At 52.8% G+C, this 57,671-nt stretch carries 53 protein-coding genes (1 of these 53 running past the window's edge); 34 read left to right on the top strand and 19 right to left on the bottom strand.

Annotation, left to right across the window (positions count from 1 at the left end):
• Positions 1–273: 273 nt before the first annotated feature.
• Positions 274–963, top strand: a complete 690-nt coding sequence (locus tag WG891_RS19965) for a FadR/GntR family transcriptional regulator (RefSeq protein ID WP_337264217.1) — start codon at positions 274–276, stop codon at positions 961–963.
• A 6-nt stretch (positions 964–969) separates the two neighbouring features.
• On the opposite strand, the gene rbsR is transcribed toward WG891_RS19965, so the two are convergent.
• From rbsR to kup, 7 genes are all read right to left on the bottom strand, one after another.
• Positions 970–1,974, bottom strand: coding sequence for a ribose operon transcriptional repressor RbsR (gene rbsR / locus WG891_RS19970; protein ID WP_337264218.1), 1,005 nt, complete (start codon positions 1,972–1,974; stop codon positions 970–972).
• Positions 1,975–1,978: 4 nt separating this feature from the next.
• Positions 1,979–2,905: a ribokinase gene (gene rbsK / locus WG891_RS19975; protein WP_337264219.1), complete on the bottom strand. Its 927-nt coding sequence runs from the start codon at positions 2,903–2,905 to the stop codon at positions 1,979–1,981.
• Between the two features lie 70 nt (positions 2,906–2,975).
• Entirely contained in the window at positions 2,976–3,863 is an 888-nt protein-coding gene (gene rbsB / locus WG891_RS19980; RefSeq protein WP_076943890.1) for a ribose ABC transporter substrate-binding protein RbsB, read from the bottom strand.
• Between the two features lie 70 nt (positions 3,864–3,933).
• Positions 3,934–4,899, bottom strand: a complete 966-nt coding sequence (rbsC, locus tag WG891_RS19985) for a ribose ABC transporter permease (protein ID WP_076943889.1) — start codon at positions 4,897–4,899, stop codon at positions 3,934–3,936.
• Between the two features lie 6 nt (positions 4,900–4,905).
• The gene (gene rbsA / locus WG891_RS19990) at positions 4,906–6,411 is read right to left on the bottom strand and encodes a ribose ABC transporter ATP-binding protein RbsA (protein ID WP_337264275.1); all 1,506 of its coding nucleotides are present in this window, start codon (positions 6,409–6,411) and stop codon (positions 4,906–4,908) included.
• A 7-nt stretch (positions 6,412–6,418) separates the two neighbouring features.
• On the bottom strand, positions 6,419–6,838 hold the full coding sequence (gene rbsD / locus WG891_RS19995; RefSeq protein ID WP_337264220.1) for a D-ribose pyranase: 420 nt from the start codon (positions 6,836–6,838) through the stop codon (positions 6,419–6,421).
• A gap of 167 nt (positions 6,839–7,005) precedes the next feature.
• Complete coding sequence (gene kup / locus WG891_RS20000) at positions 7,006–8,874, bottom strand: low affinity potassium transporter Kup (RefSeq protein ID WP_337264221.1); 1,869 nt, start codon at positions 8,872–8,874, stop codon at positions 7,006–7,008.
• Positions 8,875–9,249: 375 nt separating this feature from the next.
• Between kup and ravA the strand changes: the two genes are divergently transcribed.
• Positions 9,250–10,758 carry an ATPase RavA gene (ravA, locus tag WG891_RS20005; protein WP_337264222.1) on the top strand — a complete coding sequence of 503 codons (1,509 nt, stop codon included), beginning with the start codon at positions 9,250–9,252 and terminating at the stop codon, positions 10,756–10,758.
• 2 nt (positions 10,759–10,760) lie between these two features.
• On the top strand, positions 10,761–12,218 hold the full coding sequence (viaA, locus tag WG891_RS20010) for an ATPase RavA stimulator ViaA (protein WP_337264223.1): 1,458 nt from the start codon (positions 10,761–10,763) through the stop codon (positions 12,216–12,218).
• A 7-nt stretch (positions 12,219–12,225) separates the two neighbouring features.
• On the opposite strand, the gene asnA is transcribed toward viaA, so the two are convergent.
• Positions 12,226–13,218, bottom strand: a complete 993-nt coding sequence (gene asnA / locus WG891_RS20015; RefSeq protein WP_337264224.1) for an aspartate--ammonia ligase — start codon at positions 13,216–13,218, stop codon at positions 12,226–12,228.
• A 155-nt stretch (positions 13,219–13,373) separates the two neighbouring features.
• Between asnA and asnC the strand changes: the two genes are divergently transcribed.
• From asnC to WG891_RS20150, 27 genes are all read left to right on the top strand, one after another.
• Positions 13,374–13,835 carry a transcriptional regulator AsnC gene (asnC, locus tag WG891_RS20020; RefSeq protein ID WP_076943881.1) on the top strand — a complete coding sequence of 154 codons (462 nt, stop codon included), beginning with the start codon at positions 13,374–13,376 and terminating at the stop codon, positions 13,833–13,835.
• 91 nt (positions 13,836–13,926) lie between these two features.
• The gene (gene mioC / locus WG891_RS20025; RefSeq protein ID WP_076943880.1) at positions 13,927–14,367 is read left to right on the top strand and encodes an FMN-binding protein MioC; all 441 of its coding nucleotides are present in this window, start codon (positions 13,927–13,929) and stop codon (positions 14,365–14,367) included.
• 381 nt (positions 14,368–14,748) lie between these two features.
• Positions 14,749–16,638 (top strand): tRNA uridine-5-carboxymethylaminomethyl(34) synthesis enzyme MnmG, encoded by a 1,890-nt coding sequence (gene mnmG, locus WG891_RS20030; RefSeq protein ID WP_337264225.1) that lies wholly within the window; start codon positions 14,749–14,751, stop codon positions 16,636–16,638.
• Between the two features lie 139 nt (positions 16,639–16,777).
• On the top strand, positions 16,778–17,398 hold the full coding sequence (rsmG, locus tag WG891_RS20035; protein WP_337264226.1) for a 16S rRNA (guanine(527)-N(7))-methyltransferase RsmG: 621 nt from the start codon (positions 16,778–16,780) through the stop codon (positions 17,396–17,398).
• 637 nt (positions 17,399–18,035) lie between these two features.
• Positions 18,036–18,419 (top strand): F0F1 ATP synthase subunit I, encoded by a 384-nt coding sequence (gene atpI, locus WG891_RS20040; RefSeq protein ID WP_337264227.1) that lies wholly within the window; start codon positions 18,036–18,038, stop codon positions 18,417–18,419.
• A 22-nt stretch (positions 18,420–18,441) separates the two neighbouring features.
• Entirely contained in the window at positions 18,442–19,218 is a 777-nt protein-coding gene (gene atpB, locus WG891_RS20045; RefSeq protein ID WP_337264228.1) for a F0F1 ATP synthase subunit A, read from the top strand.
• Positions 19,219–19,267: 49 nt separating this feature from the next.
• On the top strand, positions 19,268–19,507 hold the full coding sequence (gene atpE / locus WG891_RS20050; RefSeq protein ID WP_004393045.1) for a F0F1 ATP synthase subunit C: 240 nt from the start codon (positions 19,268–19,270) through the stop codon (positions 19,505–19,507).
• 58 nt (positions 19,508–19,565) lie between these two features.
• Positions 19,566–20,036 carry a F0F1 ATP synthase subunit B gene (gene atpF / locus WG891_RS20055; protein ID WP_076943874.1) on the top strand — a complete coding sequence of 157 codons (471 nt, stop codon included), beginning with the start codon at positions 19,566–19,568 and terminating at the stop codon, positions 20,034–20,036.
• A gap of 14 nt (positions 20,037–20,050) precedes the next feature.
• Positions 20,051–20,584, top strand: a complete 534-nt coding sequence (gene atpH / locus WG891_RS20060; protein WP_076943873.1) for a F0F1 ATP synthase subunit delta — start codon at positions 20,051–20,053, stop codon at positions 20,582–20,584.
• Positions 20,585–20,596: 12 nt separating this feature from the next.
• Positions 20,597–22,138 carry a F0F1 ATP synthase subunit alpha gene (gene atpA, locus WG891_RS20065; protein ID WP_076943872.1) on the top strand — a complete coding sequence of 514 codons (1,542 nt, stop codon included), beginning with the start codon at positions 20,597–20,599 and terminating at the stop codon, positions 22,136–22,138.
• Positions 22,139–22,196: 58 nt separating this feature from the next.
• Positions 22,197–23,060: a F0F1 ATP synthase subunit gamma gene (atpG, locus tag WG891_RS20070; protein WP_076943871.1), complete on the top strand. Its 864-nt coding sequence runs from the start codon at positions 22,197–22,199 to the stop codon at positions 23,058–23,060.
• 156 nt (positions 23,061–23,216) lie between these two features.
• The gene (gene atpD, locus WG891_RS20075; protein WP_037404142.1) at positions 23,217–24,599 is read left to right on the top strand and encodes a F0F1 ATP synthase subunit beta; all 1,383 of its coding nucleotides are present in this window, start codon (positions 23,217–23,219) and stop codon (positions 24,597–24,599) included.
• Between the two features lie 20 nt (positions 24,600–24,619).
• Positions 24,620–25,039, top strand: a complete 420-nt coding sequence (locus WG891_RS20080; protein WP_004933814.1) for a F0F1 ATP synthase subunit epsilon — start codon at positions 24,620–24,622, stop codon at positions 25,037–25,039.
• A 295-nt stretch (positions 25,040–25,334) separates the two neighbouring features.
• The gene (glmU, locus tag WG891_RS20085; protein WP_337264229.1) at positions 25,335–26,705 is read left to right on the top strand and encodes a bifunctional UDP-N-acetylglucosamine diphosphorylase/glucosamine-1-phosphate N-acetyltransferase GlmU; all 1,371 of its coding nucleotides are present in this window, start codon (positions 25,335–25,337) and stop codon (positions 26,703–26,705) included.
• Between the two features lie 220 nt (positions 26,706–26,925).
• Positions 26,926–28,755, top strand: coding sequence for a glutamine--fructose-6-phosphate transaminase (isomerizing) (gene glmS, locus WG891_RS20090; RefSeq protein WP_337264230.1), 1,830 nt, complete (start codon positions 26,926–26,928; stop codon positions 28,753–28,755).
• Positions 28,756–29,313: 558 nt separating this feature from the next.
• Entirely contained in the window at positions 29,314–29,997 is a 684-nt protein-coding gene (locus tag WG891_RS20095; RefSeq protein WP_337264231.1) for an ABC transporter ATP-binding protein, read from the top strand.
• A 24-nt stretch (positions 29,998–30,021) separates the two neighbouring features.
• Positions 30,022–31,410, top strand: coding sequence for an ABC transporter permease (locus tag WG891_RS20100; protein WP_337264232.1), 1,389 nt, complete (start codon positions 30,022–30,024; stop codon positions 31,408–31,410).
• Between the two features lie 57 nt (positions 31,411–31,467).
• Positions 31,468–32,232, top strand: a complete 765-nt coding sequence (locus WG891_RS20105) for an outer membrane lipoprotein-sorting protein (protein ID WP_337264233.1) — start codon at positions 31,468–31,470, stop codon at positions 32,230–32,232.
• A gap of 12 nt (positions 32,233–32,244) precedes the next feature.
• Positions 32,245–33,528, top strand: coding sequence for a hypothetical protein (locus WG891_RS20110; protein WP_337264234.1), 1,284 nt, complete (start codon positions 32,245–32,247; stop codon positions 33,526–33,528).
• Between the two features lie 241 nt (positions 33,529–33,769).
• Positions 33,770–34,810: a phosphate ABC transporter substrate-binding protein PstS gene (gene pstS / locus WG891_RS20115; protein ID WP_337264235.1), complete on the top strand. Its 1,041-nt coding sequence runs from the start codon at positions 33,770–33,772 to the stop codon at positions 34,808–34,810.
• 91 nt (positions 34,811–34,901) lie between these two features.
• The gene (gene pstC / locus WG891_RS20120; protein WP_337264236.1) at positions 34,902–35,858 is read left to right on the top strand and encodes a phosphate ABC transporter permease PstC; all 957 of its coding nucleotides are present in this window, start codon (positions 34,902–34,904) and stop codon (positions 35,856–35,858) included.
• A gap of 1 nt (position 35,859) precedes the next feature.
• On the top strand, positions 35,860–36,750 hold the full coding sequence (gene pstA / locus WG891_RS20125) for a phosphate ABC transporter permease PstA (protein ID WP_337264237.1): 891 nt from the start codon (positions 35,860–35,862) through the stop codon (positions 36,748–36,750).
• A gap of 54 nt (positions 36,751–36,804) precedes the next feature.
• Positions 36,805–37,575, top strand: coding sequence for a phosphate ABC transporter ATP-binding protein PstB (gene pstB / locus WG891_RS20130; RefSeq protein WP_369794942.1), 771 nt, complete (start codon positions 36,805–36,807; stop codon positions 37,573–37,575).
• Between the two features lie 12 nt (positions 37,576–37,587).
• Positions 37,588–38,319 (top strand): phosphate signaling complex protein PhoU, encoded by a 732-nt coding sequence (gene phoU, locus WG891_RS20135; protein WP_076943859.1) that lies wholly within the window; start codon positions 37,588–37,590, stop codon positions 38,317–38,319.
• Positions 38,320–38,487: 168 nt separating this feature from the next.
• Positions 38,488–39,327, top strand: a complete 840-nt coding sequence (locus WG891_RS20140; RefSeq protein WP_337264238.1) for an ABC transporter substrate-binding protein — start codon at positions 38,488–38,490, stop codon at positions 39,325–39,327.
• A 54-nt stretch (positions 39,328–39,381) separates the two neighbouring features.
• On the top strand, positions 39,382–40,107 hold the full coding sequence (locus WG891_RS20145; protein WP_337264239.1) for an amino acid ABC transporter permease: 726 nt from the start codon (positions 39,382–39,384) through the stop codon (positions 40,105–40,107).
• Between the two features lies 1 nt (position 40,108).
• Positions 40,109–40,849, top strand: coding sequence for an amino acid ABC transporter permease (locus WG891_RS20150; RefSeq protein WP_337264240.1), 741 nt, complete (start codon positions 40,109–40,111; stop codon positions 40,847–40,849).
• Between the two features lie 2 nt (positions 40,850–40,851).
• Here WG891_RS20150 and WG891_RS20155 read toward each other — a convergent pair whose 3' ends face one another.
• Genes WG891_RS20155 through WG891_RS20170 form a run of 4 tightly spaced genes read right to left on the bottom strand, consistent with a single transcriptional unit; the run spans position 40,852 to position 45,245 of the window.
• The gene (locus WG891_RS20155; RefSeq protein WP_337264241.1) at positions 40,852–42,297 is read right to left on the bottom strand and encodes an NAD-dependent succinate-semialdehyde dehydrogenase; all 1,446 of its coding nucleotides are present in this window, start codon (positions 42,295–42,297) and stop codon (positions 40,852–40,854) included.
• Positions 42,294–43,340, bottom strand: coding sequence for an aldo/keto reductase (locus WG891_RS20160; protein ID WP_076943852.1), 1,047 nt, complete (start codon positions 43,338–43,340; stop codon positions 42,294–42,296). The genes WG891_RS20155 and WG891_RS20160 overlap by 4 nt, the downstream gene beginning before the upstream one ends.
• Positions 43,341–43,350: 10 nt before the next feature.
• On the bottom strand, positions 43,351–43,854 hold the full coding sequence (fae, locus tag WG891_RS20165; RefSeq protein ID WP_083704498.1) for a formaldehyde-activating enzyme: 504 nt from the start codon (positions 43,852–43,854) through the stop codon (positions 43,351–43,353).
• 29 nt (positions 43,855–43,883) lie between these two features.
• A complete protein-coding gene (locus WG891_RS20170; RefSeq protein ID WP_337264242.1) occupies positions 43,884–45,245 on the bottom strand; it encodes an MFS transporter in 1,362 nt (453 codons plus the stop codon).
• A 308-nt stretch (positions 45,246–45,553) separates the two neighbouring features.
• On the opposite strand from WG891_RS20170, the gene WG891_RS20175 reads away from it, so the two are divergent.
• Entirely contained in the window at positions 45,554–46,456 is a 903-nt protein-coding gene (locus WG891_RS20175; RefSeq protein WP_337264243.1) for a LysR substrate-binding domain-containing protein, read from the top strand.
• Here WG891_RS20175 and yieH read toward each other — a convergent pair.
• A complete protein-coding gene (gene yieH / locus WG891_RS20180; RefSeq protein WP_076943848.1) occupies positions 46,446–47,111 on the bottom strand; it encodes a 6-phosphogluconate phosphatase in 666 nt (221 codons plus the stop codon). The two genes, WG891_RS20175 and yieH, sit on opposite strands and share 11 nt — an antisense overlap.
• A 223-nt stretch (positions 47,112–47,334) precedes the next feature.
• On the opposite strand from yieH, the gene WG891_RS20185 reads away from it, so the two are divergent.
• Positions 47,335–48,672: an NCS2 family permease gene (locus WG891_RS20185; protein ID WP_076943846.1), complete on the top strand. Its 1,338-nt coding sequence runs from the start codon at positions 47,335–47,337 to the stop codon at positions 48,670–48,672.
• A 38-nt stretch (positions 48,673–48,710) separates the two neighbouring features.
• Here the strand turns inward: WG891_RS20185 and WG891_RS20190 are convergent, their stop codons facing one another.
• The 3 genes from WG891_RS20190 to WG891_RS20200 form a co-directional block, all read right to left on the bottom strand.
• The gene (locus WG891_RS20190) at positions 48,711–49,763 is read right to left on the bottom strand and encodes a hypothetical protein (protein WP_337264244.1); all 1,053 of its coding nucleotides are present in this window, start codon (positions 49,761–49,763) and stop codon (positions 48,711–48,713) included.
• A 96-nt stretch (positions 49,764–49,859) separates the two neighbouring features.
• A complete protein-coding gene (locus WG891_RS20195; protein ID WP_337264245.1) occupies positions 49,860–50,426 on the bottom strand; it encodes an NADPH-dependent FMN reductase in 567 nt (188 codons plus the stop codon).
• A gap of 244 nt (positions 50,427–50,670) precedes the next feature.
• On the bottom strand, positions 50,671–51,384 hold the full coding sequence (locus tag WG891_RS20200; RefSeq protein WP_337264246.1) for a 4'-phosphopantetheinyl transferase family protein: 714 nt from the start codon (positions 51,382–51,384) through the stop codon (positions 50,671–50,673).
• A gap of 1,073 nt (positions 51,385–52,457) precedes the next feature.
• Here WG891_RS20200 and WG891_RS20205 point away from each other — a divergent pair.
• Positions 52,458–53,564, top strand: a complete 1,107-nt coding sequence (locus tag WG891_RS20205; protein ID WP_337264247.1) for a fimbrial protein — start codon at positions 52,458–52,460, stop codon at positions 53,562–53,564.
• A gap of 224 nt (positions 53,565–53,788) precedes the next feature.
• Complete coding sequence (locus WG891_RS20210) at positions 53,789–54,907, top strand: fimbrial protein (protein WP_337264248.1); 1,119 nt, start codon at positions 53,789–53,791, stop codon at positions 54,905–54,907.
• A gap of 121 nt (positions 54,908–55,028) precedes the next feature.
• On the opposite strand, the gene WG891_RS20215 is transcribed toward WG891_RS20210, so the two are convergent.
• From WG891_RS20215 to WG891_RS20225, 3 genes are all read right to left on the bottom strand, one after another.
• Positions 55,029–55,730 (bottom strand): fimbrial biogenesis chaperone, encoded by a 702-nt coding sequence (locus tag WG891_RS20215; protein ID WP_337264276.1) that lies wholly within the window; start codon positions 55,728–55,730, stop codon positions 55,029–55,031.
• A gap of 187 nt (positions 55,731–55,917) precedes the next feature.
• Entirely contained in the window at positions 55,918–56,565 is a 648-nt protein-coding gene (locus tag WG891_RS20220) for a helix-turn-helix transcriptional regulator (RefSeq protein ID WP_337264249.1), read from the bottom strand.
• A 110-nt stretch (positions 56,566–56,675) separates the two neighbouring features.
• Positions 56,676–57,671 carry the final stretch of a fimbria/pilus outer membrane usher protein gene (locus tag WG891_RS20225; protein WP_337264250.1) on the bottom strand. 1,599 nt of this gene lie beyond the right edge of the window, so only the last 996 of its 2,595 coding nucleotides appear in the window; its start codon lies beyond the right edge, outside the window; it ends in the stop codon at positions 56,676–56,678.

Genomic DNA, 57,671 nt, shown 5'->3' on the forward strand with positions numbered 1-57,671 from the left:
TTTTTTCTCTGTTGAGAACGGTGTTTTCACCGGGTTGATTCTTCCTGGCTGGGCGACCTTGTCAGTCGTTGTTCCCGGTCAGTGGAGGCGCATTATAGGGAGTTCCGCGCCAGCCGCAACCCCTAAATTCAAAAAATGTTTCAAGCGCGGATATTTTCAGCAAAACGCTGTATAAGGCAGCATTTTTGCCACTTTTTCCCGAAATCAGCCCTAAAGCCGATGCACCCTAGAGTAAAATGAAAGATAACAATGCAAGACTAAGGACCTGCAGCCATGCAATTTGATGTTCAACAACAGGCCGCACAGCGCAATCTTTCTTACCTGCTGGCAGAAAAGCTCGGCCAACAGATTCTGGCGGGCGTATATGAAGCGGGCAGCATCCTGCCGGGTGAGATGGAATTGGGGGAACAGTTTGGTGTCAGCCGCACAGCGGTCAGGGAAGCGGTAAAAATGCTGGCCGCCAAAGGCATGTTATTACCACGCCCACGTATAGGTACGCGTGTAATGCCACAAAGCCAATGGAATTTCCTCGATCAGGATTTACTGGCTTGGTGGATGACAAAGGAGAATTTCGATCAGGTAATGCAGCACTTCCTGATTTTGCGTACCACGCTTGAGCCTCAAGCCTGTTTTCTGGCAGCCACCAACGCCACTGCGCAACAGAAATCACAGTTAACGCACCTGATGCAGGAGATGCGCACGCTGCACACTGATTTTGATCGCGAACGCTGGATTGAGGTCGATACCCAGTACCATCAGTTAATATATAACGCCAGCGCTAACCCCTTCCTGACCTCATTCGCCAAATTATTCAGTTCGGTTTATCAAAACTACTTTCGGGCAATTACTGGTAATGAAGTGATTAAGTTGCAAAGCCATCAGGCGATCGTCGATGCCATCGTGGCAGGAGACAGTGCAACAGCCATGGCCGCATGCCAAGCTCTGCTACAAGATAACGCGTAATCTTCTTTATATAAGGTGGCCAACGGAGGCGCGATCCACCAGTTCAGGCGTCAACACCAGAACTTGAGCATCACGTTCGGGGTGTTGCAGCCGATTGATCAACGCATCAATGGCCAGTTCCCCCAGAGAGTCTTTCGGTTGATGGATCGTGCTGAGCGGCGGCGTCAGGTATTTAGCCAATTCAATATCATCATACCCGATGACGGCCATATCCTGCGGCACCACCAATCCAACCTGGTACAAAGCTTGGTAAATCCCCACGGCGATCGCATCGTTCCCGGCAAACACCGCCTGCGGTGGTTCGGCTAACGCCAGCAGTTGCTGCATAGCTTGAACACCCCCCTCAAATTCAAAATTGCAATGCACTTCATAAGCCGGCGGAATATTGAGCCCGGCACGTTGCATCGCGCGGCGATAACCCGCCAGACGATGACATGCGGTGGTTTTATCCTGCGGCCCGGCAATGCAGGCGATTTTGCGATAACCACGGCTAATCAGATGATCGGTTGCCATTTCACCACCCAGCAACGAGTTATCCTGAATAACATCGTTAGCCCCTTCAAACGGTGCCCAATCCATCATCACAATAGGTAAAGAGGGATAACGGCTGAGCGCGTCCGGCGACGGGCGATGGCTTTCAGTACACATCAACAGCAAGCCATCGACACGCTTTTGCAACAAGGTTTCCATGCTGCGGTTCATACGCGCGGCATCTTCTTCGGTATTGCACAGGATCAGGCTATAGCCGCGTTCATAGCAGCTACGCTCCACACCACGCACCACTTCGGCATAAAATGGGTTATTACTCGAGGTGACCAGCATACCGATAGTATGCGTGGTATTGAGCTTCAGGCTGCGAGCCAATGCTGACGGGGCATAATTAAGCTGTTCGACGGCCGCCATGACTTTACTGCGCACGCTGTCGCTGACAAAGCGATTGTTATTGATCACGTGCGATACCGTCGAGGTTGAAACACCTGCCAGACGGGCAACATCTTTCATGGTAGCCAAAACATTACCCCTGTTGCTGCAGGAAGGCGTCGATCTCTGTGCGCCAAGGTACGGAAGGCTGAGCACCAGCGCGAGTTACGGCAATCGCGGCTGCCGCATGGGCAAAACGCACGGCCTCGTCCATGGCTTTACCTTCGAGTAAAGCAGTAACCAGCGCACCGTTAAACGTATCCCCCGCCGCAATGGTATCCACCGCTTTCACCTTAAAGCCTGCTACCCGCTTGCCGCGGCGATTTTCACTCAACCAGACCCCCCGGCTACCAAGGGTGATAATCACGCATTCAATACCTTTATCATGCAACACGTTGGCAGCACGAGCAGCATCACCGTCATTATTAACGGCAATACCGGTCAGCCGCTGGGCTTCGGTTTCGTTTGGCGTGATGATATCGATCATCGCCAGTAGTTCATCCGGTAACTCACGAGCCGGAGCAGGGTTGAGGATCACCTGCGTTTGATGTTGTTTGGCCAGTTTGGCAGCAGCAATCACCGTCTCAAGTGGAGATTCGAGCTGCATCAGTAGCGCATCAGCATCAATCACTTTCTGCTGATAGCGATTGAGATACTCTGGAGTCAGGGCCGCATTGGCCCCCGCATCAATGCCGATCACGTTCTCACCGTCGGCATTAACAAAAATCAGCGCAACGCCGGTGGTTTTGTTGGCAATGGCTTCTATCGGTTGAGTGTCAATGCGATCGGTAACCAGTTGCTGGCGAATACGCTCCCCCATATCATCAGCCCCAACACAGGCGATAAAGGCGATCTCCGCGCCACTGCGCCCGGCTGCAACAGCCTGGTTGGCACCTTTACCACCGAAAGCGACGTTATACTGCTTCCCGATCACCGTTTCACCTGGGTGGGGAAACTGTTCAATATTAAGGATATGGTCGGCATTGATACTGCCCAGAACCACCAGCTTTCCTGTTTCCATCGCATTGATTCCTGAAATTGCTTACCCAGAGATTCACGTTGCCGCCTGGCAGCAACGTGAAGGGTATGACTTACTTGGTCACCAGCTTCAAATCGACCGGAATAGTGGCTGGCACTTTTTCGCCTTTTAACACTTTATCGGCAGTTTCAATACCAATCACCCCGATTTGATCTGGGCGCTGTGCCACGGTTGCAGCCAGTTTGCCACCTTCAACCGCTTTCACACCGTCATCGGTGCCATCAAAGCCCACGACGACCACATCGGTTTTGCCAGCAGTTTGCAACGCACGCAGTGCGCCCAGCGCCATTTCATCGTTCTGAGCGAACACCGCCTGCACGTCTGGATGTGCGGTCAGCAGGTTCTGCATCACGTTCAAGCCTTTAGTACGATCAAAGTCCGCCGGTTGGCTGGCAAGCAGTTTGAATTTGTTCTGCTCCAGAGACTGTTTGAAGCCTTCACCACGCTCACGTGCCGCCGAAGTCCCTGCAATACCTTCCAGTTGGATCACTTTAGCGTCTGCACCCGCTTTCTTGGCAATGAAGTCACCGGCCATTTTACCGCCTGCACGGTTATCGGAAGCAATGTGGCTGACCACTTCACCTTTAGCCGCCGCACGGTCCAGAGTGATCACCGGGATCTTGGCCTGGTTGGCCATCTTGATTGCGTTACCGACAGCGTCAGAATCGGTCGGGTTGATCAGCAGCAGTTTTGGCTGTTGCACCATCAGATCCTGCACGTTGGCCAGTTCTTTTGCCGGGTTGTTCTGCGAATCCAGCACCACCAGGTTGTAACCCAGTTTGTTAGCTTCCTGTTGTGCACCGTCTTTCATCGAAACAAAGAACGGGTTGTTCAGCGTCGAAACCACCAGCGCGATAGTGTCTTTAGCCAGCGCATTAGCACTCAGAGTCGCCGACAAAGCGATAGCCGAAGCGAAAACAGCCAGTTTTTTCATTTTCATGTTCGTGATTCCTGTAAGAGAAGAAGTGCCCGTGAATACTGCGGGCCGGCAAGCCCGCCTCTAAAGAGACTTACTGCTTTTTGTTATCTACCAGAACCGCCAGCAAAATTACGGCTGCTTTCACGATCATTTGGTAGTAGGAAGAAACGCCCAACAAATTCAAACCATTGTTCAGGAAGCCGAGGATCAGCGCACCGATCAGTGTGCCAACAATACGCCCTTTGCCCCCTGCCAAACTGGTGCCCCCCAACACTACCGCCGCAATGGCATCCAGCTCATAGCCAGTACCGGCGGTTGGCTGTGCGGATGACAGACGGGCCACTTCGATAACGCCGGCCAGAGCTGCCAGCAACCCACACAGCGAATAAACGATAATCTTCACTTTATCGACGCTGATGCCGGACAAGCGGGTAGCAGCTTCGTTTCCACCCAGTGCATAAATGTAGCGCCCCAGGCGGGTGTGATGCAGCATGTACCATGCGGCGATAAACACGATCGCCATAATCCAGATCGGGGTTGGCACCCCCAATGGGCGGCCGATACCGAACCAGCCGAACGCATCAGCCACATCGGTAAACCCGGTGTTGATCGGGCTGCCGTTGGTATACACCATGGTCACACCGCGCAGCAACAGCATCATTACCAGCGTGGCGATAAACGCCTGCACCTTGCCTTTGGCAACGATCACTCCGGTACAGGCCCCCACAGCGGCCCCCAGCGCCAAGGCGGCCGCCACGGCGACCACCGCATTGATTTCAAAGCCGACGATCGACGCCGCTACCGCACCGGTCAACGCCAGCAATGAACCTACCGACAAATCGATACCGGAAGTCAGTATCACCAGCGTCATGCCCACCGCCATAATGGCGTTCACCGACGTTTGCTGCAGAATATTAAACAGATTATTGACGGTGAAGAAATTCGGGCTCATTGAAGACACCACAGCGATCAGCACCAACAGCGCGATCAGTGATTTCTGCTCTAGCAGCCACTCTTTACTGAACCAGCGCTTAGCTGTGATAGTCTGGGAACTCATATCTGATTACTCCTGCTTTACGCCGTATTGCTTGCCGACGGCCGCTGCCATCAACACTTCCTGAGTGGCCTGTTCAATCGGGAATTCACCGCTGAGGTGGCCTTCGTGCATCACCAGAATGCGATCGCTCATACCAAGCACCTCCGGCATTTCCGAAGACACCAGAATGATACTCAGCCCTTCCTGTTTGAACTGGTTGATTAACTGATAGATCTCTTTCTTGGCACCGACATCGACGCCACGTGTGGGTTCATCAAGGATCAGCACCTTTGGCCGGGTCATTAACCCGCGGGCGATCGCCACTTTCTGCTGGTTACCACCAGAAAGCAGGCCAATCGGCTGTTCCATTGACGGCGTTTTAACATTGAACAGACGGATAAAATCGCCCACCGCCTGCTGTTCGTCAGCGTGTTTCAGGCTGCCACCGCGGCGGCTGAAATAGCGCAGGGCGGTCAGCGACATGTTTTCCTTCACCGACATCCCCAGCACCAAGCCATCGCGCTTGCGATCTTCAGAAATATAGACGATGCCGTTTGCCAACCCGTCCTGCGGCGAATGGGTGACGACTTCATGGCCATCAAGATTCACGATGCCGCTGTTACGCGGTGCCGCACCGTACAGAATCTTCATCAACTCTGTGCGCCCGGCCCCCATCAGGCCAGCGACGCCCAAAATTTCGCCACGATACAGGGTAAAACTGACGTCGTGAACGCCCGGGCCAGAGACATGGCTGACCTGCAGACGTTTTTCACCGCGCGGCAGATTCAGGCGCGGATACTGCTCTTCCAGCTTACGGCCCACCATCATCTCAATCAGCGAATCTTCTTGCAGCTCGGCGACCGGGCGTTCAGCAATAAACTGGCCGTCACGGAACACGGTGACATCGTCGCAGATTTCAAAGATCTCTTTCAGACGGTGGGAAATATAAACAATGCCGCGCCCTTCGGCTTTCAGCTCATTGATGACGTTGAATAAAGAAGCGGTTTCAGTATCGGTCAGCGCGTCGGTGGGTTCATCCATGATGATGACCTTCGATTCGAAGCTCAGCACCTTGGCAATTTCGACCATCTGCTGATCGCCAATCGACAATTCCCCCACCAACCGATGGCTGCTGTAGCGCAGATTCAGGCGTGCCAGCAGTTTGTCTGCCTCGGCATACATGCGTTTCCAGTCAATGCGGCCAAAACGGTTAACGAACTCACGGCCAAGAAAAATATTCTCGGCAATGGTCAGTTGTGGGATCAGGTTCAGTTCCTGATGAATGATGCCGATACCCGCTTCCTGAGAATCTTTCGGGCCGTTAAACACCACCTCTTTACCCAGAAAATGCTGGCTGCCCGCATCTTTGCTATAGATGCCGGTCAGCACTTTCATCATGGTGGATTTCCCGGCGCCGTTTTCCCCCACCAGCGCCATCACCCTACCGGGATAGACGCTGAGAGCGGCACCCGAAAGCGCTTTGACGCCGGGAAAGGCTTTATCGATCCCTTGCAGTTGCAGTAACGGTTGCATAGATGCCTCAGAAAGTGACGCCGGAGCAGAGAATGACGTTGGCATATGGCGAACATTCTCCACTGCGGATCACCGCTCGGCTGTGCTCGGTTTGTGTTTTAAACTCGCTGTGGCTGATATAGCTCACGCTTATGGTGTTTCCCTGGTGTTGGCTAAGTTGTTGCAATTGAGCTAATAACGCTTCATGGAGCGACGGATTTTGTTTAACTATCTCTTCCGCCAGGATAGCGTTTTCTACCTGCATTTCCTGTGTGACCACCCCGACCACCTGTAAAAACGTCGGTACTCCTTGGGTCAGCGCCAGATCGATACGCTGCGTTCCTGCCGGGATCGGCAACCCCGCATCGCAAATGGTGATCTGATCGGTATGACCGAGGCGGGACACCACGGCAGAAACATCAGAATTCAGTAGTACGCCTTTTTTCATGTTCTCACTCCAACAGCGAAACGTTTCGCTCGTTGAAGAGTTTAAAAAAACAACAGGGGAAGGCAATGGTGAAGTTGCAAAAATGTGATCGCAATCGAAACGTTTCGCTCGCAGTCGACAAAGATACAAAGAAAAAGGCTCAGTTGATGAGCTGAGCCTTTAAAACGTTATATCTCGACCTGGGTTCCCAGTTCGATAACGCGGTTTGGCGGGATCTCAAATTGATCGGGCGCGCGCAGTGCGTTGCGGCTCAGGGCAATAAACAGTTTACCACGCAGGAACAGATACCATGGCCGCTTGGTCAGGATCAGCGACTCATGTGACATAAAGAACGAGGTTTCCATCATTCGGCACGGCAACCCTTCCAAACCGCAGCGGTGGAATACCTCTTCCACATTCGGGGTTTCACGCCAGCCATAGCTGGCAACCACCCGCCAGAAAGTCGGCGACAGTTGTTCAATGGTTACCCGGCGTATGTTGTGCACATAAGGCGCGTCTTCGGTACGCAACGTCAATATCACCACGCGCTCATGCAGCACTTTGTTGTGCTTTAGGTTATGCAACAGCGCAAAGGGGATCACGTTGATCGCACGGGACATAAACACGGCGGTGCCAGGCACGCGCACCGGCGGGGATTTTTCCAGCGAGGCAATCATCGCCTCAAGGGAATTGCCATGCTCATGGATACGCCGCAGCAGGCTGAAGCGCTCGCTTTTCCAGGTAGTCATGATAATGAACATCACCAGCGCCAACGTCAGCGGTAGCCAACCACCAGAGAACAGTTTCAGCGCATTGGCAGAGAACATCGGCACATCAATAATCAGCAGGATAGTCAGGGTGCCTAACACCAGGAAGCGGTTCCAGTGCCAGTTTTTAAGCGCTACCGATGTGATAAGAATACTGGTTAATACCATGGTGCCGGTAACGGCAATACCGTAGGCGGCGGCCAGATTACCTGAATGCTCAAAGCCCACGATCACTAGCACGACGGAGATGTACAGTATCCAGTTGACGACCGGAATATAGATTTGGCCCGACTCCATCTCAGAGGTGTGGATAATACGCATCGGCGACAGATACCCCAAACGCACCGCCTGCCGTGTCAGAGAGAATACGCCAGAAATCACCGCCTGCGAGGCGATCACCGTGGCCAAGGTCGCCAGGATCAGTAACGGAATCAGCGCCCAGTCAGGTGCCAGCAGGAAGAAAGGGTTCTTGATCGCCTCAGGGTTTTTCAACAGCAGCGCCCCCTGACCAAAATAGTTAAGCACCAGGGAAGGTAGTACTACCGTAAACCAGGCCAGGCGGATCGGGAATTTACCAAAATGCCCCATATCAGCATACAGAGCCTCTACGCCGGTAATCGACAGCACCACCGCACCAAGCGCAAAGAACGAGACTTTCTTATATTCAATAAAGAAGTTCAGCGCCCACTTCGGATTCAACGCCTGTAGCACTTCGGGATTATCAATAATGCTGCGTAAACCCAGCAAAGCCAAGGCAATGAACCACAGCAACATCACCGGAGCAAACAGCTTACCGACGCTGCTGGTGCCATGCTTTTGAATAACGAACAATAAGGTCAGCACCAGAATCGACAGCGGTACAATGTAAGGATCAAGCGACGGCGCGGCGATTTCCAGCCCCTCGATGGCCGACATCACCGAGATTGCCGGGGTGATCACCACCTCACCGTAGAAGAAACTGCCGCCAATCAGGCCAAGGATCACCAACCATGAGGTTGTGCGCGGCGAGGTATTGCGCCCGGCCAACGACATCAACGTCAGAATACCGCCTTCACCGGCGTTATCTGCGCGCATCACATAGGTGAGATACTTCAGGGAAACGATAACAACCAGCATCCAGAAGATCAGGGAAAGAAAACCAAAAACCACATCTGGACGGACATCAAAACCATAATGGCCGGAGAAACACTCTCTCAAGGTATAGAGAGGGCTGGTGCCGATATCGCCGTAAACCACCCCGATAGCCGCCAAGGTTACCGCCGATAAAGACTGTTTACGCTCTGTGCTCATAGTTCGTTTCTTTTACTGGAACATCCGTCAGCCGTTACATCCGCACCAAGCTAAAGATACGGGCTCTTAATGATCCGTTACGCCCACGTTCCCGAATGGATTTCAAGCGCAATTAAGCAACCGATGATGCCATGGCTTGAAAGACAAAGGAGATAAAAGGCGCACAGTATGCACCATTTATCGTGGTTACCCATCCTTATCTCTGCCGCTAAAAATCAACAAAATGTGAACCAGATATCCTGTTGATAACAGAAAAATAATACTAATCAACAGGCTATGTCTTTTAGAAAAAGGTGGTTTATCATCGAATTCTGCAGCAAGATTGATTAACCGCCAACTAAACTGGCCTTAACCCACGGACAACGCGGATTATTTATGGCGTCATCACCCCTTCTGGCAGAACGTATTTCCCGCCTCAGCAGTGCGCTGGAGAGCGGCCTTTATGAACGGCAGGAAGCCATCCGCTTATGCCTGCTGGCTGCGTTATGCGGCGAAAGCGTGTTCCTGTTAGGCCCGCCGGGGATCGCCAAAAGCCTGATCGCCCGTCGGCTGAAATTCGCTTTCCGCAGTGCCCGCTCCTTCGAATATCTGATGACGCGTTTTTCCACGCCGGAAGAAGTGTTTGGCCCCTTGTCAATTCAGGCGTTAAAAGATGAAGGGCGCTACCAGCGCCTAACCTCTGGTTATTTACCCGAAGCAGAAATCGTGTTTCTTGATGAGATCTGGAAGGCTGGCCCGGCGATCCTCAATACGCTGCTGACGGCGATCAACGAACGCCGCTTTCGTAATGGCAACAGTGAAGATCCCATTCCACTGCGCCTGCTGGTCACCGCTTCCAACGAACTGCCGGAAGCCGACAACAGCCTTGAGGCCTTGTATGACCGGATGCTGATCCGCCTGTGGCTCGATAAAGTGCAGGATAAGCAGAACTTCCGTTCTTTGCTGGTCAACCGCCAGAGTGAAAGTGAAAACCCGGTGCCTGAAGCATTGAGCATCAGCGATGAAGAATTCCACCAGTGGCAGCCGCAGATCGATAAAGTCAAACTGCCGGAAAACTGCTTTGAGCTGATCTTTATGCTGCGCCAGCGCCTGGATGCCTTGGAACAGGCTCCTTATGTTTCCGACCGCCGCTGGAAAAAATCCCTGCGCTTGCTGCAGGCCAGTGCATTCTTCAGCGGCCGCGATACCATTGCTCCGCTGGATTTAATGCTGCTGAAAGACTGCCTGTGGCACGATCTCACGTCGTTGAAACTGCTGCAGCAGCAAATCGACCAACTGCTGGCTGAACAGGCCTATCAGCAACAGACGTTGTTAATCCAGCTACAGCAGACGCATACCCGTTGGATGCAACACCAGCAGCAGCAAAGCGATCGCCAAGCAATTTACTTGATAAAAAAAGGCGGTATGTTCAGCCGCAAACCGCAGTATGCGCTGGCAACGCCGCTCGCTGGCAGCACCTTGACCCTGCTGCTGCAAAAACCGCTGCAACTGCATGATATCCAGGTTAACCACCTCAGTATCGAAAGCAGCGCATTGGAAAGCTGGCTACAAAAAGGGGGTGATGTGCGGGCTAAATTGAACGGCATTGGTTTTGCCCAGCAGATCGAACTGGAAGTGGATGAGCAATTGCACTTGACGGTGCTGGACGTCAGCCGTCAGCCGTCATTATTGGCTTCAGCGGGTAAACCAACCGGTGGCACACCGCAGGCGCTGCTGGACGAAATGGAAACATTGACCCAGCGCCTGGCGGAACAACGCCGGTTATTCAGCCAGCATCAACCATGCCTATTCACTCCCGCCAGCGGCCTGGCGAAGATTGAAGCCAGCCTGCTGCAGGTTGCCGAACAAATTAAGCAGCAGTACCAGCAGATGCGCGGTCAATAACGATGCTCAGCCTTGAAACGATTGATCTGTTGCTGTCGATCGCCGAAGGGGAACTGATTGAAGAGATGATCATTGGCATGTTGGCAGCCCCACAGCTAATGATGTTTTTCAATAAATTCCCGGCGATACGCCGAGCGTTGAACCGCGATCTGCCACGTTGGCGATTGCAGCTAAAAGAACGTATTCATCAGGCAATGGTCCCCCCCGCACTGGCGCAGGAGTTTTACCGATACCAGCAGTGCCAGTTGGAAAATAACGCCCAATTCTTTCATCATCTCAACGATACGCTCGAACTGCTGCGCCAATTGATTTCGCCATTTTATAAACAGGCACAAGATCTGGCTGACGCCGCCGATCTGGCCAACCATCCAGACAGTTTCCAAACCCTGTTTTTACAACGCTGGCGCATCAGCCTGACGCTGCAGGCGACCATGCTGCACCACCAGTTGCTTGAACAGGAACGTGAACAGTTACTGGCTGAGCTGCAGGAACGGTTGGCACTGAGCGGCGCGCTGGAACCGCTGCTGGCAGAAAACGACACCGCCGCCGGGCGTTTGTGGGACATGAGCAAAGGGCATTTGCAGCGCGGCGACTATCAGCGGCTGGTGGAATACGGTAATTTCCTGCAACAGCAGCCGGAATTACAAAAACTGGCGCAGCAGTTAGGGCGCAGCTATGAAGCAAAAGCGGTGCTTCAGCAGGATGCACAACCGGAACCGTTCAGGGTCATGGTACAGGTTCCCGCCATTCAGCCAGAAGAGGTCAGCGGTATTCACCAAAGTGACGATATCCTGCGTTTATTGCCACCTGAACTGGCGACGTTGGGCATTGAAGAACTGGAGTTTGAGTTTTACCGCCGGCTGCTGGAAAAGCGTTTGCTGAGTTATCGCCTGCAAGGCGACGCCTGGCAGGAACAGATCATGATGCGCCCGGTCGCCCATAAACAGCAGGATCAACAGCCACATGGGCCTTTTATCGTTTGCGTTGATACTTCCGGTTCAATGGGCGGTTTTAACGAACAGTGCGCCAAAGCCTTCTGCCTGGCCTTATTGCGCATCGCGCTGGCCGACAACCGCCGCTGCTATATCATGCTGTTTGCCAATCAGATTGTGCATTACGAACTCACCGCCGCCAGCGGTATTGAACAAGCGGTGCGCTTTCTCGGCCAGCATTTTCGCGGCGGAACCGATCTGGCCGCCTGCCTGAGCGCAACGGCCAGCAAAATGACGGAGAGTGGCTGGTTCGACGCCGATGCGGTAATTATTTCTGACTTTATTGCCCAGCGCTTGCCAGACGAGGTGATAAAAAAGGTGAAATTACAGCAGCAAAGCCACCAGCAGCGTTTTCATGCGGTGGCGATGTCTGCCTATGGCAAACCCGGCATCATGCGCATCTTCGATCATATCTGGCGCTTTGATACCGGGTTAAAAAGCCGCTTAATGCGCCGCTGGCGGCGCTGAAAACAGCTTACAGCAGGCCTTCAACCGCTTCACGCACTTCGGGTGCCCACACGCCACACTGCACTTGGCCAATATGCGACAGTTGCAGCAGCAGCATCACCAAGCGTGATTGACCGATGCCGCCACCGATGGTTTGCGGCATTTCACCACGCAGTAATGACTGATGCCATTCCAGCTTCAGGCGATCCTGATCGTCGGTCAGCGCCAACTGATGCTTAAGCGCGGCAGCATCAACGCGGATCCCCATGGAAGACAGCTCAAACGCATCCTGCAATACCGGGTTCCACACCACGATATCGCCGTTCAGGCCAGCCAACCCATTGGCAGCCGGTGTCGTCCAGTCATCATAATCCGGTGCACGCACGTCATGTGATTTGCCATGCGACAGTTTGCCACCGATACCAATCAGGAATACCGCACCCAGCTCTTTGGCAATGGCACGCTCACGGCCTTTGGCATCCAGCTCCGGGTAGCGTTGCAGCAGGGTTTCACTGTGAACAAAATGGATCTGCTCTGGCAGGAAAGGAGCCAGACCATATTCACGGCTCACCGCCGCTTCCGTTTCTTTTATAGAAGCATAGATGCGCGTAACGGTATCTTGCAGATAGGCCAGATTGCGTTCGCTATCCCCCATCACACGTTCCCAATCCCATTGATCGACATACACTGAGTGGATCGGCGTCAGGCGATCTTCATCCGGGCGCAGGGCTTTCATATGGGTATACAAACCTTCGCCTGCACTGAAATCGTAGCTGCCCAGGGTTTTACGCTTCCACTTCGCCAGGGAATGCACCACTTCAAACGTGGCATCTGGCAAGGTTTTCACTTTAACCTGCACCGCTTTCTCGCTGCCGGAAAGGTTGTCTTGCGTGCCATCACCCAGGCGGCTGAGGATCGGTGCCTGTACCTCGATCAAGCCCAACTGTTGTTCCAGTTGGCGGGAAAAGAAGGATTTCACGAAGCTGATTTGTTGTTGTTTTTGGATAAACTGCTTTTTCATTACCGTATCTCTTAAATAACCTGTCTAATTGCCGACGATTAAGCAACAGAATGGCATCACAATTCAATATCCATTAATCAATATTGCCTTTTCGTTTTTAATCGTTCATTTTTAAGCGGTGATAATTCAACAATCAGCAATTAAAGGGGGATTTAATGGCGGAAATTTATCAGATCGATAATCTCGATCGCGGCATTCTCAACGCTTTAATGGCCAATGCCCGTACCGCCTACGCTGAACTGGCAAAGACTTTCGCCGTCAGCCCCGGCACGATCCACGTGCGGGTAGAGAAAATGAAGCAGGCTGGCATCATTACCGGCGCACGGGTGGACGTAAACCCAAAACAGCTGGGTTACGACGTCTGCTGCTTTATCGGCATCATATTAAAGAGTGCCAAGGATTATCCTTCCGCATTGAGAAAGCTCGAAAGCCTGGAAGAAGTGGTAGAGGCTTACTACACCACTGGGCACTACAGCGTGTTTATCAAGGTGATGTGCCGCTCAATCGATGCGTTGCAACAGGTACTTATCAACAAGATCCAGACTATCGACGAGATCCAGTCAACCGAAACCCTGATCTCGCTGCAGAACCCCATTATGCGCACCATTACGCCTTAGCCGGCAATTTATATACCCCTATTATCCACAGGTAGATCCCAACCCATTCACAGCGTACAATGCTGCCTCTTCGGAAAGGTTGGGATCATTTATGGCAGACATTACTCTGATCAGTGGCAGTACGCTCGGCAGTGCGGAATACGTCGCTGAACATTTGGCTGAACAGCTCGAAGCTGCTGGTTTCTCCACAAAAATGCTACATGGCCCTGAATTAGATGAATTGCCGCTGAATGGCCGCTGGCTGGTGGTTTCCTCCACCCATGGAGCAGGCGATCTGCCGGATAATCTGCAGCCGTTGCTGGAGCAGATCGTCGAACAGCAGCCCGATCTCTCCCAGATCACATTCGGCGCCGTCGGGTTGGGCAGTTCTGAATACGATACCTTCTGTGGCGCGATCAAACAGATCGACGATCTTTTAGTGGCTCGCGGAGCTAAAAGGATCGGCGATCGACTCGAGATCGACGTGACCCTGCACGAAATTCCCGAGGATCCTGCAGAGGAATGGGTAAAGAATTGGATCAATTTACTCTAATTTGCTTAAAGATCGCGCGAACGAATGTGTATAACTATGCTTAAAAGCAGGGTAAAAGCAGTAGTTATCCCAATAACAACTGCTGTACGCTTTCCAGGCTGTGTATAACATGCCATTTAGATCCCAGCTTATCAGCGCTAGGATCACCGATCATTCACAGCTAACGATCCTCATTAATCTGCTGATCTTCATCTCGAATAAGCACTTATCCACAGAGGATCGCGATCCTAATAAGAGATCTAGTAAAGAGATCTTTAAATAAAAAAGATCTTCTTTTAATTAACGACGATCCTGAGCGCTTGGTCGATCGTCTAAACTTGAGTAGAATCCTCCCCCCAGGGCAGATCAAGATCGTTCGCAAGTACTTCGAGGTGCAGTTCCATGTTTTATCCAGAGCAATTTGACGTCATCATCATCGGTGGTGGCCATGCCGGTACCGAAGCCGCCATGGCGGCAGCACGCATGGGCCGTCAGACTTTATTACTAACTCACAATATCGACACGCTGGGGCAAATGTCCTGTAACCCGGCGATTGGTGGTATTGGGAAAGGGCATCTGGTTAAAGAAATTGACGCACTTGGCGGCCTGATGGCCACTGCGATCGATCATGCCGGTATCCAGTTTAGGATACTAAACGCCAGCAAAGGCCCTGCGGTCAGGGCAACCCGGGCTCAGGCCGATCGCGTACTGTATCGCCAGGCTGTCCGTACCGCTTTGGAGAACCAACCCAACCTGATGATTTTCCAACAGGCGGTTGAGGATCTGATCGTAGAAAACGATCGTGTCGTTGGTGCAGTGACCCAGATGGGGCTTAAATTCCGCGCCAAAGCGGTAGTACTGACCGTTGGCACCTTCCTGGATGGCAAGATCCACATTGGCCTGGAAAACTACAGCGGTGGCCGTGCTGGCGATCCTCCGTCGATCTCGTTATCACAACGCCTGCGTGAGCTACCTCTGCGCGTTAACCGCCTGAAAACCGGTACACCGCCCCGTATTGATGCACGCACTATCGATTTCAGCGTTCTGGCGGAACAACATGGCGATACGCCGTGCCCGGTGTTTTCCTTCCTGGGCAATGCCAACCAGCATCCGCAACAAATGCCGTGCTATATCACCCATACCAACGAAAAAACCCACGATGTGATCCGCAATAATCTGGATCGCAGCCCGATGTATGCCGGGATCATCGAAGGGATCGGGCCACGCTATTGCCCATCGATCGAAGACAAGGTGATGCGCTTCGCCGATCGTAACTCTCACCAGATCTTCCTGGAGCCGGAAGGGCTGACCAGTAACGAGATCTATCCCAACGGGATTTCCACCAGCCTGCCGTTTGACGTGCAGATGCAGATCGTGCGTTCGATGGAAGGGATGCAGAATGCCCGCATCGTTCGCCCGGGTTACGCTATTGAGTATGATTTCTTCGACCCGCGCGATTTGAAGCCCACGTTGGAAAGCAAATTTATCCAAGGATTGTTCTTTGCTGGCCAGATCAACGGCACGACCGGCTATGAAGAAGCGGCGGCACAAGGCCTGTTGGCAGGTCTGAACGCCGGACGTTACGCGGTGGATGATGACGGTTGGTCACCACGACGCGATCAGGCTTATCTGGGCGTACTGGTAGACGATCTCAGCACATTGGGCACTAAAGAACCGTACCGTATGTTTACATCACGTGCCGAATATCGCCTGATGCTGCGCGAAGACAACGCCGATCTGCGTCTGACCGAAAAAGGCCGTGAACTGGGGCTGGTGGACGATATCCGCTGGGCTCGCTACAACGAAAAGCTGGAGCATATTGAACAGGAACGCCAGCGCTTGCGCGATATCTGGGTGCACCCGCATTCTGAGAACGTGGAACAGGTAAACACGCTGTTGAAAGCACCATTGTCGCGTGAAGCCAACGGTGAAGAACTGCTGCGCCGCCCTGAGATGGATTATACCCAACTGACCGGAGTTGCCGCATTTGCTCCCGCACTGGCAGATACTCAAGCCGCTGAGCAAGTGGAAATTCAGGTGAAGTATGAAGGCTATATCGTGCGCCAGCAGGAAGAGATCGAGAAGCAGCAACGCAACGAGAATACCCTGCTGCCGGTGGATCTCGATTATCGTCAGGTTTCCGGATTATCGAATGAAGTGATCGCCAAGCTTAACGATCATAAACCGAACTCGATCGGCCAGGCCTCACGTATTTCAGGGATCACCCCAGCGGCCATTTCCATTCTGCTGATCTGGCTGAAAAAGCAGGGCTTGCTGCGCCGCAGTGCATAAATCCTGTGTTTACCAAGGCCGTTTGCTTATCCGTTGAGCAAACGGCCGCTGACATCACCCCACGCCTGAATTATCATAGTCGCCTCATGGCTCAGCACCGTTTTGCCTTGCTGTTCCACTTCAGTCAGAGGATTCCGTTGTGCAAAAAAAATTAGATTCGCTGCTCTCAGCGGCAGGAATTGCGCTTCCCGATCAACAAAAACAGCAATTGCTGGGTTATGTCGGTATGCTCGACAAGTGGAACAAGGCCTACAACCTTACTTCGGTGCGCGATCCGCAGCAGATGCTGATACGTCATATTCTCGATAGCATCGTGGTTGAGCCCCATCTGCACGGTTCACGCTTTATTGACGTGGGAACAGGCCCAGGGCTGCCAGGGATCCCATTGGCGATTGTGCGCCCTGACTCACATTTCACGCTGTTGGACAGCTTGGGCAAGCGCGTACGCTTCCTGCGCCAGGTGCAGCATGAACTGGGGCTGAAAAATATCGAGCCGGTACAGAGCCGTGTGGAAGATTTTCCAGCCGAACCGCCGTTTGATGGTGTGATCAGCCGTGCCTTTGCTTCGCTACAGGATATGTTGGCCTGGTGCCACCACTTGCCAGCGAAAGGACAGGGGCGTTTTTATGCGCTGAAAGGCGTTCGCCCGGAAGATGAGCTGGCGCAGTTGCCAGAAGGTGTGACTGTGGAGTCGGTGATTCGTTTGCATGTCCCTGAACTGGAAGGAGAACGTCATCTGGTGGTACTAAAGGCAAACTGAGTTTGCTCTGAATCAAATAAGTACCGGTTAAATGGCTGCGTGGAATGTAAAGATAAGCAGGCTAATTAAATTGACGCTTTTTAAGCGAAATAACTTTTTATTAACATAAAACGCCGGTGTCAATGCCAATAAGCACTTAATTGCAGAATGTAATAGTCACGTTAGTGATGATGTGTGAAAGATTCCTTCTGGCTGCCGATGTTAATTTAGTGTTGCAATATTCGTTCTGAGAATGTCAAAAGAAGGTTTTTCTTGGGTAGAAGGATTGTTTTTGAAAGGTTAACTTGTAATATTTTGATTTATAATAATTTTTTACCGCTCAAATAGCTAAAGACTCAGGCTGAATGAGTGGGGTATAAATCCATGGTGATTATTATTGTGATCGGATGCACATTTCCTGGCGCAACGCAGGAATAATCAGACAATTAAACCTGTGCGATTATTCCGGCTATTTTCTTGCGAAAGCCGCTCGAAAAAGGGAAATTTAAATAATTGTTCACCTTTTCGCTACTTATCGATTGAATTCGTTGGAGTGGCCCGTATAATTTGCTCGTTTTTGGCTGCTTGACTCAAAACAGCAAAGACAGTTTCATACGTCACTCAGCATACCCCTTAGGGTACGGAGAGAACAAACGTCATGTCTGTGTCCCTTTACAGCGGAAAAGTAGCACGCAAACTGCTGTTCCTGCAGTTAATGACCTTTGTTCTGATCAGCGCTGCTTTCGGGCTGAAAAGCCTGGAATGGAGCGGCTCGGCGTTGGCGGGTGGTTTTGCTGCCTGGTTGCCGAATGCCATGTTTATGCTGTTTGCCTTGCGCCATCAGGCGCAAACGCCAGCGCCCGGCAGGGTGGCATGGTCGTTTGCTATTGGCGAGGGATTGAAAGTCGTGATCACCATCGTTTTGCTGATCGTGGCGCTTGGGGTGTTCAAAGCGGCTTTTATCCCGCTTGGCCTGACCTATTTAGCGGTGTTAGTGGTGCAGATAGTGGCACCGACCGTGATTAACCGTTACCGAACTTAACTAAATAAGGGTAAGAGGCATCATGTCTGCAGGAGCAATCAACACTCCACAGGAGTATATCGGTCACCATCTGACGCATCTTCAGATTGGGACGGGATTCTGGTCGGTTAACATCGACTCGATATTTTTCTCCGTTGTCCTCGGGGTTGTCTTCCTGGCGATTTTCCGCAAAGTGGCTAAAAACGCTACCAGCGGCGTTCCCGGCAAGTTGCAAACCGCCGTTGAACTGCTCGTCGGGTTTGTCGACAACAGCGTTAAAGATATGTACCACGGCAAGAGTAAGGTTATCGCCCCACTGGCGCTGACCGTGTTCGTCTGGGTATTCCTGATGAACCTGATGGACCTGATTCCGGTAGATTTCCTGCCGCATCTTGGTACGTTGGCAGGGCTGCCTGCGCTGCGCGTGGTGCCGACTGCTGACGTGAACATCACTCTGTCTATGGCCTTGGCCGTATTTGTCCTGATTCTGTTCTATAGCATCAAAATGAAAGGCATTGGTGGGTTTGCTAAAGAGTTAACCATGCAGCCGTTCAACCATCCGTTATTTATTCCAATCAACCTGATTCTTGAAGGTGTCAGCCTGCTGTCCAAACCTGTTTCTCTGGGTCTGCGACTGTTCGGCAACATGTATGCGGGTGAGTTGATCTTCATCCTTATTGCCGGCCTGTTGCCGTGGTGGTCACAGTGGGTCCTGAGCTTGCCTTGGGCGATCTTCCACATTTTGATCATTACGCTTCAAGCCTTTATTTTCATGGTTCTGACGATCGTCTATCTGTCGATGGCGTCTGAAGAGCACTGATTTTCTTAAAACACTTGCACTTTTAAACTGAAATAAACTGGAGACTGTCATGGAAAACCTGAATATGGATCTGCTGTACATGGCTGCCGCTATTATGATGGGTTTAGCGGCAATCGGTGCTGCGATCGGTATCGGCATCCTGGGTGGTAAATTCTTGGAAGGCGCTGCACGTCAGCCTGATCTGATTCCTCTGCTGCGTACACAGTTCTTTATCGTTATGGGTCTGGTTGACGCCATCCCGATGATCGCTGTTGGTCTGGGTCTGTACGTGATGTTCGCTGTCGCGTAAGTCGAGATGGTTCTCGATAACGAAACCCCATTATTAACTTTTAAAGAGGCATTGTGCTGTGAATCTTAACGCAACAATCCTCGGCCAGGCTATCTCGTTCATCCTGTTTGTCTGGTTCTGTATGAAGTATGTATGGCCGCCGATCATGGCTGCCATTGAGAAGCGTCAGAAAGAAATTGCTGACGGTCTCGCTTCTGCAGAGCGTGGCAAAAAAGATTTGGACTTAGCGCAAGCCCATGCGACCGACCAGCTGAAAACTGCTAAAGCAGAAGCTCAGGTGATCATCGAGCAAGCCAACAAACGCAAAGCTCAGATCATGGATGAAGCGAAAGCGGAAGCCGAGCAGGAACGTAACAAAATCGTGGCGCAGGCTCAGGTTGAGATCGAAGCCGAACGTAAGCGCGCTCGTGAAGAGTTGCGTAAGCAAGTCGCGATGCTGGCAATTGCTGGCGCCGAGAAGATTATCGAACGTTCCGTGGATGAAGCTGCTAACAGCGACATCGTTGATAAACTGGTCGCTGAACTGTAAGGAGGGAGGGGCTGATGTCTGAATTTGTTACTGTAGCTCGCCCCTACGCCAAAGCAGCTTTTGACTTTGCCGTTGAGAACCAAAGCGTAGAGCGCTGGCAGCAAATGCTGGCGTTTAGTGCTGAAGTCACCCGCAACGAACAGATGGCTGAATTGCTTTCCGGTGCTGTTGCACCAGAAACGCTGTCCAAGACGTTCACTGCGGTATGTGGTGATGAGCTCGACGAACATGGCCAGAACTTTATCCGTGTAATGGCCGAAAATGGACGTTTACTGGTTCTTCCTGCGGTACTGCAACAGTTCATAGAACTGCGTGCTGCGCTGGAATCCACTATCGAAGTCGACGTGCTCTCTTCGAGCGCACTGAGCGATGAACAGCAGGCCAAGATTGCCGCTGCGATGGAAAAACGTCTGTCACGCAAAGTTAAGCTGAATTGCAAAATTGACAAGTCTGTACTGGCCGGCGTAATTATCCGTGCTGGCGATATGGTGATTGATGGCAGCGTTCGCGGTCGTCTTGAACGCCTGGCAGACGTCTTGCAGTCTTAAGGGGACTGGAGCATGCAACTGAATTCCACCGAAATCAGCGAACTGATCAAGCAGCGCATTGCTCAGTTCAATGTGGTGAGCGAAGCTCACAATGAAGGTACTATCGTTTCCGTCAGTGACGGGATCATCCGCGTACACGGTCTGGCCGATGTTATGCAGGGCGAAATGATCGCACTGCCAGGCAACCGTTATGCAATCGCATTGAACCTGGAGCGTGACTCTGTAGGTGCCGTGGTTATGGGTCCGTACGCGGATCTGGCCGAAGGCATGAAGGTAAAATGCACCGGCCGTATTCTGGAAGTTCCAGTAGGCCGTGGTCTGCTGGGCCGCGTGGTTAACACTCTGGGTGCACCTATCGACGGTAAAGGCCCGGTTGAGCATGACGGCTTCTCCCCGGTTGAAACTATCGCACCTGGCGTTATCGAGCGTCAGTCGGTCGATCAGCCTGTACAGACCGGTTATAAGTCTGTAGATGCCATGATCCCAATCGGCCGTGGCCAGCGTGAGCTGGTGATCGGTGACCGTCAGACGGGTAAAACCGCTCTGGCGATCGATGCGATCATCAACCAGCGTGATTCTGGTATCAAATGTGTTTACGTGGCTATCGGCCAGAAAGCGTCCACCATTGCTAACGTGGTGCGCAAACTGGAAGAGCACGGTGCACTGGCCAACACCATCGTGGTTGTGGCTACCGCATCTGAATCCGCTGCGCTGCAATACTTGGCTCCGTATGCCGGTTGCGCAATGGGTGAATACTTCCGCGATCGCGGTGAAGATGCCCTGATTGTTTACGATGACCTGTCCAAGCAGGCCGTTGCTTATCGTCAGATTTCCCTGCTGCTTCGTCGTCCACCAGGCCGTGAAGCTTATCCTGGTGACGTATTCTATCTGCACTCCCGTTTGCTGGAGCGTGCTGCGCGTGTTAACGCTGAATACGTTGAAGCTTTCACCAAGGGTGAAGTCAAAGGGAAAACCGGTTCACTGACGGCTCTGCCGATCATTGAAACCCAGGCGGGTGACGTTTCCGCGTTCGTTCCGACCAACGTAATCTCGATTACCGATGGTCAGATCTTCCTGGAATCCAACCTGTTTAACTCCGGTATTCGTCCGGCAGTTAACCCGGGTATCTCGGTATCCCGTGTGGGTGGTGCAGCACAGACCAAGATCATGAAAAAACTGTCCGGTGGTATCCGTACCGCTCTGGCACAGTACCGTGAACTGGCTGCGTTCTCTCAGTTCGCTTCCGATCTGGACGATGCAACCCGCAAACAGCTGAGCCACGGTCAGAAAGTGACCGAGCTGCTGAAACAGAAACAGTATGCGCCGATGTCCGTCGCACAACAGTCTCTGGTGCTGTTTGCCGCTGAGCGTGGCTACCTGAACGACGTTGAAGTCGCGAAAGTCGTGAGCTTCGAGGCCGCTCTGGTTGCTTATGCAGATCGCGAGCATGCCGAACTGCTAAACCACATCAACCAAACTGGTGCTTATAACGATGAGATCGAAGGCAAGCTGAAAGGCATCCTCGATAGCTTCATGGCAACCCAGTCCTGGTAACGCACAGTAGCCTGCTGTTGAAAGACAGCAGGCTGTCTGGCAATGAGGAGAAGCAGAGATGGCCGGCGCAAAAGAGATACGTAGTAAGATCGCTAGCGTGCAAAACACGCAAAAGATCACTAAAGCGATGGAGATGGTCGCCGCCTCCAAAATGCGTAAATCGCAGGATCGCATGGCGGCCAGCCGTCCTTATGCAGAGACCATGCGCGAGGTGATCGGTCACCTGGCGTTAGGGAATCTGGAATACAAGCACCCGTACCTGGATGAGCGTGATGTTAAGCGCGTTGGGTATCTGGTGGTGTCTACTGACCGTGGTCTCTGCGGTGGCTTGAACATCAACCTGTTCAAAAAGCTGTTGGCAGAGATGAAAGGCTGGTCTGAAAAAGGTGTCGAAGCTGATTTGGCACTGATTGGCTCAAAAGCAGCCTCTTTCTTTGGTTCCGTGGGCGGCAAAGTGGTAGCCCAAGTGACCGGCATGGGGGATAACCCTTCCCTGTCGGATCTGATCGGCCCAGTGAAGGTGATGCTGCAAGCCTACGACGAAGGTCGTTTGGACAAGCTGTACATCGTCAGCAACAAATTTGTCAATACGATGTCTCAGGAACCGCAGATACTGCAGCTTCTGCCATTACCGCCTTCTGAAGACGGTGAGCTGAAGAAAAAATCCTGGGATTACCTGTATGAACCCGATCCAAAAGTGCTGCTTGATACCTTGCTGCGTCGCTATGTGGAATCGCAAGTTTATCAGGGCGTCGTGGAAAACCTGGCCAGCGAGCAGGCCGCACGAATGGTCGCGATGAAAGCCGCAACCGATAACGGCGGTAGCCTGATCAAAGAGCTGCAGTTGGTATACAACAAGGCGCGTCAGGCCAGCATCACTCAGGAACTCACCGAGATCGTTTCGGGAGCCTCCGCGGTTTAACCAGGTTATTACCCTAAATAGTTCAGATTGCGGGAAGGCGACAACTGAGCAAGACCCCAGGCACTTACTCAAGTAAGCAGTTGGGGCGAGAGAAGGCAGTCAACGCGCCAGCAATTTGAAATAGGCCGGGTAAACGAATTACGTAGAGGATTCAAGATGGCTACTGGAAAGATTATCCAGGTAATCGGCGCCGTGGTGGACGTCGAATTCCCTCAGGATGCCGTACCAAAAGTGTACGACGCTCTTGAGGTTGAAAACGGCACCGAGAAACTGGTGCTGGAAGTTCAGCAGCAGTTGGGTGGTGGCGTGGTTCGCTGTATCGCCATGGGGACCTCAGACGGTCTGCGTCGCGGTCTGAAAGTGACCAACCTGCAGCATCCAATCGAAGTACCGGTAGGTAAAGCTACCCTGGGCCGTATCATGAACGTATTGGGTCAGCCAATCGACATGAAGGGCGACATCGGCGAAGAAGAGCGTTGGGCGATTCACCGTCCGGCGCCAAGCTACGAAGAGTTGTCTAACTCCCAGGATCTGCTGGAAACCGGTATCAAAGTTATGGACCTGATCTGCCCGTTCGCCAAGGGTGGTAAAGTCGGTCTGTTCGGTGGTGCGGGCGTAGGTAAAACCGTAAACATGATGGAGCTGATCCGTAACATCGCGATCGAGCACTCCGGTTATTCAGTGTTTGCGGGCGTGGGTGAACGTACTCGTGAGGGTAACGACTTCTACCACGAAATGAACGATTCCAACGTACTGGACAAAGTTTCCCTGGTTTACGGCCAGATGAACGAGCCACCAGGTAACCGTCTGCGCGTGGCGCTGACCGGTTTGACCATGGCTGAGAAGTTCCGTGACGAAGGCCGTGATGTTCTGCTGTTTGTGGATAACATTTACCGTTATACCTTGGCCGGTACCGAAGTGTCTGCACTTCTGGGCCGTATGCCATCGGCGGTAGGTTATCAGCCAACGCTGGCGGAAGAGATGGGCGTTCTGCAAGAACGTATCACCTCAACCAAGACGGGCTCGATCACCTCTGTACAGGCCGTTTACGTGCCTGCGGATGACTTGACTGACCCATCACCAGCCACCACCTTTGCTCACTTGGATGCAACTGTGGTACTGAGCCGTAACATCGCTTCTCTGGGTATCTACCCGGCCGTTGATCCGCTGGATTCTACCAGCCGTCAATTGGATCCGCTGGTTGTTGGCCAGGAGCACTACGACGTAGCGCGCGGCGTGCAGTCTATTCTGCAACGCTATCAGGAACTGAAAGATATTATCGCGATCCTGGGTATGGACGAGCTGTCAGAAGATGACAAGCTGGTGGTATCCCGCGCGCGTAAAATCCAACGTTTCCTGTCTCAGCCGTTCTTCGTGGCAGAAGTCTTCACCGGTTCTCCGGGCAAGTTCGTATCGCTGAAAGATACCATTCGTGGTTTCAAAGGCATTATGGAAGGCGACTATGACCACCTGCCGGAACAGGCGTTCTACATGGTTGGCACCATTGAAGAAGCAGTGGAAAAAGCCAAGAAACTGTAACGCCTTGAGAGGAGGGTGATATGGCTATGACTTACCATCTGGATGTTGTCAGCGCGGAAAAACAGATGTTTTCCGGCCTGGTACAGAAGATCCAGGTAACAGGTAGCGAAGGCGAACTGGGGATCTTCCCTGGCCATGCGCCGCTGCTGACTGCCATCAAGCCTGGCATGGTGCGTATTGTTAAACAGCACGGTGAAGAAGAGTTCATCTACCTGTCCGGCGGTATCCTTGAGGTACAGCCGAGCGTGGTCACCGTGTTGGCGGACACTGCCATCCGTGGAACGGACCTCGACGAAGCAAGAGCGCTGGAAGCTAAGCGTAAAGCTGAAGAGCACATCCGTAGCTCTCATGGTGATGTCGACTATGCTCAGGCATCCGCTGAACTGGCGAAAGCGATCGCGAAACTGCGCGTTATCGAGCTCACCAGAAAAGCGATGTAAAATCCAGGCGTTGCGTGCAACGCTCAGAATAAGAAAGCGGCCCATGTGGTCGCTTTTTTTTTGCTTTAAAATAAGCATTTCAACCGGGTTAGCATTGTGATGTATTAGCTTTGTTGGCGGCATTAAAGCGTCTCCGATCGCCGACAGTTTTTTTTGCTACAGGCCGAGATTGTTCTACTTAGCGGCACGCTTAGAGCCACGCGGCCTGTGCTGAATTCGTGTAGAGAAATATGTAGTATTTTTGTCACCAAAGGGTTTTACTTTCGTCCATCAAAATGGAGTTATCAGGTTGCTTATGTTGAACAGCGCAATGAGCGTGGTTATCCTCGCCGCGGGCAAGGGAACACGCATGTATTCCGATCTTCCCAAAGTGTTACATCCGTTGGCGGGCAAGCCGATGGTGCAACACGTCATTGATGCAGCTATGAAGCTGGGCGCTCAGAACGTTCATCTGGTTTATGGCCACGGTGGGGAACTGCTGAAAAGCAGGTTAAAGGATGAGGCATTGAACTGGGTGCTACAGGCAGAACAGTTGGGGACCGGTCATGCCATGCAGCAGGCTGCCCCACATTTTGCCGATGACGAAGACGTGTTAATGCTGTATGGCGACGTGCCATTGATTGCCGTTGACACGTTAACGCGCCTGCTGGCAGCAAAGCCGCAGGGTGGCATTGGTCTGTTGACGGTAAAACTGGACGATCCGAGCGGTTATGGCCGCATTGTGCGTAGTAACGGTGAGGTTGTTGGTATTGTTGAACACAAAGATGCCAGCGATGAACAACGCCAGATTAATGAAATCAACACCGGTATCCTCGTGGCTAACGGCCGCGATCTGAAACGTTGGTTGGGGATGCTGAATAACAACAATGCGCAGGGTGAGTTCTATATCACCGATATTATCGCTTTGGCTCATGCCGACGGTAAAAAGATTGAAACTGTGCATCCTGCGCGCCTGAGCGAAGTGGAAGGCGTGAATAATCGCCTGCAATTGTCCCAACTGGAACGCGTCTATCAGGCCGAGCAGGCTGAAAAACTGCTGCTGGCGGGCGTGATGCTGCTGGATCCGGCGCGTTTTGATCTGCGTGGTGAATTGGAACATGGCCGCGATATCTCCATCGACGCCAACGTCATCATTGAAGGCAAGGTTAAGCTGGGTCATCGCGTGAAGATCGGTGCTGGCTGTGTGCTGAAGAACTGCGTGATTGGCGATGATTGCGAGATCAGCCCCTACAGCGTGCTGGAAGACGCGCAACTGGAAACCGCGTGCACGGTGGGGCCATTTGCCCGCCTGCGCCCAGGTACAGAGCTGGCAGAGGGGGCACACGTCGGCAACTTTGTGGAAATCAAGAAAGCGCGGTTGGGCAAAGGTTCCAAAGCGGGTCACCTCAGCTATCTGGGTGATGCTGAGATTGGTGCCGATGTGAATATCGGTGCCGGGACTATTACCTGTAACTATGACGGTGCCAACAAACACAAAACCATTATTGGTGACGATGTGTTTGTCGGTTCTGATACCCAGCTGGTGGCCCCGGTGTCAGTGGGTAAAGGTGCCACTATCGCTGCGGGTACTACGGTTACCCAGAATATCGCTGACGATGAGTTGGTGCTGAGCCGCGTTAAGCAGGTGCATATTCAAGGCTGGCAGCGGCCAACGAAGAAAAAGTAACTCGTTCCGCTCCCTCTCCCTATGGGAGAGGGTTGGGGTGAGGGGAATAAGCCACTCCCACCCCCACCCCTGTTTTGCTCTGTACTTTTATCCTAGAGCGCAGAGCAAAACATAATAACCCCACCATCTACAGGCTCGGGGATGCACGGTAAAAAACCGGCAAAATCAGGTCAAGGCATCGAAAGCGCCCTGAAAGGCGTTTAATTAGGAATACAAACTGATGTGTGGAATTGTAGGCGCAGTAGCGCAACGTGATATTGCAGAAATCCTGTTAGAAGGTTTGCGTCGCCTGGAATATCGTGGGTATGACTCAGCCGGTTTGGTCGTGGTTGATGCTGAAAGTAACGTTAGCCGGTTACGCCGTGTCGGTAAGGTACAAAAACTGGCCGAAGCGGCGGAGCAACAAGCTCTGCATGGGGGAACCGGCATTGCTCACACCCGCTGGGCTACGCACGGTGAACCTACTGAGGCGAATGCGCATCCTCATGTTTCTGATTACATCACCGTGGTGCATAACGGCATTATCGAAAACCACGAACCGCTGCGTGAACTGCTGGTTGAACGCGGTTACCGCTTCAGTTCAGAAACCGATACTGAAGTGATTGCTCACCTGGTGCACTGGGAGCAGAAGCAGGGCGGTACGCTACTGGACGTGGTTCAGCGCGTGATCCCACAACTGCGTGGTGCTTACGGTGCGGTAGTGATGGACAGCCGCGATCCCAGCGTATTGGTCGCCGCTCGTTCCGGTAGCCCGCTGGTCATTGGTCGTGGTGTGGGTGAAAACTTTATTGCTTCCGATCAACTGGCATTGTTGCCGGTCACTCGCCGCTTTATTTTCCTGGAAGAAGGCGACGTGGTGGAAGTGACTCGCCGCACCGTCAGTATTTTTGATAAGCAGGGTAATGCCGTTGAGCGCCCAGAGATTGAATCTCAGGTGCAATACGATGCCGGTGATAAAGGCGCGTATCGCCATTACATGCAAAAAGAGATTTTTGAACAGCCGATGGCGTTGAAAAACACCCTTGAAGGGCGTTTCAGCCATGGTCAGATCAACCTCAGTGAATTGGGCCCACGTGCTGATGAGCTGCTGGCAAAAGTGCAGCATGTGCAGATCATCGCCTGTGGTACCTCTTATCACTCTGGTATGGTGGCTCGTTACTGGTTCGAAGCGTTGGCGGGGGTGCCATGCGACGTGGAAATTGCTTCGGAGTTCCGTTACCGCAAATCTGCGGTGCGCCCAGGCAGCCTGATTGTAACTCTGTCACAGTCTGGTGAAACGGCCGATACGCTGGCTGCGTTGCGCTTGTCGAAAGAATTGGGTTACTTGGGATCGCTGGCGGTGTGTAACGTTGCCGGTTCTTCCTTGGTGCGTGAATCCGATCTGGCATTGATGACCAAAGCCGGTACTGAAATTGGTGTGGCCTCCACCAAAGCCTTCACCACCCAACTTGCCGTGTTACTGATGCTAGTGGCGCGCATTGGCCGCCTGAAGGGTATGGCTGAAAGCGTTGAACATGAGATTGTCCACGGCCTGCAAGCGCTGCCGGCGCGTATCGAACAGATGCTGTCGCTGGATAAGAGTATTGAAGCGCTGGCGGAAGGTTTCTCCGACAAGAACCATGCGCTGTTCCTGGGCCGTGGCGATCAGTATCCGATCGCGATGGAAGGGGCGCTGAAGCTGAAAGAGATCTCCTACATTCACGCGGAAGCCTACGCTGCCGGTGAGTTGAAGCATGGCCCATTGGCGTTGATTGATGCGGATATGCCGGTGATTGTGGTGGCTCCCAACAACGAACTGCTGGAAAAACTGAAGTCCAACATCGAAGAAGTGCGCGCGCGCGGTGGTCAACTGTATGTGTTTGCCGATCAGGATGCCGGTTTTGTCAGCAGCGAAGGCATGACCATCATTCAATTGCCACACGTTGAAGAGATCGTGGCGCCTATTTTCTACACCGTACCGTTGCAGTTGTTGTCTTATTATGTGGCGCTGATCAAAGGTACTGACGTAGATCAGCCGCGTAACCTGGCGAAGTCCGTTACCGTAGAGTGATGGATCGGGTTCTGCCAATAATATCAAAACCGGCCTGTGTGCCGGTTTTTTTTATCGGCGTATCCAACCGGGCAAAAAGTTAAAACGTAAGATTTTAACAGTGGGGTTTAACGTAAATAAGATGTTACTTATCGAAATAAGATATTCCTTACTTTCTTGCTAATCAATATGGCATTTTTCCACCTGATTACGTTGTCGTATTAATAATCACTCTTATCCTGCTATCTTATAAAGTGCATTAGTAATGCATCAATATTATTGAATCGTTTCATCAATGATATAATGCCGATTTTGCTGGGTTTGTCTTGAGGATAGTTTTATAGTTAAGAAAACGAAAAAGCTTACCACCTGAAGGTTATAGGCATTGTTCGCTTGGGTGATTCGGTAAAAAATAACGACCGAATGCTTAGGAAAAAGCTTACCATTCGTTGCCATGGCGTTATTGTTCAAATATCTATATGCTTTGTTAATGTGTGTTATTTATATTTTATGTGTGTTTGACTGACTTTATCGCCTCTTGTGAAGTGATGTCTTCATATTTAAAAGGAATTAAAGAGAATGTGGGCTGTGGAGATTAAAGGGATTTGCAAAAATTATTTATTGGGTCAATCCAAGGTTGAGGCACTAAGAGATATTAATATAAAAATCGCCTCACAACGCTTCACCGTATTATCTGGCCAATCCGGGAGTGGTAAAACGACGTTATTGAATGTCATCGGCGGTATCGATCGCCCCGATCAGGGCAGCCTGGTGATTGCCGGGCAGGAAATGTCGCGGCTGAATGACGATCAGCGCAGTGCATTCCGTGCCCGCTATCTTGGATTTATTTTTCAGAATTTTAATTTAATCCCCGTCTTGAGCGTTTGGGAAAACGTTGAGATCCCGCTCATTTTGCAAGGCACAACGGTTGCACAACGGAAGTTTGCCATCACCACGATGCTGGAAACCGTCGGTCTGGCGGACAAAGCCCGATCGTTACCGGGGCAGCTTTCCGGTGGGCAACGTCAGCGCGTTGCGATCGCCCGGGCCCTTATCCACCGCCCTTCTCTGGTGCTGGCAGATGAACCGACGGCTAATCTGGACAGCAAAACCGGCAACTCCATTTTGCAGTTGCTGCGGCGTTTGCAGCAGGAACAATCGGTGACGGTGGTTTTTTCTTCCCATGACCCACAGGTCATTGCGGCAGCAGACGATCTCTATCAGGTGCATGACGGCAATGTTACCCGCGTCGCCATGCAGTAAGTTTCCCGCTGGAGAAAAATCATCATGCAAACATTCAAACTGGCCTTACGCAATTTACTGCGTAACAGACGTCGGACGCTATCGACTCTTTGCGCGATCACCGTGGGTGCCGTCGGCATTTTGCTGTTTGGTGGCTATAACCGTTCCATTGAGTACAGTCTGCAAACCACCTTTGTCCGTGATACCGGCCACCTGCAAATCCAGCATAAAGATTACCTGCTGTACGGGACGGCCAACCCGGCAGAGTACAGTATCAAAAATTACCATAAAATCATGGCGCAGATTGAGCAGGATCCCGAGTTAAGCCAGATGGTGGTGGTTAAAACCCCGGTGCTGATCCTGAATGGTATCGCCGGGAACTATGCCGCAGGCACTTCCCGCCCGGTATTGATTTATGGCAGTGAAGCGGCAGGCCAGCTGGCACTGAATGAATGGGATGAGTACCATCTTGGCAAAGGGATGCATGAGAACACCCTCAGTGAGAATACCCCCGATGCCGCCATGATCGGCGCAGGTGTGGCGCGCATGCTGCAGCTATGTGGTTTTATCGCCGATCGGCCCTGTAGCAGCCCGCCCTCCCCGGTTGAGAACCACTCGGCGGCACTTCCTGACGATCTGCTGCAACTCGCGCAGCAGACGCGGGAGGAAAGGAAGCCGCCAACCGGAGATCAAATCGAGCTGTTGGCCGCGTCGGTTGGTGGAGCACCCAATATCATCCGGGTGCAGGTGGAGGCCGTCCAGCCACAGGCCGCCAGAGAGTTGGATGACAGCTACGTCGGCATTCATCTGGCACAAGCTCAGCAACTGGTGTTTGGTCGCGATCGGCCGGGCGTTACGGCCATTACTCTGCAACTGCGTAATACAGAACAACTGGAAGCCGCTCGCGCTCGTCTGCAACAGTTATTCAAAACCACGTTGGCTGATGAACCCCTGGCCGTTTATGACTTTTCTCAGTTGCAGCCGTTGTACAACCAGATCCTGGATATGTTCGGCAAGATATTTCATTTTCTGCTGGCACTGATTTTGTGCATTGCGCTGTTTACCGTGAGCAACACCATGAGCATGGCGGTGCTGGAGCGCACGATTGAGATCGGTACGTTGCGGGCGGTGGGGCTGAAGCGTCAGGACATCCAGCGCCTGTTCCTCAATGAAGGCATCTTGCTCGGCATGCTCGGCTGCCTGACCGGCATTCTGCTTTCGCTGTTTCTGGCCTACCTCATTAATCGCTCGGGCCTGACCTGGCATCCGCCGGGGGTGATTGCGCCAATCCCAATCAAGATACGGATCTGGGGAGAGTGGACGATGCTGCTGAGCGTGCTGGCGATTCTGATGGTTGCCGCGGTGTCTTCATCCTGGTGGCCAGCCCGGCGAGCGGCAAACGTTCATATCGTCCAAGCACTGCGCCATGCCTGATCCCATCGTAATGGAGGGTGGGAAGTTATTATTTTAATTACAAGGAAGATCTACATCATGATGAGATTCTCATTGATCTCTGGCCTGTTATTCAGCCTGCTTGCCAGCGGCCAGGCATTGGCTACGCTCAGCGCCCAGGAGATCTTGAAAAAAAGCGATGAGGTTCGTAACCCGAGCCGCTCATTCAGCTTGAGCACCACCCTGGTCAGCTATAAAAACGGCAAGCAGTTTGAAACCAGCACCTTGCGTCTCTATTCCCGCGCCTACCCGAACGGCCAGTTTCGCAGCCTGGTGAAGTTTGTCAGCCCTCAGCGGGATGCCGGTAAGTTAACGCTGAAAAGCGGCCAAGATCTGTGGCTGTATGATCCTGCCAGCCAGGCCAGCGTGCCTATTTCACCCCAGCAGCGCCTGTTGGGGCAGGCTGCCAATGGTGACGTAGTGACGGCAAACTGGAATTACGACTATCAGGCCACCTTGGTGAAAGAAGAACAGGTGTTGGACGGAGAACGGCAGCAACGGGACTGTTATCGCCTGCATCTGGTGGCGCGCCATTCAGACGCCGCCTACCCCTCTATGGATCTTTGGGTCGATAAACAGGATTTCAAAAGCTGTAAAGCCGAGTTTTATGCCGTTAACGGCAGTTTGCTCAAGACCACCTATTTCCGCGGTTACCAGCCGGTGCTGGGTGGAAGCCGCCCAACGGAAGCGGTGATCATCGATGGGATAAATTCGCAATTGGTCACCGTGCTCAAACACCAGGATTTTGCCTGGTATGACGTTCCAGAGGCCTGGCTGCAGCGTGATTACCTGCCGCACTTCTAGGATGACTGACGGATGAAGAAAGCACGACACACTTCTTTGTCATGGATAGCGGCGTTATCGGTTCTGTGTGGCCACTCAGCCTATGGAGAAGATGCCACGCTGGCCGCTTTGGATCTGGCCGACAACACGAAATTCTCTCCCACGGAGAGCAAAAAGCTCAACATGTCGGCTGAAGCGGCCAGCAGCGTGAATGAGAATGGTGGCAACCAGCAGCGAATTTCGCTCGATCTGCGCTGGGATGCTCCTCTGGCGATCACTCCCTCTCAGGACTGGCGCTTTGTGCTGGCTAACCGTTTTGACAGCCGTTTCTCCCCGGGTTTACGCAGTGACAGCAGCGTGAACTCGCTAAAAGAAGCCTATCTGACTTATCGTGTAACGCCGCGTTTACTGTTGGATGCGGGGCGCGTCAACACGCGCTATGGTTTGGCATTCGGTTATAACCCTACCGATTTTCTTGGCGAGGGCACGGTGCGCTCTGTAACCTCTGCCGACCCAGAAACGTTGAGAAATAACCGCCTGGGTAATGCCATGCTGCGTTGGCAATATTTGTGGGATCAAGCCGCGTTGACCGCCATCTGGTCGCCTAAGCTCAGCGATCATCCAAGCCAGCAAAGTGCCAGCCTGGATTGGGGGGCCAGCAACCCCAGGCAGCGTCTATTGCTGGTGGGCAGCTATAAATGGGCGGAAAATCTGAACCCGCAAGGGTTACTGCTCGCTGAGCAAGGCCGCTCGCCGCAGTTGGGTTTCAACCTTTCACGGGTGCTCTCCCATTCCACGCTGCTCTACACCGAGTGGGCCGGAGGGCGTCAGCCTTACGGTTGGCAAACCGCATTGCCTGAGTCATTGCAGGAAAGCCGCTGGCGTAATCGCCTGGCTTATGGGGTGACCTGGAGTGGGGAAAATCGCTTAACGCTGCGCGCTGAGGGCCATTATAACGGCAGCGCTGATAACCGGCGGGCGCTGGATTTCCTTGCCAGCCAACCTCCTTATGCCTTGGCTCAAGGGGGAGTTTCTTTTGGTGAGGCCCCATTGCAGGCACAAAACTGGCTGATGCCCCGTCGCTCCGTGCTGCTCCAGGCCTACTGGAAAGATATCGTTGATCATTACGATGTTAACGCGATCTGGCAGCGCGATCTGCAACAGCAGCGGAATATGGGGTTTGCCGAGGTGCGTCGTCATATTGGTCCGGTGGATCTGGCCTTACAGTGGCAGAAAATCTATCGTTTGGAAGCATCGCAGGTGGAGCCGGTGCGGCCAGAACGGCGTTGGCAAATGTCGCTTACCTATTATTTTTAGGTGTGAACGGCGTAATAATATGCGGATTTAAACCCGGCTGGCAGTGGAAAACTGCCAGTAAAATATTATTATCTTGATGATTTTTAAGTTAATTAACCTGTTTCTGGGGTGGCTGTAATATAACTGTCATATTTCGTACATTTTTCTGTCACTAAACTGTCCTATTTTCCCTCCTGCAACAATACTTACTCTGATGAAAACAACTCAAAGTTGATTTTTGAATATCCCATTAGGAGGGATTATGAAACTGATGCGTACCACCGTCGCCAGTATTGTGGCAGCGACTTTCTCCCTGGCCTCTGTGTCTGCGTTCGCTGCTGCTAGCCTGACCGGTGCAGGTGCGACATTCCCCGCTCCGGTTTACGCCAAGTGGGCAGATTCTTATCAGAAAGAAACCGGCAACAAAGTTAACTATCAGGGGATCGGCTCCTCTGGCGGCGTGAAGCAAATCATCGCCAACACCGTTGACTTTGGCGCTTCCGATGCCCCGCTGTCTGACGACAAACTGGCTGCAGACGGCCTGTTCCAGTTCCCTACCGTGATTGGCGGCGTGGTGCTGGCAGTGAACATTCCGGGCATCAAATCCGGCGAACTGACCCTGGATGGTCAAACCTTGGGTGATATCTACCTGGGTAACATCAAAAAATGGAATGACCCGGCGATCGTTAAGCTGAACCCTGGCGTGAAACTGCCGGATCAGAACATTGCGGTGGTACGCCGCGCAGACGGTTCCGGCACCTCTTTCGTCTTCACCAGCTACCTGTCTAAAGCTAACGCACAGTGGAAAGAGAAAATCGGCGCAGGTTCAACCGTTAACTGGCCGACCGGCCTGGGTGGCAAGGGGAATGACGGTATCGCGGCGTTTGTTCAGCGCCTGCCAGGTTCTATCGGCTATGTTGAATACGCCTACGCCAAGCAAAATAACCTGGCCTACACTAAACTGATTTCAGCAGACGGCCAGCCGGTCAGCCCGACTGAAGAGAGCTTCAGCGCGGCGGCTAAAGGCGCGGACTGGAGTAAAACTTTTGCTCAGGACCTGACCAACCAGAAAGGCGAAAACGTCTGGCCGATCACCTCCACCACTTTCATCCTGGTACACAAAGAGCAGAAGAAGCCAGAACAAGGCGCAGAAGTGCTGAAGTTCTTTGACTGGGCTTACAAAACCGGTGCCAAGCAGGCCAGCGAACTGGATTACGCCCCATTGCCGCATGAAGTGGTTGAGCAGATCCGTGCAGCCTGGAGAACCAATATCAAAGACAGTTCCGGTAAAGCGTTGTTCTAACTATGCAGGGGGTGCGGCATAGGCCGCGCCTCAGCCTGATGTGTCGGGCTCAGCGTGCTGGGCCCTCCAAGCTTTAACAGAAGAGTAATCTATGGCTGGATCTAAGCCGACCATTAAACCACCAAGTAAAAATGGTGACATTATCTTCAGCGCGCTGGTCAAACTGGCGGCGCTGATTACCCTATTGTTGCTGGGCGGCATTATTGTTTCGCTGATCATTGCCTCCTGGCCAAGCATGCAGAAGTTCGGCTTCGCCTTCCTGTGGACCAAAGAGTGGGATGCCCCGGCTGAACAGTTTGGTGCGCTGGTGCCGATCTACGGCACGGTGGTGACCTCGCTGATTGCCTTGATCATCGCCGTACCGGTCAGTTTTGGTATTGCCCTGTTCCTGACCGAGCTGGCACCCAACTGGCTCAAACGCCCGCTGGGCATTGCTATTGAGCTGCTGGCGGCGATCCCCAGCATTGTTTACGGCATGTGGGGCCTGTTCGTATTTGCCCCGCTGTTTGCCCAATATTTCCAGACACCGGTTGGCAACGTGCTTTCCGGTATCCCGATTGTCGGTGAGTTGTTCTCCGGCCCGGCGTTTGGTATTGGCATCCTGGCCGCTGGGGTGATCCTGGCGATCATGATTATTCCTTACATTGCCGCAGTGATGCGCGACGTGTTTGAACAAACCCCGGTGATGATGAAAGAGTCGGCCTACGGCATTGGCTGCACCACCTGGGAAGTGATCTGGCGTATCGTGCTGCCGTTCACCAAAAACGGCGTGATTGGCGGCATTATGCTGGGGCTCGGGCGTGCGCTGGGGGAAACCATGGCGGTGACCTTTATCATCGGCAATACCTACCAGCTCGACAGCTTCTCGCTGTTTATGCCGGGCAACAGTATTACCTCGGCGCTGGCCAACGAATTCGCGGAAGCGGAATCTGGGCTGCACACTTCTGCACTGATGCAGTTGGGGCTGATCCTGTTTGTTATCACCTTTATCGTCCTGGCGCTGTCGAAGTTTATGATTTTGCGCCTGGCTAAGAACGAGGGACGCTAACGTGGCGACGATGGATATGCAAAACCCCGCAGCGCTGGCTGAAAGCCGCCGCAGAATGCAGGCCTGGCGCCGCCAGAAAAACCGCCTGGCGCTGTTTCTGTCGATGGCGACCATGGTATTTGGCCTGTTCTGGCTGGTGTGGATCCTTTTTTCTACCGTGACCAAAGGCATCGACGGCATGTCGCTGGCGCTGTTCACTGAGATGACGCCACCGCCGAACACCGCCGGTGGCGGCCTGGCTAACGCCATCGCCGGCAGCGGCCTGCTGATCCTGTGGGCAACCATTTTCGGTACGCCGCTCGGCATTATGGCGGGGATCTACCTGGCAGAATACGGCCGTAAATCCTGGCTGGCGGAAGTGATCCGCTTTATCAACGACATTCTGCTGTCTGCGCCGTCGATCGTGGTGGGCCTGTTCGTTTACACCGTGGTGGTGGCGAAAATGCAACACTTCTCCGGCTGGGCGGGGATTATCGCGCTGGCCCTGTTGCAGATCCCGATTGTGATCCGCACCACCGAGAACATGCTCAAACTGGTGCCGGATACCCTGCGTGAAGCGGCCTATGCCTTGGGCACGCCGAAATGGCGCATGATCTCGGCGATCACCTTAAAGGCCTCGGTTTCCGGCATTATCACCGGCGTGCTGCTGGCGATCGCCCGTATTGCGGGGGAAACCGCGCCGCTGCTGTTCACTTCGCTGTCGAACCAGTTCTGGAGCACGGATTTGATGCAGCCGATCGCCAACCTGCCGGTGACCATTTTCAAATTCGCCATGAGCCCGTTTGCCGAATGGCAACAGCTGGCCTGGGCTGGGGTGCTGTTGATCACCCTGTGCGTACTGTTACTGAATATCCTGGCGCGTGTGGTTTTCGCCAAGAAAAAGCATTCATAAAAATTTAAGCGCTGGCTTGGCTGGCGCGGTGAAAAGAGAGAAGTCTTGATGAGTATGGTTGACTCTACTTCCAGCAGCAAAATTCAGGTACGCGATCTGAACTTTTACTATGGCAAATTCCATGCGCTGAAAAACATTACGCTGGATATTGCCAAGAATAAGGTCACCGCGTTTATCGGCCCGTCCGGCTGTGGTAAATCCACGCTGCTGCGCACCTTCAACAAGATGTACCAGCTCTATCCTGAACAGCGTGCTGAAGGCGGTATCCTGCTGGATGGGCAAAATATTCTGACCGATAACCAGGATATTGCCCTGCTGCGCGCCAAAGTGGGCATGGTATTCCAGAAACCGACGCCGTTCCCGATGTCGATTTACGACAACATTGCCTTTGGCGTACGCCTGTTCGAGAAACTGTCGCGTGCCGATATGGACGAACGCGTGCAGTGGGCACTGACCAAAGCGGCGCTGTGGACCGAAACCAAAGACAAGCTGCATCAGAGCGGCTACAGCCTGTCCGGCGGCCAGCAGCAGCGCTTGTGCATTGCGCGCGGTATTGCCATTCGCCCGGAAGTGCTGTTGCTGGATGAACCTTGCTCGGCGCTGGATCCGATCTCTACCGGTAAAATTGAAGAGCTGATCAGCGAGCTGAAGTCTGACTATACCGTGGTGATCGTGACCCACAATATGCAGCAGGCGGCGCGCTGTTCTGATTCCACCGCATTTATGTATCTGGGTGAGTTGATCGAGTTCAGTGATACTGACACCCTGTTCACTGCGCCGCAGAAGAAGCAGACCGAAGATTACATTACTGGCCGTTATGGTTGATGAGGATGCATCATGGATAACCTGAATTTAAACAAACATATTTCCGGTCAGTTCAACGCAGAGCTCGAGCACATCCGCACCCAGGTGTTGACCATGGGCGGGCTGGTGGAACAACAGCTGACCGACGCGATCACCGCGATGCATAATCAGGACGGTGAGTTGGCCAAGCGCGTGATCGAAGGCGATGCCAAGGTCAACATGATGGAAGTGGCGATCGACGAAGCCTGCGTGCGCATCATTGCCAAACGCCAGCCAACGGCCAGCGATCTGCGCCTGGTGATGGCGATCATCAAAACCATTTCCGAGCTGGAGCGCATCGGCGACGTGGCGGACAAAATCTGCCGCACCGCGTTGGAGAAATTTTCCCATCAGCACCAACCATTGCTGGTGAGCCTGGAGTCGCTTGGCCGCCACACCGTGCAGATGCTGCACGACGTGCTGGATGCCTTTGCGCGTATGGATCTGGATGAAGCGATCCGCATCTACCGTGAAGATAAAAAAGTCGACCAGGAATATGAAGGCATCGTGCGTCAACTGATGACCTACATGATGGAAGATTCGCGCACCATTCCAAGCGTGCTGACCGCGCTGTTCTGCGCCCGCTCAATCGAGCGTATCGGCGATCGCTGCCAGAATATCTGCGAATTTATCTTCTACTTCGTTAAAGGCCAGGATTTCCGCCATCTGGGCGGCGATGCGCTGGAAACGCTGCTGTCTGAAAGCAAAGACGAGAAAAAAGCGTAAATCCCCCAATGAGTTACCTACAAAGGCGCTGAAAACAGCGCCTTTTGTACATTTAAAAGCCGCAAAGTTAAAATAGTTATAAATATAGCGTTTAATATTATTTCCTGACCTAAGTGAGGCTTGCTAGCTTGTCGATCAGCAGAACATCAATCCTTTTAGGAGCCTCTCATGAAACAGCGCGTTTTAGTTTTAACTCTGTTAGCCAGCCTGACCAGCCTTGTTGTGGGGGCTGCCCATGCCGATAAACTCGACGACATTAAAAAAGCCGGTGTGGTGCGCATTGCGGTATTCGACAGTAACCCGCCGTTTGGCTACATCGACCCGCAAAGCAAAAAGCTGGTGGGCTACGACGTGGATGTGGCAGATGCCATTGGTAAAGCGCTGGGCGTAAAAGTCGAACTACGCGCCACCAACCCGGCCAACCGTATTCCTCTGCTGGTGTCCAACAAGGTCGATCTGATCGCCGCTAACTTCACCATTACCGATGAACGCGCCAAAGAAGTGAACTTCAGCGTGCCCTATTTCGCCACCGGCCAGAAGTTTATTGCACATAAAGGCGTGCTGAAAACCCCGGAAGACATCAAGAAACTGCGCATTGGCGCAGATAAAGGCACGGTGCAGGAAATCACCCTGCGTGAACATTACCCCACCGCGAAAGTGATCTCTTACGACGATACGCCGCTGGCGTTTGTTGCACTGCGCAACGGCAACGTACAGGCGATTACTCAGGACGACGCCAAGCTGGTTGGCCTGTTGGGCAACCTGCCCGCCGCGCAAAAAGCGGATTTTGAGATTTCCCCGTTCAGCATCACCAAAGAGTACCAGGGCGTGGGCATTCCTAAGGGTGAAGAGCGCCTGACCGCCACCATTAACGACACGCTGATCAAGCTGGAACAAGACGGTGAAGCGGTGAAGCTTTACGATCGCTGGTTCGGCCCGGAAACCAACTCCGCTCAGCCGCGTGGCAGCTTCAAGATCGGCCCGTTGGATCAACAACCCAAAGCCTAATCTCCCTGTGCCCTCTCCGGTTGGGGAGGGCACCGGTGAGGGGAAATACCGCACATGAATTTGCAACAACTCTCAGATTGGCTGCTGGCACCGCACTATCTGAGCTGGCTCTGGCATGGCTTCCTGCTGACGCTCTGGCTATCGGCCTGCGCCGGGCTGGCTGCGACGCTGCTTGGATTTGCTCTGGCCGCTATGCGCGATAGCCCCCTGCGCCCCTTAAGCTGGCTGGCGGTGGCTTACAGCGCGCTATTTCGTAATACTCCCCTGCTGGTGCAACTGTTCTTCTGGTATTTCGCCGCCGGGCAAATCCTGCCCTCAGGCGTGATGCAGTGGCTGAATGCTCCGCATGCGTTGGCATGGCTCGAATGGCCCTCGTTTGAGTTTCTGGCGGGTTTCTTTGGCCTGACGCTCTATTCCACTGCCTTTATTGCCGAAGAGATCCGCTCCGGTATCCGTGGCGTTGCCGCCGGGCAAAAGCACGCCGCCAACGCGCTGGGGCTGACCGGCTGGCAATCTATGCGCTATGTGTTGTTGCCGCAGGCGCTGAAAATCGCTTTCCCGCCGCTGCTGGGGCAGTACATGAACCTGATCAAGAACTCCTCCCTGACCATGGCCATCGGCGTGGCGGAGCTGTCTTACGCTTCACGCCAGGTAGAAACCGAAACCTTGCGCACCTTCCAGGCGTTTGGCGTGGCGACGGTGCTGTATATCGCTATTATCGCCCTGCTGGAAGGCTGGGGCATGTGGCGCCAACAGCGCAAACCGCTTGGGGGGCACTAAGATGGATTTCACCGTTATTCAGGAAAACTTAGGCTACCTGCTGTGGGGGACTTTCCCTGATGGGCCTCTGGGCGGTGCGGCATTGACGTTAGCGATCAGCTTGATGGCCGGGGTCGCCTCGGCGATCTTGGGTACCTTGTTGGGCGTGGCGCTGGCGATGTCGCGCGGTGCGTTGGCTGGGCTACTGGCGGCGGTGTTAGGGTTTTTTCGCGCCATCCCGGTGATCATGCTGATTTTCTGGACCTATTTCCTGCTGCCGATGGTGTTTGGGGTCGATATCCCGGAAATCACCACCGTAGTGTGCGCGCTGGCGCTGATCGCCGCGGCCTATCTGGCCCATGCCGTAAAGGCGGGGATCGTCGCCATCGGTGTCGGGCAGTGGCAGGCGGGGCTCTCTTTGGGGCTGAACCGCTGGCAGGTGCTGTTGCTCATCGTTCTGCCGCAGGCGTTGCGCATGATGGTGCCTTCGTTTATCAACCAGTGGATCTCGTTGATTAAAGATACGTCGCTGGCCTATATCGTCGGCGTCGGTGAACTGACCTTCCTGGCAACTCAGGTGAATAACCGCAGTATGGTGTACCCGATGGAGGTGTTTCTGTTTGTGGCGCTGGTGTACTTCATCTTCTGCCTGACGCTGGATATCTTGGCGAATGCGCTGAACAAGCGCTTCAGCCCGCAGGCCAAAGCGCTGAAACGTGGTTGGCGCTGGTGGCGCAACCGGCCACCGTTACCCTCTAGTTAGACTTACAGCAACTGCCCCAGATTGACGTATTTGGTTTCCATGTACTCATCCAGGCCAATGTCCGAGCCTTCACGCCCTAAGCCAGACTCTTTCACCCCACCAAAAGGTGCCACTTCGGTGGAGATAATCCCTTCGTTGATGCCAACCATGCCGCTTTCCAGCGCCTGGCTGACGCGGAAGGCGCGCGCCAAATCGCGGGTATACAGATAAGCCGCCAGCCCGAACGGCGTCGCATTGGCGCGCTCAATGGCTTCTTGCTCATCGCTAAAGCGGAAACAGGCGGCCAGTGGGCCGAAGGTTTCTTCATGTGCCAACTGCATCTGTTCGTTGGCCTCTGCCAGCACGGTGGGCTGGAAGAACGATCCCCCTAGCGCATGACGCTCGCCGCCGCACATCAGTTTGGCACCCAGCTTCAGCGCATCCTGCACGTGGGCTTCTACTTTTTCTAGCGCTTTCAGATGGATCAACGGCCCCTGCTGCGCCCCCGGCGTCATACCCGGAGCCACTTTTAACGCCTGAGCGGCTTCGGTCAGCTTCTGGACAAAGCGATCGTAAATACCGGCCTGAATATAGAAACGGTTAACGCACACGCAGGTTTGCCCGCTGTTGCGGAATTTTGCTGCCATCGCACCGGCCACGGCGGCGTCGAGATCCGCATCGTCGAACACGATAAACGGCGCATTGCCACCCAGCTCCAACGACAGCTTTTTCACCGTATCGGCCGCCTGGCGCATCAATAATTTACCGGTAGGCGTGGAGCCAGTGAAGGAGACTTTACGCACCAGCGGGCTGTCCATTAATGTTTCACCGATAGCCACGGTATCCCCGGAAACCGCATTGATCACGCCCGCAGGAACTCCGGCCTGTTCCGCCAGCACGATCAGCGCAAAGGCCGAAAGCGGCGTTTCATTGGCCGGTTTTATTACCGCCGTGCAGCCTGCGGCCAGCGCCGGGCCGAGCTTGCGCGTCAGCATCGCCAGCGGGAAGTTCCACGGGGTGATGGCGGCAATCACGCCAACCGGCTCCTTGAACGTAAAGATCTGGTTGCCTGCTTTGGTTGCCGGAATGGTTTTACCGTTGGCGCGTTTGGCTTCTTCGGCAAACCATTCGATAAAGCTGGCGGCATAGGCCACTTCGCCGGTCGCTTCGCTCAGCACTTTGCCCTGCTCGGTGACCATCAATTCCGCCAGCGCTTTTTGATGCTGCATGATCAACTGGAACCAGCGTTGCAAAATTTCTGCGCGTGCCTTGGCGGTTAGCGCACGCCAGGCCGGGAGTGCGGCCGCTGCGGCGGCAATCGCCGCCGTGGTTTCTGCGCGGCCAGCCAGCGCCACATCGGCCACCTTTTCGCCGTTGGCTGGGTTGTCCACCGAATAGGTTTGGGCTGTGGTTTGCCATGCCCCGTTGCAATACCAACCGGTGCGCAACAGTGAAGAATAAGCCGTCATGCAATGTTCCTTTTTTCTACGTTATCCAGGGCGAATAAACCGCGTGCCGGGCGGCTTTCGCGAGCAATCCGCTTACCGGCGGTGTAGTCGTTAATCAGATCGCACGGCGTGTAATTGCGTTCTAATTCATAGCGTTCGTCTTCACTGAGCGGCGTGTTCAGTGCCGCCACCGCACTGTCGATCTGTTGGACGGAGTCAGCGCCCACCAGCATGCAATCCACACCAGGGTGGTTAATCACCCAAGCCTGGGCGATCTGTGCTGGGGGAACACCGCGCAGTTGCGCGACATGGCTGACCGACTGTGCAACGTTAAGCGAAGTGGCATCAGCATACATTTCCTGGGTGAAAAAGTCGGTTTTGTTACGCACGGAATTGAAATCGCAGCTCAACAACCCGCGCGCCAGCGGGCTGAATACCGAAACGCCCAGCCCCTGATCGCGGCAGAACGGGATCATTTCGCGCTCTTCTTCGCGGTAAGCGCAGTTAAGCTGCAGCTGCATGTTGATCGGCTTGGCGTAGCCGTTACGCTCGCAGCACCACAGGATCTTGGCCAACTGCCAGGTCGTCATGGTGGAAACGCCCACATAGCGCGCTTTGCCAGAGCGCACGATGTCGTTCATGGCTGCCCAGGTTTCTTCGATCGGCGTGTTGACGTCGAAGTAGTGCAGCATATAGATATCCACGTAGTCGGTGCCGAGGCGGCGCAGGCTGGCGTCGATGCTTTCCATAATGTGCTTGCGTGAGTGCCCCTGGTTATTGAGGCCAGCACCGATCGGGTAGCCCACTTTGGTGGTCAGCACCAGTTCGTCACGGTTGGCGATGCGGTTAATCACCCGCCCAACCACTTCTTCCCCTGCGCCGCTGGAGTAAAAGTCGGCGAGATCGATAAAGTTAATCCCGTTCTCCAGGGCGTGGCGGATCAATGGCTCGCTCTGCGCTTCATCAAAAATCCACGGCTTCCACTGCTTGCTGCCCATATTCATGGTGCCCAGGCACAAACGCGAGACTTTCAGGCCACACTGGCCAAGATTGACGTATTCCATGGTACTTTCCTCAGGCTTTTGGCGTATAGAACGGGTTACCCAACTGTGGCAAGGCTTGGGTTAACTGATGGCGCGTTGGTAATTTTTCCATCGCCGCATAGATCGCTTGAGTACAAGCACGATAGTTGTTGCGGTAAACCTCATCAATATCGTCACAACCAGGGTTCACCCAGTTGGCGGTGACGATGCACCATTCATCCTCGGCCTGAGCCGGCAGAATGCCTTCCAGCAGCGCCTCGGTGACCGCTTTGGCGATCGCCGCCTGTGAGGCTCCCCAGGTGGCGTTGCCGTGCAGTTCACCGCTGATTTCCGCTTTGTTAACGTACAGCGTCATCGGTTTGGCCGGGACGTTAGGCTTGATCACCACCATGAACGGGCAGTGGCCTTGGCTGGGTGAGGCCAGGCTGGCAGAGAACGCTTGGCCGACCACGCCATTACGCGGACCGATCATGATATTGATGTGTGAGGCATTCACGCCATTACCTGCAAAGCCTTCACCGATATACATTTCCACTAAAAGATCTCCTGTTTTTCAAGATGATGTTATTTCGCTACGGCGGCGAATGCGTTCTCTGCCTGAGGCTGTGAGTCCTGTGCGGCATCCACCAGCGTCAGCCCTTTGGTTTCCGGTGCCCAGGCGATGGAAACAATTGCGCCAATAATCAGAATCAATGCCAGCATGCCGGTCGTGGCGGGCATACCGTAATGTGCAATCGAGAGTGGTAGCAGGCTGGTGCCGATAGCAGAACCCAACCGGCTGATTGACAAGGAAAAACCCACCCCCATGGAGCGAACTTCGGTGGGGAAGCTTTCGGCTGGGAATACGCCCACCAGATTGCTGACCGCCGACATGACCAGCGTAAAAGCGGCAAAGATGGCGATCAGCCAAGCGGTCTGGCTGGTTGGGATCAGGCTCAGCATCACCAGACAGGCCGCAAGAAAGATAAAGGAGCCGATCAGGAACCCGCGGCGTGAACAAATCACCGTGAGCACGATCCCTAATAACGCGCCAACGATCAGCAGGCCATTGAGCAGCAGATCGGTAGCAAAGTTATTGTCCAGCCCCATGATTTGCAGAATCGAGGGCAGGAAGGTGTAGATCGAGAAATAAGGGATCACCAGGCAGACAAAAAACAGGCTGTTGAATGCGGTGCGGCGGCGATATTTGGCACCGAACAGCGACAGAAAACGCTGCTGAGACACGGCCTGTACTTCATCGTTGAGCGCCACGTTCGGCCCGAAATACTTATGTACGATCGCCATCGCCTGTTCACGCCGCCCTTTGCCCATCAGCCAGCGTGGTGATTCTGGCGTGCCGATGCGCATCAGCAGAATCGCCAGCGCCGGTAGCGCGGAGGAGCACAGCAACCAGCGCCACGCATCGGGGCCGGTCGCCGTCAGGAAATGGCCGGCGATCCCTGCGCCAACGTAGCCAAATGTCCAGACCACGCTGAACGCGCCGAGCAGCACGCCCCGATGTTTACGTGGTGAGAATTCGGCCAGCATGGTGTGCCCTACCGCAAAATCCCCCCCTAAGCCGATGCCTATCATTACGCGCAGCAGGAATAATTGTTCTGGCGTGTTCACAAAGAACTGCAGTGCAGAAGCGAGCGTGATGATAATAAAACTGAAAGAGAAGATTTTCTGGCGGCCGATGTAATCGGAAATCCAGCCAAACATCAGGCTACCGATAAACAAACCGATCAGGGCGGAGCTCCCTAGCATTCCTTCCCAGAAAGCGGAAACACCCATTTGCGGTTTGATTTGTGCCAGAGCGAAACCGATAACGCCCAGTACGTAGCCGTCGGTGAAGTGGGCGCCGAAGGTCAGCCCCGCGATCTTGATATGGAAACGGTTTAACGGCACGTCATCCATACGGATAGATTGTTGTGTCAGATGTTGCATTGACCTGTCCTCCTGTTGGAGCGGTGTTTATACCCGTCATACTTCACGCTGCAGGTGCGCTACTTGCTCCTGCAACTTGAGTTATTTAGGGTCTGTAGGTGTGATGTTGGTTTTTTGTTTTTATTGCGTTAACAATGTGGCAGCGAGGGGGGCGCTAAGCGAGTGCGTTTTAGTCATACCCCTCAGCGGAAAATGCATGTGATCTGCCTCTGGTTTTACGGAGATAAATGCTGCGGGTAGGCATGAAACCCACCAGATTGGCAACATGCCGTTAACAATCAAGGAAATGATGCAGAGGTTTGTGGATCGTGAGAAAGCTGCCATCGCTCAGTATGTTGCGCGTATTTGAAGAAACCTGCCGGACGCTGAGTTTCAGCAAAGCAGCTGAAGCGCTGTTTATTACTCAGAGTGCAGCCAGCCGCCAGATCAAGCAGTTGGAGGAGTTTCTCGGTAAGTTACTGTTTGTGCGTAGCCACAGCGGCCTGGCGCTGACTCAGGATGCCATGCTGCTACTGCCGGTGGTGCGGCAATCGCTGGACATTCTGGAAGAAGGCGTGCGCCACGTGCAGTTGCACAACCCTTTACAGCACCTGCGGTTGCAGGTGGCCCCCACGTTCGCCACCCGTTGGCTGGCTCCGCGCCTGGTTACGCTGCGTCAGCGCAATAGCCAATTGCAGATCGCCCTGATCAGCGAAGCGCGGCAAAAGTACTGCGATTTTGACTGCGCGGTGCGTTTTGGTGAGTGGGCAGAGCGCTTTGGCGATGAATGGCTGTGCCATGAACAACTGGTGCTGGTGGGCAGCCCGTTGCTGATGATTAACGGTGTTTTCCCCCCGCTGAATACGCAGCCGCAGCTGCATATTCTTAATGGCGATAACCGTATGGATACCTGGCAACGCTGGCTGGCGGCGGCTGGGCGCACAGAAGTGCAGGAGCAAGGGGGGTTGGAGTTCAGTACCCAGGATCAGGTGATCAATGCCTGTATCACCGGCGCGGGTTACGCGGTGCTGGATAAAATGATGATCCGCAATGAATTGCACAGTGGTTTGCTGGTGCTGCTTTCACCGTTGGAGCTGAAAAGCACCAACGGCTATTGGATGGAGATCCCGCCCGGTAAGCGGGAACTGCCGCGCGTGCGCTACTTCCACGATTGGCTGCGGGCAGAGATTGGTCGGGGGGAACCGACTGAGGCCGCCGTGGTTAACGCGTAAGCTGCCAGCCACGCTGTTGCCACAGCGCGGGTAACTGGGCCAGATCGTCAAACGTGGTCACCAACGGATGCGCGATCGGTTTATTGTGCGGATCGGCGCAGAAGTAAAACACCGGGATCCCGGCAGCAATACCCGCCTGAGCACCGGCTGCGGAATCATCCACCAGAATGCAGCGCTCAACCGGCACCTGCATCTGTTTTGCCGCGTGGAACACGATGGCTGGATCGGGCTTCCAGCGTTGAATATCGTAGCCGCTGAACAACCGGTCATCGAAATAGGACAGCATGCCGGTCAGCCCCAGCGAATGCTGCATTTTGCTCACTGGGCCGTTGGAAACGGTGCACATTGGCGCTGCCATCTGCGCCAACAGCTCGCGTGCCCCGGCGATGGGTTGCAGCTCGGCGTCAAACAGGCGCGCGACTTCCTGGCGGTAAACCGGCTCCAGCTCACTGACCGGTAAATTCACACCCTGTTCGGCATTCACCTGTTCGATAATCTCGTACAGTTTTATCCCTTTGAATTGCTTGAACACCTCTTCCAGCGCGAGCGTAATGCCAAAGTGCGCAAACATGTGCACATAGGCTTTACTGCACAAAACTTCGCTGTCTACTAACGTGCCGTCGCAATCAAATAACACACATTCAACCTGATTCATGGGGGTAAGGTCCTCAATTAAGCCGTGATTGTTGCCACTTTAACCGGATTGTGCAGGATTGCGACCCTTTAAACATTTATTGACGATGAATATCAATAAATACAAGCCGTTGAAAATTTCAGCCAAAAAGCGGGTGAAAAAAGCCTGTGAGCAAGGTCAAAACGGCAACATTTTGTTATAGGATAGCGCCCGACAGTCCATTCCCCTCTTCGGAATTCTGATAATGAGCAAACAAGACATCAGCCTTGATGCAAAGCAAGGCTTGCTTGAGCGTGTGTTTAAACTCAAGCAACATGGCACTACGGCAAGAACGGAAACGATTGCCGGTATTACCACCTTTTTAACCATGGTATACATCGTGTTCGTTAACCCCCAGATCCTGGGTGCGGCGGGCATGGATACTCAGGCGGTGTTTGTGACCACCTGCCTGATCGCCGCTTTCGGCAGCATCTTGATGGGGCTGCTGGCTAACCTGCCGGTCGCGCTGGCACCGGCGATGGGCCTGAACGCTTTCTTCGCGTTTGTGGTGGTAGGGGCGATGGGGATTTCATGGCAGGTTGGCATGGGGGCGATTTTCTGGGGCGCCGTTGGCCTACTGCTGTTGACCGTGTTCCGTATTCGTTACTGGATGATTGCCAATATCCCGCTGAGTTTGCGCGTGGGTATCACCAGTGGTATCGGCCTGTTTATCGCCATGATGGGGCTGAAGAATGCCGGTATTGTGGTGGCTAACCCGGATACGCTGGTGGCGGTAGGTAACCTGACCTCCCACAGCGTGCTGCTTGGGGCGCTGGGCTTCTTTATCATTGCGGTGCTGGCTTCACGCAATATCCATGCGGCGGTGCTGGTTTCCATCGTGGTCACTACGCTGATCGGCTGGATGCTGGGTGATGTGAAATACGGTGGTGTATTCTCCATGCCGCCGGATATCACTACCGTGGTGGGGCAGGTGGATCTGGCTGGCGCGTTGAATCTCAGCCTGGCTGGGGTGATCTTCGCCTTTATGCTGGTTAACCTGTTTGACTCTTCAGGCACATTGATTGGCGTGACCGATAAAGCCGGGTTGACGGATGATAAAGGTCAATTCCCACGCATGAAGCAGGCGCTGTACGTTGATAGCATCAGCTCGGTCGCCGGTTCATTTATCGGCACCTCTTCGGTGACGGCCTATATTGAAAGCTCCGCTGGCGTTTCCATCGGTGGCCGCACGGGCCTCACTGCGGTGGTGGTGGGGATTCTGTTCCTGCTGGTGATCTTCCTGTCGCCGTTAGCGGGGATGGTGCCCGCCTATGCCGCTGCCGGTGCGTTGATCTACGTCGGGGTGCTGATGACCTCCAGCCTGGCGCGCGTGAAGTGGGAAGACATGACCGAAGCGGTTCCGGCCTTTGTCACCGCCGCCATGATGCCTTTCAGCTTCTCGATTACCGAAGGCATTGCGCTGGGCTTTATCTCTTACTGCGTGATGAAGCTCGGCACTGGCCGCTGGCGCGAGATCAGCCCGTGCGTGGTCGTGGTAGCGCTGCTGTTTGTGCTTAAAATCGCGTTTGTTGACGGGCATTAAGTGCAGAAAAGAGGCCCAGCTTGCTGGGCTTCTTTACATCAGAACCCCGGAGAAGCATCCGCGGTTTTGCCCATCACCCAGCGTAATGGCTGGTTAAAACGCACCTGCCAGCCACCGATCGCATCCTCCCCCTGGGCAAAATGCTCAAGCTCGACCTGATTACTTTCGTTGAACAGATCGGCGAAATACAGTGCCATAGCCTGATCGTCGAAATTCTGCCGATCGTAATACGCGATCATAATCCGCTTATTTTCGGCCAATGAATGCTTGGCCGGAGCGATCTCGCCGTTTGGAGCAACCAGCAGGGCACCCGCATAAAACTGCGGGTATTTGGCCATCAGATTTGCACCGTGCAGAGCTCCTTGCCCACGTGCAGTCAGGTATACCTGCTTGGGATTAAGCTTCAATACCGGCGTTAACTTTTGTAGAGCACGCTGGATAGCGCTTTGGGTACTTTCATCGCTGTAATTTGACCAGCGGAAGTTGTTCTCTGCCAGCATCTGGGTGCCATTCAGCTCAATGTAGGCGACCCCGGCCTCCGCAAACAGTAATCGGTCTTGTGGATGAATTGCGGCAGCCTGACCATAGGCGTGCAGGTAGACGATGGTTGGCCAGCCTCCAGGCGGTGGTTCCCCGTTGGGGACGGCATAAGAGGGTTTACCTTCAAATTGCGCAGCGTATTGCAGGTAGCGCGCCTTGGTTTCGGCAAGGATGGAACGGTAGGTTTCACCTTGCTGAATACTATCGAATGCGCTGTCTTCCAGCAGATTATAGTAATACCACAACCCGCGCTTGGCGCTCAGTTGCAGGTAACGTTCCGCAAGCTCGGTTTGGCCCTTTTCTGCCGAGGAGGCGGCCAGTTGATAAGGTGCCCAGACGTTCCGATCATCTTCACGCATCAGCGTCAGATACAACGACATAGCCTCGGTCTTTCTATCTTCTTGGCTATAGGCTAGCCGCGGCAGCAGCGCATTCAGCGAACTGTGCGGGGGAAGCTCTACCGGCTCTTCTCCGGCAGGATAATGCATTTCAGCAGCAAGCTGCGAACTGGTGGTGAAAGCCATGATGATGGCTAAAATAAAAAAACGCATAATAGTGTTACTTTGTGTTCTACGACATGAAATGGTGCGTTCACTTCCAAGAGCGGCGCCTTCCTGTTTGCTGTATAAAAGACGCCGCAAGAAAGTTTACTTCACGCGACGAATATAATCGCTGAATGCAGACAGCTGGCCGGCCAGAAAATCCAGTGTACCCTGATCCACCAATGCCCCCGCCTGCTCATCAACCTTGCTCTGGATCACCCCCCCCATAAATTCGGGTTTATTCATGACCATGGCATCAAGAAAGACCAGGATCTGGCGCAGATGATACTGGCAACGTGCGCCGCCTATCGGCCCCATGGAACTGGTTTGAATAGCAACCGGCTTGCCGGCCAGCGGCTGATTGGGCAGGCGAGACAGCCAGTCGATGGCATTTTTCAGGCCACCGGGAACCGAGTAGTTATATTCTGGCGTGACGATAATCACCCCGTCAGCCTGGCGGATCTGCTCTGCAATCGCTTCAATGGCGGCTGGAAAGCCGTCTTCTTGCTGTCGATCTGCGTCATAAAGAGGGACATCGCGAATCGAGGGAAGTGCTTCGATGGTGACACCGTGCGGTGCCAGCTTGGGTAAACTGCGGGCGACCATGGCGTTATAAGAACCTTTACGCAGACTGCCCAGCAAAGTGACGATTTTTAGTGCTTGCTCTGACATGTGATGATTCTCCCCTTGCTAATGAACAGATTCAGCTTATACCCCCGGCTTAAGCTGCAGCCGATGAGCACTGCAGCTTAGAAGATGAGGGAATAAAACAGCTGGCAGATAGTAGGACAATTTTTCAACAGATAACAGGCTAATTGTACATGTTTATCTGTTTTTACAATTCAGTGTAGGAATTAATTTTTTAAAAAAGTTTTACTTCAGATAGTTCGCCATGAAGAGGCAGTAACAGACCCTGTTATCGTGCTGCCAGGCTGGTCAGCTTCAGAAAGTGTGTCGAAGGAGACGGGCTACGCGATGAGATTTCACCGCTTTTCTGCAAACCTCGTTGATCGTCATACTGCCAGCAAATCAGGCGGTCCAATCCCGGCGAGCGTGCGCAGGCCCAGCTCAAATACTCGCCAGCGTCGCTCATGACCTGCACATTCGGCGTCGTGCTGGAACGTAAATGCCCAGAAAAGGGGTGCAGATGCAGCGTTCTTTGCTCATCGTTACCCAGCCCGGAAAGTTTCAGCACGCTCTGACGAATGCTCCAGAGCTGAGTTTCAGCCTCTAGCCGATCGTCCTGCGCGTCAATCCATGCGTGTTCGGCAACGGATTGATATTGCTGCTGCAGATTACGGCCGCGTGCGCGCATCACTTCAATATCTAACCCAACCTTGCCTTCAAGGCTTAGCAATGCGCCCACCGTGTTGCCTGCATAAGCAAAGCTGAAGTCGGGTAAATGGGGTTCGACAAAATAGGGCCGCCCGGTGGGCGTGGTGGTGATGGGGGGCAAAATGGGCAGGCGATACAGATAGAACATCATTTCAGCCAGCAGGATCCGGCCTTGCAGGAAACGCCTGCGGCGTTTAATAGAGAAGTTTAGCGTTTTTTCAAGCAGATCGCTGGATAGCCGATAAGTGTTCAATGTCTCCGAGGTCGTATCCCATCGGATAAAGTGACAAGCCATTATTCACTCCATGATCAAGGCCAAGAGTTGGAGTGCTAGATTAAGCATAACGTTAAGATTTTTCATCAAAAAGTAGCATGAGTATTATCCTATTTATTTGAATTTGGAATGTATTCCATAAGCAAAAAACAAGAGTATGTCCATAATTCTGTGTCACGTTAAGCAATCACTGCTAGATACCGGAAGTCATGCGACAGACTCCCCTATTTCCTTCGCCACGGCTGGAGCACCATCGGGTACTGCTGACCCCATTTCTCCTCCTGCGCTGTTTCTGTCGCTTCTTTTGATAACGCCAGTTTTCATGGATTTTCCCGGCTTCAGTTTTGAATTCCCGTATAGGGTCTAAAGGGGAAATAGCGCGAAGTTATCTTCGCGTACGTAGTGTGCTGGTTATTTATTATCGCTGGTATTAAAACCACCAGTAACGATTATGCCAATGGTGATATTTATTTTATTTAACGATTAAAGATTAATCCCGGTGGTATAATTTATTTCCCCATTTTTTAGTCAAAATTAAAATGAGTAATAAAATCAGAATGCATTATTTTACGAGTTGTTGTACGCGATTTTATTAATCTGGTTTATGCCGTTGCTATCGATAGCATCATCCTTAAAGTGGCCACGGGCTGACAACACTAGGCTGTCAAAGCCTCCATAAGCCTGCCTGCCGTAAGGGGGGCATGTGGACCTCACCGGCTTTATATGACTTTGAAAAGCTGTGCGGATGCCCTGAAAACTCTTAGAAGCCAGTGCTTCAAGCGATGCAACCTGGTCCTGGTACCATGATTATTCCCAATAATTGAAAAGAGCGTCAAAATAAATTGCGAATAACAGGTTACTGATACACCATTAGCCGTCACAAGCCAATCATTCTGTTTATACTAAAGTGAAAGTTGTAGCGGAATATGCATTTATGAATGCAATCTACAGAGCAAGCGGTCACCATAGCCATCGATATTAGGCGAGTTCTGAATCACTAAATACCTAATGCAAATCTACCCTGAGTAGCACTTTGGTGTAGGGCCATGCATTGCCTAATGTCAGTATATCTTGATCGTGAAGGGAGTAACGATATGAATAAGTTAAAAAAAATAATTTTAGGAAGTGTATTGCTGAGCTGCAGTCAATATGTGTTTTCTGCGGCCACCTGCTCAGCGAATAGTTTTACTGCTCGTGATTTTGTGACGACCTTAGCGCCGGCTAATATTACCGTGGGGCCCGATATGCCCAACGGCACCGTTATCTATCGGCTTGATTTTAAGGATCCAGGTACAAGCGCGTCTTCTTTCACCTGTGGTGCAGGTGCTTTTAGTGTGCCACAAAACCTGGAATACAATAGTACCCCGATGCCGTTAGCTAGTTGGAATGGCACCCCTTTCCCTAACCGCGTATACCAAACCTCAGTACCGGGTATCGGGGTGGCGATTTCGAGCGATTTATCCAACCAGGCCATCCCTACCACAGCCTTTACTACGACTTATTCTGGTACGGGTTATTATAGTTTTAGCATAAGAATCAATGCGGTGCTTAGCTTAATTAAAATAGGTGCAGTGTCGCCGGGAACGATTACGGGAGGCTCACTGCCGACGGTTCGTTTAAATCTTGGGCCAGATCCAAGCGTATCTAACTCTGTGATCAGGATTTACAACCTCAGCTATGCTGGGTCACTCAATATTGTTTCTCAAACGTGCACCACGCCTGATGTGAATGTCCCTCTGGGTTCCTATGAAACCAGTATCTTTAATGCGGTAGGTACAGCAACCCCTTGGATGGATGCCTCCATAGTACTGAATAATTGCCCTCGTTTTTATGGTTATTATAATAATACCTCCTTTAATACCTCTCCTGGGTCTGGAGCAACAACGGTTAATACCGCAGTAGCGAATGTCTTAAATGTCAATCTGACGCCGCAAAATAGCATCTGGGATACAGCCAGAGGGATCATGAATGTAACAAGTTCTACCGGTTCCGCGACGGGCGTTGGCATTCAGTTAGCCTGGGGAGATAAATCGGCTTCACCACAGCCAATGAATTGGAATCAAACGTATAGTTATACGCCGGGAAACTCGACGGCAACGACGTTCAAGATCCCGCTTTCAGCAAGGTATTATCAAACGAGTAACGCGGTGACACCTGGCCGTGCGGATGGCAAAGTGACTTTTACTATAAATTATTACTAAGTTCATAATTAAGGCTATATTGAAAACTACCTTGTAGCTCTGTAGGGGCGTAATGTCTCTACAGAGTTCATTTTTTACTCTTTTCCCTTGAAATATTTTTAACGTATAGGCTATCGATTTTTTGTCGTCAACGGGTGGCTGCATTTTTAGATGCTATCTGAATGATATAGTTACTGTTTGTGAAAGTTTTCATAATTGGCAAGTTGTGATTCAAAGGAGTCACCATGAAACTTCAAAAAAAGTATATTATTTTCTCTATGGTTGTTGTCACGGTAGTTAGCTCCAATGCAAGCTTGGCACTTACCTGTAATCTGTCCCCAACCGAAGGGGCGCTCGTTACAACCGCACCTTTACAAGGTGGCAATATTTTCATTGGTCCCGATGCAGCTAACGGTACGGTACTGTATAACCTCTATTTTAACCCTTCACGAAGGATCACTGTAAATTGTGATACTCCTTCTACAGCCTACAGACCCACAATTAGCTGGACATTCTCATCGACCCCTCGTCCTTTATCAAGCTGGTCGGGTTCGCCCTACGGTGGAAAAGTCTATGAAACTGGGCTACCGGGTGTCGGCGTTGCTGTACGCAATGCATCCAATGCTATTCCGTTTACTAATAATCCATGGGGAGGCACAACAACAGGTGCAAACAATTGGCTCGCACAGAATGGATTTGAGTTTGACCTGGTCTTTTTAAAGATAGGTAACATTACTCCTGGAACCATCAATAGTGCAAATCTACCCACGGTACAGATTTATTTTCAGACACCACTTACTCCCCAAATTGGCGTCACTACGGTTACCTTTACAGGCTTGCTTAATATTACCTCCAGTACTTGTACCACTCCTGACGTGAATGTCCCATTGGGAACCTACGATATTAACAATACGTTTAAAACAGTTGGCGATACTACGCCTTGGGTTGACGCAAGCATCAAGTTAACTAATTGCCCAAGGTTTTATGGGACGCTAAATGACGTACAAAAAACATATACCGCTCCAGGTGGTTCCCCGGCAGGGGTTGGCCCAGCCATTACCAATAGGTTGGGTCTGGTTTTAAATCCCAACACATCCATTATTGACAATACCAAAGGAATAATGGCAGTTACGCCAGGCACCCCGAGTGCCTCTGGTATAGGTATACAGATGGCTCATGGGAATGTAGGCGACGCCGCGACAAACTTTATCGTTTTTGGTGGTGCCGGAATTAACTATTCTATGCCGAATAGCACTACGACGGGATATGTGCTGCCGATGCGAGCCAGATATATACAGACCAGCTCATCGGTAACACCGGGAAAAGCCAATGGTTCTGTAACCTTTACCATTAACTACTATTAGTGATGACAGTAGGCGAGTTGGGATAGCAGCGAATTCCCACTCACCTACCGACAGATTTGAACGCTGCAGTATCAGCTCCTGAGAGCGATCGCCCGCCAAACGCAATCCAGAATCATTCTCGTTATTTAATGACGGCTTCAAACGGCGTCACTGCGCCGTAGTCATTAACAAAATCCCCGGTCAGGGTATTGCCAGCATGGGCGGGGAGCTTAAAGGCCAGGGTGCCTCGCGGTGCGACCATATCCCCTTCAACCTGTTTACCGTTCACCTTAAGGCTGACAAAGGACACGAAGAAAGGCGTGGGATTGGTAGCCTGCAAACTGTCGCCCTGCGCGTGCCAGGTCACCGCTTTAGCCGCATCGTTGGCATTGCCTTCAAGCCCCGTTGGGCGATAAAACAGCTTAATGCGCGAACGGAAGGCCATCTGCAGGAAGTTCTCGTCGGCTTTGGCCTGTTTCTTGGCTGGAACCTCGAGCACGTTCAGCCAGAACACGGACTCTTTGTCCATCGGCAAGGTGCCGCCGGCATAGCTGATACGCAGAGTTTGCCCCTTGCCCGCTTCGACGCGGTTCATGGGGGGAGTTAATACGAAAGGCACCTGGATATTGGCAGGCTGCGCATTGGCATCTCCTTTATCAATCCAGCTTTGGAGCAGGACTGGTGAAGGCCCCACATTATTGATTTTAACGCTGACTTCTTTGGCATCGGACGGATAAATCACCCGGGTACCTGTGATCACTACACTCGCCAGACTTTGGGTGCTGAATACGATTAGCAGGGTCAGGCTAAGCGCTAGACGTCTATGGCAAAAGGCTATCTTCATCATCAACTCCCAGAAATTGTATTGACGTGGAGAGGTTACTCCCCTGAAATCTACCACTTGTCTTAAATAGGGTAGACTAAATTAGCCATAGAAGCACACCAGGCAGTGACGATCTAATAACAAGTGGCAGCTCATGGCGAGAGGCGAAAATAGGGAGTCATTTTTTGCTTCGGGCACCCTGGTGAGCCTAATCCTCTCCTCTCAGTAAGCCATTCATCATGTGGGTATTATTGCCACATTTCATTAAGCCATGTAGTGATGATATCCCTAGTTTATTCAGCGCCGCTCGTTTGTGGCGACTGACCGTTTTCTGATCTATCCGCAGGGCTCTTGCCACTTTCAATACGGGTATTCCCTTCAACAGGTTTTCCAGTACCCTAATCTCTTGGTGCGTCAGTGGCATAGCCTGTTTTTTTCTGGGCTCGATATCTTGGGCGTTTATAATAATCGTCCGCAGAGACTCCCGTAATTCTTCGGTTTTTATTGCACTATCCAATACCGCAACAACGTTTCCAAGGCCTAACAGGTAGTCTTTTAGCGTTCCGATGGAGTGGGTTTGCGCCATAATAATCACTTTTGCCTGAGGGCAGTGCATGGGTAACCATTTGATAACAAAGTTAAGTACCTCTCCGTGGTTACTGTTTCCTTGCAGCCCTAAAATAAAGAAGTCGGCATGTTGTCTCTGCAAGTCATAATCATTATTTGCGTAGGCGTAGTTTGTGTTGGAAATTAAATTCACGCATAAGTTATTCGATAACTCTTTTAATATAAAATCAATGCCTACTCGAGTGTATGCGCATGTATGCTGAAGATAAATTGTTTTTTCGGTTTTCATAACTACTCATATCAATATAATGATTGGGTTTTTTAACCTGCAGCGTTATATGTAATAACAAACCAGGGCTCAATGAGGGGCGCTAATCAATAGTGCTCGCCCTTTTTTCCTTAACGCTTTCCTGAAGTGCCATTAGCACTCTGGCATACCGAGTTGAAGCTCTGGATCGCGGTGGCGGTACTGTGCTTCGCTTGTGGAAGTAAGCGATAACTCACCCGGCATTGCATCTCGCTGCCGTCACCCCATTTCACCTGTAACAGCCCTTTCTCCTCAGCCACACGTGCATACACCTGGCCCCCCTGGCCTACTGAACCCACGTTGTTACCCTGGCTATCCAACACGTCGGCCCCGAACGGCACTGGCTGCCCCTGGTAGGTCGTCGTGATCAGGATCGGTTGACCCCGTTTTACGGCATACTTTACTTTCACCACGGCCCCCGAGTACGGCGCCACCTTCTGTGTGGTGTTGTCCAGTTCCACATCTGCCGCCGTTCCTTTCGGATCCAGGCTGATTTCGTTTAACTGGTACGGAGTCAGATACGGCACGATCGCATACCCATGTGAGTCTACCGAGACGCCCGGGTAGGAAGAGACGCTTGCCCCTTCTGCTCCTTTCGCTTCCACCAGGGCCATGGTATCGGAGGTGTATGGCGTAAAGGTCACACCACCCGCATGCCCAACCACCGTCCCGTTCAGACCCGCTGAAATGCTCTGGTAGCCCTGGCCGGTGCTGTAGGTACCGCTCATGGCGGTGGCCGGGGTGCGGTAGTTACCACTGACTGTCCCACTGGTGCCGCTACCTTGATTGGCATTCATCGCGGTCACGCCATAGCTGAGCTGGTTGTTAGCACCGGCGCTGCCGGAGAGCGCGACCTGTTGCCCGGTACGCCCGCTGGTGTCATGCGACAGATCCAGACGCAATTGCGGCGTGTGCATCTGATCGTTGCGCCCCAGCGGCAGGCTGAAGCTGAGCAGGTAGTTGGTCTGGGTGCTGCCCAGGCTCGAATAGGTCCGGCTGGCGTTCAAACCATACGACAGCTGCTTATACTGGTTGTTGTATCCCACCTGATACTGTTTCTCGCTGCCGTCCCGGTTCCAGTAGTCCTG

Origin of the sequence: Serratia sp. MMO-28, from assembly GCF_037199905.1 — a bacterium.
Taxonomy (GTDB): domain Bacteria; phylum Pseudomonadota; class Gammaproteobacteria; order Enterobacterales; family Enterobacteriaceae; genus Chania; species Chania oryzae.

What these genes read in the sequence shown, in the direction of transcription:
- WG891_RS20170 (WP_337264242.1), bottom strand. Translation starts at nt 45,245, where the DNA reads ATGCAACATCTGACACAACAATCTATCCGTATGGATGACGTGCCGTTA.
- rbsD (WP_337264220.1), bottom strand. Translation starts at nt 6,838, where the DNA reads ATGAAAAAAGGCGTACTACTGAATTCTGATGTTTCTGCCGTGGTGTCC.
- atpE (WP_004393045.1), top strand. Translation starts at nt 19,268, where the DNA reads ATGGAAAACCTGAATATGGATCTGCTGTACATGGCTGCCGCTATTATG.
- rbsK (WP_337264219.1), bottom strand. Translation starts at nt 2,905, where the DNA reads ATGGAAACAGGAAAGCTGGTGGTTCTGGGCAGTATCAATGCCGACCAT.
- rbsA (WP_337264275.1), bottom strand. Translation starts at nt 6,411, where the DNA reads ATGCAACCGTTACTGCAACTGCAAGGGATCGATAAAGCCTTTCCCGGC.
- atpI (WP_337264227.1), top strand. Translation starts at nt 18,036, where the DNA reads ATGTCTGTGTCCCTTTACAGCGGAAAAGTAGCACGCAAACTGCTGTTC.
- atpA (WP_076943872.1), top strand. Translation starts at nt 20,597, where the DNA reads ATGCAACTGAATTCCACCGAAATCAGCGAACTGATCAAGCAGCGCATT.
- WG891_RS20080 (WP_004933814.1), top strand. Translation starts at nt 24,620, where the DNA reads ATGGCTATGACTTACCATCTGGATGTTGTCAGCGCGGAAAAACAGATG.
- WG891_RS20155 (WP_337264241.1), bottom strand. Translation starts at nt 42,297, where the DNA reads ATGACGGCTTATTCTTCACTGTTGCGCACCGGTTGGTATTGCAACGGG.
- atpD (WP_037404142.1), top strand. Translation starts at nt 23,217, where the DNA reads ATGGCTACTGGAAAGATTATCCAGGTAATCGGCGCCGTGGTGGACGTC.
- atpG (WP_076943871.1), top strand. Translation starts at nt 22,197, where the DNA reads ATGGCCGGCGCAAAAGAGATACGTAGTAAGATCGCTAGCGTGCAAAAC.
- rbsB (WP_076943890.1), bottom strand. Translation starts at nt 3,863, where the DNA reads ATGAAAATGAAAAAACTGGCTGTTTTCGCTTCGGCTATCGCTTTGTCG.
- atpH (WP_076943873.1), top strand. Translation starts at nt 20,051, where the DNA reads ATGTCTGAATTTGTTACTGTAGCTCGCCCCTACGCCAAAGCAGCTTTT.
- WG891_RS20185 (WP_076943846.1), top strand. Translation starts at nt 47,335, where the DNA reads ATGAGCAAACAAGACATCAGCCTTGATGCAAAGCAAGGCTTGCTTGAG.
- glmS (WP_337264230.1), top strand. Translation starts at nt 26,926, where the DNA reads ATGTGTGGAATTGTAGGCGCAGTAGCGCAACGTGATATTGCAGAAATC.
- glmU (WP_337264229.1), top strand. Translation starts at nt 25,335, where the DNA reads ATGTTGAACAGCGCAATGAGCGTGGTTATCCTCGCCGCGGGCAAGGGA.
- yieH (WP_076943848.1), bottom strand. Translation starts at nt 47,111, where the DNA reads ATGAATCAGGTTGAATGTGTGTTATTTGATTGCGACGGCACGTTAGTA.
- WG891_RS20145 (WP_337264239.1), top strand. Translation starts at nt 39,382, where the DNA reads ATGAATTTGCAACAACTCTCAGATTGGCTGCTGGCACCGCACTATCTG.
- WG891_RS20110 (WP_337264234.1), top strand. Translation starts at nt 32,245, where the DNA reads ATGAAGAAAGCACGACACACTTCTTTGTCATGGATAGCGGCGTTATCG.
- WG891_RS19965 (WP_337264217.1), top strand. Translation starts at nt 274, where the DNA reads ATGCAATTTGATGTTCAACAACAGGCCGCACAGCGCAATCTTTCTTAC.
- ravA (WP_337264222.1), top strand. Translation starts at nt 9,250, where the DNA reads ATGGCGTCATCACCCCTTCTGGCAGAACGTATTTCCCGCCTCAGCAGT.
- WG891_RS20150 (WP_337264240.1), top strand. Translation starts at nt 40,109, where the DNA reads ATGGATTTCACCGTTATTCAGGAAAACTTAGGCTACCTGCTGTGGGGG.
- WG891_RS20215 (WP_337264276.1), bottom strand. Translation starts at nt 55,730, where the DNA reads ATGAAGATAGCCTTTTGCCATAGACGTCTAGCGCTTAGCCTGACCCTG.
- WG891_RS20105 (WP_337264233.1), top strand. Translation starts at nt 31,468, where the DNA reads ATGATGAGATTCTCATTGATCTCTGGCCTGTTATTCAGCCTGCTTGCC.
- WG891_RS20095 (WP_337264231.1), top strand. Translation starts at nt 29,314, where the DNA reads ATGTGGGCTGTGGAGATTAAAGGGATTTGCAAAAATTATTTATTGGGT.
- pstC (WP_337264236.1), top strand. Translation starts at nt 34,902, where the DNA reads ATGGCTGGATCTAAGCCGACCATTAAACCACCAAGTAAAAATGGTGAC.
- kup (WP_337264221.1), bottom strand. Translation starts at nt 8,874, where the DNA reads ATGAGCACAGAGCGTAAACAGTCTTTATCGGCGGTAACCTTGGCGGCT.
- WG891_RS20160 (WP_076943852.1), bottom strand. Translation starts at nt 43,340, where the DNA reads ATGGAATACGTCAATCTTGGCCAGTGTGGCCTGAAAGTCTCGCGTTTG.
- rbsC (WP_076943889.1), bottom strand. Translation starts at nt 4,899, where the DNA reads ATGAGTTCCCAGACTATCACAGCTAAGCGCTGGTTCAGTAAAGAGTGG.
- pstS (WP_337264235.1), top strand. Translation starts at nt 33,770, where the DNA reads ATGAAACTGATGCGTACCACCGTCGCCAGTATTGTGGCAGCGACTTTC.
- atpB (WP_337264228.1), top strand. Translation starts at nt 18,442, where the DNA reads ATGTCTGCAGGAGCAATCAACACTCCACAGGAGTATATCGGTCACCAT.
- mnmG (WP_337264225.1), top strand. Translation starts at nt 14,749, where the DNA reads ATGTTTTATCCAGAGCAATTTGACGTCATCATCATCGGTGGTGGCCAT.
- mioC (WP_076943880.1), top strand. Translation starts at nt 13,927, where the DNA reads ATGGCAGACATTACTCTGATCAGTGGCAGTACGCTCGGCAGTGCGGAA.
- phoU (WP_076943859.1), top strand. Translation starts at nt 37,588, where the DNA reads ATGGATAACCTGAATTTAAACAAACATATTTCCGGTCAGTTCAACGCA.
- pstB (WP_369794942.1), top strand. Translation starts at nt 36,805, where the DNA reads ATGGTTGACTCTACTTCCAGCAGCAAAATTCAGGTACGCGATCTGAAC.
- WG891_RS20200 (WP_337264246.1), bottom strand. Translation starts at nt 51,384, where the DNA reads ATGGCTTGTCACTTTATCCGATGGGATACGACCTCGGAGACATTGAAC.
- WG891_RS20210 (WP_337264248.1), top strand. Translation starts at nt 53,789, where the DNA reads ATGAAACTTCAAAAAAAGTATATTATTTTCTCTATGGTTGTTGTCACG.
- WG891_RS20205 (WP_337264247.1), top strand. Translation starts at nt 52,458, where the DNA reads ATGAATAAGTTAAAAAAAATAATTTTAGGAAGTGTATTGCTGAGCTGC.
- WG891_RS20100 (WP_337264232.1), top strand. Translation starts at nt 30,022, where the DNA reads ATGCAAACATTCAAACTGGCCTTACGCAATTTACTGCGTAACAGACGT.
- WG891_RS20140 (WP_337264238.1), top strand. Translation starts at nt 38,488, where the DNA reads ATGAAACAGCGCGTTTTAGTTTTAACTCTGTTAGCCAGCCTGACCAGC.
- asnC (WP_076943881.1), top strand. Translation starts at nt 13,374, where the DNA reads ATGGCGGAAATTTATCAGATCGATAATCTCGATCGCGGCATTCTCAAC.
- WG891_RS20220 (WP_337264249.1), bottom strand. Translation starts at nt 56,565, where the DNA reads ATGAAAACCGAAAAAACAATTTATCTTCAGCATACATGCGCATACACT.
- WG891_RS20195 (WP_337264245.1), bottom strand. Translation starts at nt 50,426, where the DNA reads ATGTCAGAGCAAGCACTAAAAATCGTCACTTTGCTGGGCAGTCTGCGT.
- WG891_RS20190 (WP_337264244.1), bottom strand. Translation starts at nt 49,763, where the DNA reads ATGCGTTTTTTTATTTTAGCCATCATCATGGCTTTCACCACCAGTTCG.
- asnA (WP_337264224.1), bottom strand. Translation starts at nt 13,218, where the DNA reads ATGAAAAAGCAGTTTATCCAAAAACAACAACAAATCAGCTTCGTGAAA.
- viaA (WP_337264223.1), top strand. Translation starts at nt 10,761, where the DNA reads ATGCTCAGCCTTGAAACGATTGATCTGTTGCTGTCGATCGCCGAAGGG.